The 57,671-nt window shown below is 66.7% G+C and carries 48 protein-coding genes and 1 tRNA gene (2 of these 49 only partly in view); 38 read left to right on the forward strand and 11 right to left on the reverse strand.

Features of this window, described 5'->3' with window-relative positions; genetic code table 11:
* From GTZ99_RS09725 to obgE, 25 genes are all read left to right on the forward strand, one after another.
* A protein-coding gene (locus GTZ99_RS09725) for a cysteine synthase A (protein WP_161718258.1) crosses the window boundary here: on the forward strand, positions 1–393 show its final stretch. It extends 612 nt beyond the left edge of the window; 393 of the gene's 1,005 nt are visible here — the last part of the coding sequence; the start codon falls outside the window, past its left edge; it ends in the stop codon at positions 391–393.
* 20 nt (positions 394–413) lie between these two features.
* Entirely contained in the window at positions 414–746 is a 333-nt protein-coding gene (locus GTZ99_RS09730; protein ID WP_161718260.1) for a hypothetical protein, read from the forward strand.
* Positions 747–1,272: 526 nt separating this feature from the next.
* The gene (locus GTZ99_RS09735; RefSeq protein WP_320076665.1) at positions 1,273–1,770 is read left to right on the forward strand and encodes a division/cell wall cluster transcriptional repressor MraZ; all 498 of its coding nucleotides are present in this window, start codon (positions 1,273–1,275) and stop codon (positions 1,768–1,770) included.
* A complete protein-coding gene (gene rsmH, locus GTZ99_RS09740; protein WP_161718262.1) occupies positions 1,767–2,762 on the forward strand; it encodes a 16S rRNA (cytosine(1402)-N(4))-methyltransferase RsmH in 996 nt (331 codons plus the stop codon). The genes GTZ99_RS09735 and rsmH overlap by 4 nt, the downstream gene beginning before the upstream one ends.
* Positions 2,759–3,304 carry a hypothetical protein gene (locus GTZ99_RS09745; protein WP_161718264.1) on the forward strand — a complete coding sequence of 182 codons (546 nt, stop codon included), beginning with the start codon at positions 2,759–2,761 and terminating at the stop codon, positions 3,302–3,304. The genes rsmH and GTZ99_RS09745 overlap by 4 nt, the downstream gene beginning before the upstream one ends.
* Positions 3,305–3,315: 11 nt before the next feature.
* A complete protein-coding gene (locus GTZ99_RS09750) occupies positions 3,316–5,103 on the forward strand; it encodes a peptidoglycan D,D-transpeptidase FtsI family protein (protein WP_161718266.1) in 1,788 nt (595 codons plus the stop codon).
* A complete protein-coding gene (locus GTZ99_RS09755; RefSeq protein ID WP_161718268.1) occupies positions 5,100–6,590 on the forward strand; it encodes a UDP-N-acetylmuramoyl-L-alanyl-D-glutamate--2,6-diaminopimelate ligase in 1,491 nt (496 codons plus the stop codon). The genes GTZ99_RS09750 and GTZ99_RS09755 overlap by 4 nt, the downstream gene beginning before the upstream one ends.
* Positions 6,590–8,065 carry a UDP-N-acetylmuramoyl-tripeptide--D-alanyl-D-alanine ligase gene (locus tag GTZ99_RS09760; RefSeq protein WP_161718270.1) on the forward strand — a complete coding sequence of 492 codons (1,476 nt, stop codon included), beginning with the start codon at positions 6,590–6,592 and terminating at the stop codon, positions 8,063–8,065. The genes GTZ99_RS09755 and GTZ99_RS09760 overlap by 1 nt, the downstream gene beginning before the upstream one ends.
* Before the next feature lie 18 nt (positions 8,066–8,083).
* Entirely contained in the window at positions 8,084–9,157 is a 1,074-nt protein-coding gene (gene mraY / locus GTZ99_RS09765; protein ID WP_161718272.1) for a phospho-N-acetylmuramoyl-pentapeptide-transferase, read from the forward strand.
* Positions 9,154–10,542, forward strand: a complete 1,389-nt coding sequence (gene murD, locus GTZ99_RS09770) for a UDP-N-acetylmuramoyl-L-alanine--D-glutamate ligase (RefSeq protein ID WP_161718274.1) — start codon at positions 9,154–9,156, stop codon at positions 10,540–10,542. The genes mraY and murD overlap by 4 nt, the downstream gene beginning before the upstream one ends.
* Before the next feature lie 4 nt (positions 10,543–10,546).
* The gene (locus GTZ99_RS09775; protein ID WP_161718276.1) at positions 10,547–11,803 is read left to right on the forward strand and encodes an FtsW/RodA/SpoVE family cell cycle protein; all 1,257 of its coding nucleotides are present in this window, start codon (positions 10,547–10,549) and stop codon (positions 11,801–11,803) included.
* Positions 11,804–11,813: 10 nt separating this feature from the next.
* Entirely contained in the window at positions 11,814–12,992 is a 1,179-nt protein-coding gene (gene murG, locus GTZ99_RS09780; protein WP_161718277.1) for an undecaprenyldiphospho-muramoylpentapeptide beta-N-acetylglucosaminyltransferase, read from the forward strand.
* Positions 12,989–14,398: a UDP-N-acetylmuramate--L-alanine ligase gene (gene murC, locus GTZ99_RS09785; RefSeq protein ID WP_161718279.1), complete on the forward strand. Its 1,410-nt coding sequence runs from the start codon at positions 12,989–12,991 to the stop codon at positions 14,396–14,398. The genes murG and murC overlap by 4 nt, the downstream gene beginning before the upstream one ends.
* A complete protein-coding gene (gene murB / locus GTZ99_RS09790; protein WP_161718281.1) occupies positions 14,398–15,324 on the forward strand; it encodes a UDP-N-acetylmuramate dehydrogenase in 927 nt (308 codons plus the stop codon). Before murC ends, murB begins: the two co-directional genes overlap by 1 nt.
* Positions 15,325–16,296 (forward strand): D-alanine--D-alanine ligase, encoded by a 972-nt coding sequence (locus tag GTZ99_RS09795; protein ID WP_161718283.1) that lies wholly within the window; start codon positions 15,325–15,327, stop codon positions 16,294–16,296.
* Positions 16,293–17,558 (forward strand): cell division protein FtsQ/DivIB, encoded by a 1,266-nt coding sequence (locus GTZ99_RS09800; protein WP_161718285.1) that lies wholly within the window; start codon positions 16,293–16,295, stop codon positions 17,556–17,558. Before GTZ99_RS09795 ends, GTZ99_RS09800 begins: the two co-directional genes overlap by 4 nt.
* Positions 17,558–18,841, forward strand: a complete 1,284-nt coding sequence (gene ftsA / locus GTZ99_RS09805; RefSeq protein WP_161718287.1) for a cell division protein FtsA — start codon at positions 17,558–17,560, stop codon at positions 18,839–18,841. Before GTZ99_RS09800 ends, ftsA begins: the two co-directional genes overlap by 1 nt.
* 136 nt (positions 18,842–18,977) lie before the next feature.
* Positions 18,978–20,588, forward strand: coding sequence for a cell division protein FtsZ (gene ftsZ / locus GTZ99_RS09810; protein WP_161718289.1), 1,611 nt, complete (start codon positions 18,978–18,980; stop codon positions 20,586–20,588).
* Positions 20,589–20,647: 59 nt separating this feature from the next.
* On the forward strand, positions 20,648–22,567 hold the full coding sequence (locus GTZ99_RS09815) for an SPOR domain-containing protein (protein ID WP_161718291.1): 1,920 nt from the start codon (positions 20,648–20,650) through the stop codon (positions 22,565–22,567).
* A gap of 177 nt (positions 22,568–22,744) precedes the next feature.
* Complete coding sequence (locus GTZ99_RS09820; protein WP_161718293.1) at positions 22,745–23,251, forward strand: type III secretion system chaperone family protein; 507 nt, start codon at positions 22,745–22,747, stop codon at positions 23,249–23,251.
* 5 nt (positions 23,252–23,256) lie between these two features.
* Entirely contained in the window at positions 23,257–24,072 is an 816-nt protein-coding gene (locus GTZ99_RS09825; RefSeq protein ID WP_161718528.1) for a pyrroline-5-carboxylate reductase family protein, read from the forward strand.
* 190 nt (positions 24,073–24,262) lie between these two features.
* Entirely contained in the window at positions 24,263–25,006 is a 744-nt protein-coding gene (locus GTZ99_RS09830) for a Bax inhibitor-1/YccA family protein (RefSeq protein ID WP_161718294.1), read from the forward strand.
* 148 nt (positions 25,007–25,154) lie between these two features.
* The gene (locus GTZ99_RS09835) at positions 25,155–25,871 is read left to right on the forward strand and encodes a hypothetical protein (protein ID WP_161718296.1); all 717 of its coding nucleotides are present in this window, start codon (positions 25,155–25,157) and stop codon (positions 25,869–25,871) included.
* Between the two features lie 172 nt (positions 25,872–26,043).
* Positions 26,044–26,119 (forward strand) — tRNA-Ala (locus GTZ99_RS09840).
* Positions 26,120–26,266: 147 nt separating this feature from the next.
* Complete coding sequence (gene obgE / locus GTZ99_RS09845; RefSeq protein ID WP_161718298.1) at positions 26,267–27,334, forward strand: GTPase ObgE; 1,068 nt, start codon at positions 26,267–26,269, stop codon at positions 27,332–27,334.
* A gap of 39 nt (positions 27,335–27,373) precedes the next feature.
* Here obgE and GTZ99_RS09850 read toward each other — a convergent pair whose 3' ends face one another.
* Positions 27,374–28,024 carry a PH domain-containing protein gene (locus GTZ99_RS09850; protein WP_161718300.1) on the reverse strand — a complete coding sequence of 217 codons (651 nt, stop codon included), beginning with the start codon at positions 28,022–28,024 and terminating at the stop codon, positions 27,374–27,376.
* Positions 28,025–28,195: 171 nt separating this feature from the next.
* On the opposite strand from GTZ99_RS09850, the gene GTZ99_RS09855 reads away from it, so the two are divergent.
* The 3 genes from GTZ99_RS09855 to GTZ99_RS09865 are packed head-to-tail and all read left to right on the forward strand — an operon-like array spanning position 28,196 to position 31,248.
* Positions 28,196–29,107, forward strand: coding sequence for an alpha/beta fold hydrolase (locus tag GTZ99_RS09855; protein ID WP_161718303.1), 912 nt, complete (start codon positions 28,196–28,198; stop codon positions 29,105–29,107).
* A gap of 54 nt (positions 29,108–29,161) precedes the next feature.
* Positions 29,162–30,310, forward strand: a complete 1,149-nt coding sequence (gene proB, locus GTZ99_RS09860) for a glutamate 5-kinase (RefSeq protein WP_406818589.1) — start codon at positions 29,162–29,164, stop codon at positions 30,308–30,310.
* Positions 30,310–31,248: an NAD-dependent epimerase/dehydratase family protein gene (locus tag GTZ99_RS09865; protein ID WP_161718305.1), complete on the forward strand. Its 939-nt coding sequence runs from the start codon at positions 30,310–30,312 to the stop codon at positions 31,246–31,248. The genes proB and GTZ99_RS09865 overlap by 1 nt, the downstream gene beginning before the upstream one ends.
* Before the next feature lie 66 nt (positions 31,249–31,314).
* Here GTZ99_RS09865 and GTZ99_RS09870 read toward each other — a convergent pair whose 3' ends face one another.
* From GTZ99_RS09870 to GTZ99_RS09905, 8 genes are all read right to left on the reverse strand, one after another.
* The gene (locus GTZ99_RS09870; RefSeq protein WP_161718307.1) at positions 31,315–32,175 is read right to left on the reverse strand and encodes a phosphoadenylyl-sulfate reductase; all 861 of its coding nucleotides are present in this window, start codon (positions 32,173–32,175) and stop codon (positions 31,315–31,317) included.
* A 4-nt stretch (positions 32,176–32,179) separates the two neighbouring features.
* Positions 32,180–32,614 carry a DUF934 domain-containing protein gene (locus tag GTZ99_RS09875; protein ID WP_161718309.1) on the reverse strand — a complete coding sequence of 145 codons (435 nt, stop codon included), beginning with the start codon at positions 32,612–32,614 and terminating at the stop codon, positions 32,180–32,182.
* Entirely contained in the window at positions 32,607–34,256 is a 1,650-nt protein-coding gene (locus GTZ99_RS09880) for a nitrite/sulfite reductase (RefSeq protein ID WP_161718311.1), read from the reverse strand. The genes GTZ99_RS09875 and GTZ99_RS09880 overlap by 8 nt, the downstream gene beginning before the upstream one ends.
* A gap of 3 nt (positions 34,257–34,259) precedes the next feature.
* Entirely contained in the window at positions 34,260–34,550 is a 291-nt protein-coding gene (locus GTZ99_RS09885) for a DUF2849 domain-containing protein (RefSeq protein ID WP_161718313.1), read from the reverse strand.
* On the reverse strand, positions 34,547–35,347 hold the full coding sequence (gene cobA / locus GTZ99_RS09890; RefSeq protein WP_161718315.1) for a uroporphyrinogen-III C-methyltransferase: 801 nt from the start codon (positions 35,345–35,347) through the stop codon (positions 34,547–34,549). Before cobA ends, GTZ99_RS09885 begins: the two co-directional genes overlap by 4 nt.
* 90 nt (positions 35,348–35,437) lie before the next feature.
* On the reverse strand, positions 35,438–36,700 hold the full coding sequence (metC, locus tag GTZ99_RS09895; RefSeq protein ID WP_161718317.1) for a cystathionine beta-lyase: 1,263 nt from the start codon (positions 36,698–36,700) through the stop codon (positions 35,438–35,440).
* Between the two features lie 4 nt (positions 36,701–36,704).
* Entirely contained in the window at positions 36,705–37,559 is an 855-nt protein-coding gene (gene sseA, locus GTZ99_RS09900; RefSeq protein ID WP_161718319.1) for a 3-mercaptopyruvate sulfurtransferase, read from the reverse strand.
* Between the two features lie 217 nt (positions 37,560–37,776).
* Positions 37,777–39,363, reverse strand: coding sequence for a hypothetical protein (locus GTZ99_RS09905; RefSeq protein ID WP_161718321.1), 1,587 nt, complete (start codon positions 39,361–39,363; stop codon positions 37,777–37,779).
* A gap of 250 nt (positions 39,364–39,613) precedes the next feature.
* Between GTZ99_RS09905 and queF the strand changes: the two genes are divergently transcribed.
* From queF to GTZ99_RS09935, 6 genes are all read left to right on the forward strand, one after another.
* Positions 39,614–40,117, forward strand: a complete 504-nt coding sequence (queF, locus tag GTZ99_RS09910) for a preQ(1) synthase (RefSeq protein ID WP_227711223.1) — start codon at positions 39,614–39,616, stop codon at positions 40,115–40,117.
* Positions 40,118–40,214: 97 nt separating this feature from the next.
* On the forward strand, positions 40,215–42,509 hold the full coding sequence (locus GTZ99_RS09915) for an RNA degradosome polyphosphate kinase (protein ID WP_161718323.1): 2,295 nt from the start codon (positions 40,215–40,217) through the stop codon (positions 42,507–42,509).
* A gap of 69 nt (positions 42,510–42,578) precedes the next feature.
* Positions 42,579–44,126, forward strand: coding sequence for a Ppx/GppA family phosphatase (locus GTZ99_RS09920; RefSeq protein ID WP_161718325.1), 1,548 nt, complete (start codon positions 42,579–42,581; stop codon positions 44,124–44,126).
* Positions 44,127–44,232: 106 nt separating this feature from the next.
* Positions 44,233–45,195: a UDP-2,3-diacylglucosamine diphosphatase gene (locus GTZ99_RS09925; protein ID WP_161718327.1), complete on the forward strand. Its 963-nt coding sequence runs from the start codon at positions 44,233–44,235 to the stop codon at positions 45,193–45,195.
* Positions 45,196–45,245: 50 nt separating this feature from the next.
* A complete protein-coding gene (locus GTZ99_RS09930) occupies positions 45,246–46,289 on the forward strand; it encodes a glycosyltransferase family 4 protein (RefSeq protein WP_161718532.1) in 1,044 nt (347 codons plus the stop codon).
* A gap of 83 nt (positions 46,290–46,372) precedes the next feature.
* Positions 46,373–49,948 (forward strand): hybrid sensor histidine kinase/response regulator, encoded by a 3,576-nt coding sequence (locus tag GTZ99_RS09935; protein ID WP_161718329.1) that lies wholly within the window; start codon positions 46,373–46,375, stop codon positions 49,946–49,948.
* A gap of 13 nt (positions 49,949–49,961) precedes the next feature.
* Here GTZ99_RS09935 and GTZ99_RS09940 read toward each other — a convergent pair whose 3' ends face one another.
* Positions 49,962–50,684, reverse strand: coding sequence for a response regulator transcription factor (locus tag GTZ99_RS09940; RefSeq protein ID WP_161718331.1), 723 nt, complete (start codon positions 50,682–50,684; stop codon positions 49,962–49,964).
* Between the two features lie 198 nt (positions 50,685–50,882).
* Entirely contained in the window at positions 50,883–52,832 is a 1,950-nt protein-coding gene (gene acs / locus GTZ99_RS09945; RefSeq protein ID WP_161718334.1) for an acetate--CoA ligase, read from the reverse strand.
* Between the two features lie 319 nt (positions 52,833–53,151).
* On the opposite strand from acs, the gene GTZ99_RS09950 reads away from it, so the two are divergent.
* The 4 genes from GTZ99_RS09950 to GTZ99_RS09965 form a co-directional block, all read left to right on the forward strand.
* Positions 53,152–54,657 (forward strand): DcaP family trimeric outer membrane transporter, encoded by a 1,506-nt coding sequence (locus GTZ99_RS09950; protein WP_161718336.1) that lies wholly within the window; start codon positions 53,152–53,154, stop codon positions 54,655–54,657.
* Between the two features lie 58 nt (positions 54,658–54,715).
* Complete coding sequence (locus tag GTZ99_RS09955) at positions 54,716–56,383, forward strand: MFS transporter (protein ID WP_161718338.1); 1,668 nt, start codon at positions 54,716–54,718, stop codon at positions 56,381–56,383.
* 113 nt (positions 56,384–56,496) lie between these two features.
* Positions 56,497–57,027, forward strand: a complete 531-nt coding sequence (locus tag GTZ99_RS09960; protein ID WP_161718340.1) for a GNAT family N-acetyltransferase — start codon at positions 56,497–56,499, stop codon at positions 57,025–57,027.
* 103 nt (positions 57,028–57,130) lie between these two features.
* Positions 57,131–57,671, forward strand: the start of a protein-coding gene (locus GTZ99_RS09965; RefSeq protein WP_161718342.1) for an AMP-binding protein. Its footprint extends 1,364 nt past the window's final position; only the first 541 of its 1,905 coding nucleotides appear in the window; its start codon is at positions 57,131–57,133; its stop codon lies off the right edge, out of view.

Raw genomic sequence — 57,671 nt, forward strand, 5'->3', positions numbered from 1 at the left:
GCCCTGACCGACCCGCATGGCGCGGCGCTGTACAGCTATTTTACCCATGGCGAACTGAAGGCCGAGGGCACCAGCGTTGCCGAAGGCATCGGGCAGGGGCGGATCACCGCCAATCTGGATGGCGCGCCGATCGACACGGCTTTTCGCGTTTCGGACGAGGAGGGGCTGGAATGGGTCCGCCGCCTGCTGGCCGAGGAAGGGCTGGCGCTGGGCCTGTCGAGCGGCATCAATGTCGCGGGCGCGGTCGAACTGGGCCGCAAGCTGGTGGCCGAGGGCCGCGAGGATCCGCGCGTTGTCACCATCCTGTGCGACACGGGTTTTCGCTATCTCTCGACGCTGTACAATCGGCAATGGTTGGAAAGCAAAGGCTTGCCAGTCTTCCCCTGGCTCTAAGCTTGGTGTAGCATCCCCCCATGGACAGCAACGCCCATGGTTCGCTGGTCGAGATGGCCGGCGCCCCGCAATATGCGGTTGAGCCCCCCTTGCGCGAGGTGCGGGCCCATATGGTGCAGCGTTTGCAGGTCGGTCTGTTCGGGCTGGCGCTTATGGTGCTGCTGGTGGGGCTGGCCAATATCATCCTGCAACATGTGCAGGTGACGTCCTCGCCCACCACCGCCCCCGCGGTCAGCAGCACCGGATCCACCGGCGGGTCAACCGATCCGCTGGCCGATATTGGCGTGGTGCCAGCCGCCGATGGGGCCAAGCGCCCGCCCGCCACGCATAGCGCCTCGGGCCCGGCGCGCTGATCGGCTGCTGACGGGCGCGCCGCGCCGGTTGGGCACCTCCTGTTTTCCTTTGATGGTGTCTGTTGGCGGCGATGCTTTTGGCATGGCCGCCGCAGTGATTCGCGCGTGATCCGGGTGGGATGCGGGAAAATGCGGGAAATGCCCTTTTGCACTCGTTTGCGAAGCTGCGGGAAACTGCGGGAAAGGGCCTGTTTGGTCGCCAAAACCACGGAAAACCGCGTAGGAAAATGCCTGAAATACGGCCTTTTCCGTAAAGGGCATGGGGTGTCCGTTAACCTGTGATTGTCTGCGCTTGTCAAAAAATACCGTTATGAATCAGTGGTGTGATTGCTGCCTGTGCACAATGTGGCAGGATTTCCCGCATTGTGGCTTTCCTGCCCGCCCGTGAATCGGTACAACATCCATATCGGCAATAGATTCACGGCGCCCGCAGGGGGTGGCCGGTGGCCTTGCTCACGCATCGCTTCCGGCGGCGGGAAGCTGTTGCCGGTGTTGTGGGGCTTTATCCAAACGGGGTGGAAACGGGGTGACTGGGCTGCCGGTCATGTTCAGCGGACAGGGCTTTTCACCCAAGGGTGACAAGGAGCGCTTCGTGCTGCCCGCCGCCTTCCGCAAGGCCGTCACCGAAAGCAGCGGCAACAAGGGCCTGATCCTGATCGCCAAGCATGACAAATGGCCCTGCCTGACCGGCTTTGGCCTGTCGCGCCGCGACACCTTCCCCGCCCAGATCGACCGCGAGGAAGAAATGGCCGCCCGCAATGGCCTGCCGTTCGACCGTGATCTGCGCTTTTTCCAGCTGTATGACTGCGCCGAGGTGGCCTTTGACGGGTCGGGCCGTTTCATCATCCCGGCCCATCTGCGCAGCCTGGTGGGTATTTCCGACGCGATCTATTTTCAGGGCTCGGGCCCGTTCATCACCTTGTGGTCGCCCGAAGTGCTGGCCGCGCAGGACGGCCCGCAATGGGCCAGCGCGCAGGCCAATTGCACCAGCCTGATCGCCGAAGCCGGAAAGACCCGCAAATGAGCCGCGCCGACACCCCCGACACCATCGGCACCACCCTGCTGGACGCGATCCCGCAGGACGCTCCGCATATTCCCGTGCTGATCGATCCCGTGGTGGCCGCGCTTGCCCCGGCGGCCGGGCGGGTGATTGTCGACTGCACGCTGGGGGCGGGGGGCTATACTCGCGCGCTGTTGGCGGCAGGCGCGACCGTCCATGCCTTTGACCGGGATCCTGATGCCATTGCCGCCGCACGCGCATGGGGGGCGGATTACCCCAACCTGATCCTGCACGCCCGCCGCTTTTCCGAAATCGCCGATTCGCTGAACGAGGCGGGCGTTGATCAGGTGGACGGCATCGTTGCCGACATCGGCGTTTCCAGCATGCAGATCGACCAGCGCGCGCGCGGCTTTGCCTTTGCCAGCGATGGGCCGCTGGACATGCGCATGTCGCAGGACGGCCCCAGCGCCGCCGATTTCTGCAACACGGCCGATGAGGCCGACATTGCCGATGTCCTGTTCCGCTATGGCGAGGAGCGTCAGTCGCGCCGTGTCGCGCGCCATATCGTCGCCGCCCGCCCGCTGGAGACGACAGGGCAACTGGCCGCCGTCGTGCGCAAGGCATTGGGCCATCGCCCCGGCGCGCCCAAGGACCCCGCCACCCGCAGCTTTCAGGCGATCCGCATCCATGTGAACGACGAGTTGGGCGAACTGGAGACGCTGTTGGCCAGTGCCGAACATCTGCTGCGCGCCGATGGCGTGCTGGCGGTAGTCAGCTTCCACAGCCTTGAGGACCGCATCGTCAAGCAGTTCCTGGCCGATGCCAGCGGCAAGGCTGCGGCCACCTCGCGCTATGTGCCCATCGCGGCGAGCGCCGCGCCCGCCATCTATACCCAGATCAGCAAGGCCGTCCGCCCGAGCGAGGCCGAACTCGACCGCAATCCGCGCGCCCGCTCTGCCACCTTGCGCCACGCCATCCGCTCGACCGCTCCTGCCCGTCCCCGGAGGACCCGATGAACCTGACCCGCGATCGTATGCACACCATCGGATGGGGCATGGCCCTGTCGATGTGTTTTGGCGTGACGATGGTGCTGACGTTCTGCGTCAATGCGGTCAAGCAGCAGGTGCGTCTGGCCGATCGCCAGATTGTCCAGCTTCAGCGCGAGACGACTTTTCTGGAGACCGAGTTCGAGGCGCGGGCGAGCCACGAGCGGTTGCAGGCCTATAACGCGACCGAGTTGGGCTATGAGGCGCCGCTGGCCGCGCAATTCATCGGTGACGAGCGCCAGTTGGCTGCCGTCGACATGCCTCGGCACGAGGGTGGCCCGACGCCGATCCGCGTGGCGGCGGTCGATCTGTCCGCTGGCGAGGCCCGCGCGCTGCCCGCGATGGTCTCGCCATTGACCGGCAAGGTGCTGGGCGGGGATGACGATCAGGGCGGCGGCCATGCCGACAGCACCACCCGGCACAAACCACTCAAGCCCGGCGATCTGGGCGCACGCCTGTCGCGCACCGCCGATCAGTCGCATGGGATTGCGGGCCGGGGGACGCGCGAATGAATGCTGCGGCGATGAACCTGCCCCATGGTGCGGCGCTGGCGGCACGGCCGACCTTCAATGCGGTGATTTCCTCGGCGCGCACGGACATTGTCCATGTGCGCCGTCATGCCATCACGCAGGCGCGGCTCCGCGCGCTGTGGGTGCTGCTGGGCTTTTTCCTGCTGACGGTGGTGGCGTTGGCGCGCATCACCCATCTGGGCTTTTCCGATGGGGTGCGGCCGGTATCGGATGCCGATGGCGTGCTGATCCCCGCCCGCGCCGATATTCTGGACCGCAATGGCGTACCGCTGGCGCGCGCGTTCCAGTCGTATCAGTTGCTGTTCAACCCCAGCACCATGACCGAAGGCCCGCCGCTGATCCGCTCTCCGCGTGAAGTGGCCGAGGCGCTGGTCAAGATTTTCCCCGACGCCGATGTCAACGAGCTGACCGAGAAGCTGGCGCGCGGCAAGATGACCGTGCTGCGCGAACGGATCCTGCCCGAAGAGGCCAATCTGGTGCACGCGCTGGGCGAACCGACGCTGGAATTTCCGCGCGTCGACGAACGCTTCTACCCGCAGGGCACGCTGGCCGCGCATGCGCTGGGCTATATTGACCGCGATGGTCAGCCCCAACTGGGCATGGAGCGCGCGCTCAACCGTCAGCTCTCGGACATGGCCACGCGGGCCACGCCGCAGGTGCTCTCGATCGATTCGCGGGTGCAGGGCGCGCTGGAGGATGAATTGCACTGGGGCATGGCGCGTTCGAACGCCCGCGCCGCCGCCGGCATCGTGCTGGACGTGGAAACGGGCGAAGTGGTGGCGATGGCCTCTGCGCCCACGTTCAACCCCAACCAGTTGAAGCCGCAAGACGTCGATGGCCGGTTCAACCCCATCGGTCAGCCCTATACCTATAACCGCGTGACCAATGCCCGCTATGAGGTGGGCAGCGTGATCAAGCCGATCACCGTGGCCAGCGCGATTGACGCGGGCGTCATCACCAATCTGGCCCGCCGCTATCCCGCCGGGTCCGAGCGCGAGGTGGGCGGCCACGTTGTCCATGACACGCATGACTATGGCGCCTCGCTGAACATTCCAGAGGCCTTGGTCCACTCGTCCAATATCGTGCTGGCACAGGTGGGGATGGAACTGGGCCCCAAGTCGATGATGAGCACGTTCCGCAATCTGGGCTTTGCCGAATTGCCCGCGATTGAACTGCCCGCCCGTCAGCGCCCCGAATTCCCCCGTGGCGAACGAGACGGGTTGTGGTCCAACGTGACGACGACGGTGGCGGCCTATGGCCATGGCTTTTCGATCACGCCGCTGCATCTGGCCAGCGCCTATGCCGCGCTGGTCAATGGCGGAATCTGGCGTCCGGCCACGCTGATGAAGGTCGCGCCGGGGCAGGTCCCCGCCGGCCACCGCGTGTGGCAGCCCGCCACCAGCGCGCGCCTGCGCCAATTGTTGCGCACGATCGTGCAGACCGGCACCGGCCGCAAGGCGGACGCCGCCGGATACCGCGTGGGCGGCAAGACCGGCACCGCCGAAGTCAGCCAAAATGGCCGCATCTACAAGGATCGGGTGATTGCGACCTTTGCGGGCGTTTTCCCGATGGACCGTCCGCGCTATGTGGTGATCGCCATGATCGAGGAACCCAAAGCCACCGCCCAGACTGGCGGCCGCACCGCAGGCCTGGTGGCCGCGCCGGTCGTTGGCCGTCTGGTGCCGCGCATCGCGCCATTGCTGGGCATCTTGCCCGACACCACGCGCGACATTGACATCAAGGATGTGGCTCCGCTGATCGCGGACGGGAACGGCGAATGAGGCTGGCTGATCTGATGGCGGCGGCCGGGTTGGCCGCTCCTGCCAGTGGCGGCGGGGCGCAGGTCACCGGATTTGCCATCGACAACCGCAAGGTGGCGCCGGGCAATGTGTTTGGCGCTTTTGCGGGCGCCACTGTCAATGGTGAGGATTTCATTCCGCAGGCCGTTGCGGCAGGGGCCATTGCCGTGGTGGCCGCGCCCGGCGCGCCATGTGCCGATGTGCCGCTGATTGCTGACGCCGCGCCGCGCCGTGCCTTTGCCCGGTTGGCCGCGCCGTTCTACGCGCCTTTCCCCGACACCATCGTCGCCGTCACCGGCACCAATGGCAAAACCAGCACGGTCGAGATGCTGCGCCAGATCTGGCGCATGGGCGGCCATCGCGCCGCCAGCATCGGCACGCTGGGCATCACCACCCCGGACGAGACGACCTATACCGGGCTGACGACGCCTGACATCGTCACCTTTCTGGGCAATCTGGCGGGGCTGGCCAAGGAAGGCGTCAGCCATGTCGCCTATGAGGCCTCCAGCCACGGCTTGTCGCAATACCGCAACGAGGGTCCGCGCGTGTGCGCCGGGGCCTTTACCAATCTGTCGCGCGACCATCTGGATTACCACGCCACGATGGAGGACTATTTCGCCGCCAAGATGCGCCTGTTCACCCAAGTGGTGGCAGATGAGGGCGCGGCGGTGATCTGGGCTGATGACGAATGGTCGGACCGCGCCATCGCCGTGGCGCAAGATCGCGGCCTGAAGGTCATGACCGTGGGCGCGGGTGGCGATGCCATCCGTCTGATTTCGGCCACGCCCGGCCATCTGGGGCAGGCGCTGGTGCTGGTGGTTGATGGCGCGGAATACCGCATCACGCTGCCGCTGATCGGGGCCTATCAGGTGGCCAATGCGCTGGTCGCTGCGGGGCTGGCGCTGGCCAGCGGCCTGCCGGCCAGCCAAGTGATCGACGCGCTGACCCGGCTGCAACCCGTGCGAGGACGGCTGGAGCGGGCCTGTCTGAACCGGGCTGGCGCTGCCGCCTATGTCGATTATGCCCATACGCCCGATGCGCTGGCGGCGGCCATTGCCGCGCTGCGCCCGCATCTGGGCAGTGACAAGGGGCCAGAGGGCCGCTTGATCGTGGTCTTTGGCGCAGGCGGCGACCGTGACGCGGGCAAGCGGCCGGACATGGGCCGCATTGCCGCCGACATGGCCGATGTGGCGATCATTGCCGATGACAACCCGCGTGGCGAGGACGCCGCCGCCATCCGCGCCGCGATCCGCGCCGGTATGGGCGATGCGCGGGCGCAAGTGCACGAGATTGGCGACCGCCGCGAAGCCATCGCCGCCGCGATGCGCATGGCGCAGGCGGGCGATGTTATCCTGATTGCGGGCAAGGGCCACGAACAGGGCCAGATCATTGGACGCGGCGCGGATGCGCGCGTTCTGCCTTTTGACGATTGTGTGGTGGCGCGCCAATGCGCCGGGGAGACAGCGTAATGAGCAACCGGGCGCAGGTCATGGACTGGCCGCTTCAGACCGACGATACGCGCTCACTGGCGCTGTGGAGCGCGGCAGAGATCGCGGCGGCAACCGGCGGGGTGGCTTCGGGTGACTTCCTGATTTCCAATGTCGCCACCGACAGCCGCGAAGTGATCGAGGGTGGGCTGTTTGTCGCCATGCGCGGCGAGGCGATGGATGGTCACAAATTCATCCCCGCCGCCTTTGAACGGGGCGCGGCTGCCGCCATTGTCGAGCATCCGGTCGATGTGCCCCATGTGCTGGTCAAGGACAGCTTTGCCGCGCTGCAGGCGCTGGCCGCCGCCGCCCGCGCCCGCATCGGGTCGGAAACCAAGGTGATCGGCGTCACCGGGTCAGTCGGCAAAACCAGCGTCAAGGAGGCGATCTTTGGCGCGCTGGACCGTTCCAGCATGGGCCGCGCCCATCGCAGCGTCAAAAGCTATAACAACCATGTCGGCGTGCCTTTGTCGCTGTCGCGGATGCCGGCGCAATCGCGTTTTGCCATTTTTGAAATGGGGATGAACCACGCGGGCGAAATCGCCGGGCTGACCACGCAGGTGCGCCCGCATGTGGCGGTGATCACCAATATCGCCCCCGCCCATATCGAAAATCTGGGCAGCGAAGAGGCGATCGCCGACGCCAAGGCCGAGATCTTTGACGGTGTGGTCGAGGGCGGCACCGCCGTCATCCCGGCCGACAGTCCGCATTTCGAACGGCTGCGCGATGCCGCGATGCTGCGGGGCTTGCGCGTTGTCTCGTTCGGGCGGGGGCGCCATGCCGATGTGCGCTTGCTCGACGCGCTGGCGGCGCCTTCGTATGACGGGCGCGCGGGCGGGTCGCTGGTGACGGCCGACATGGGCGATGTGCGCCTGTGCTATACCGTTGCCGCCGATGGTGAGCATTGGGTGACAAATTCGCTGGCGGTCATGGCCGCGGTGCGCGCGGTGGGCGGCGATCTGGGCGCGGCGGGGCTGGCGCTGGCCGAGATGCCGGGCATGGCCGGGCGCGGCGCGCGGGTGGATATCACCGTGGCCGATGGCGGCATCGCTCATTTGATCGACGAAAGCTATAACGCCAATCCCGCCTCGATGCGCAGCACGCTGGCGGTGCTGGGCCATACCCATGCCCGCCGCCGCATCGCGGTGCTGGGTGCGATGAAGGAACTGGGCGATTTCGGCCCCGGCCTGCATGCCGCGCTGGTTGATCCGGTGCGCACCGCAGAGGCTGATTTTGTCCTGCTGGTTGGCGCCGAAATGACGCCTTTGGCCGAGGAATTGGGGAAATTGCCTAAATCGGCGCTTGGCAAGAGCATGGCCATCGCGCATTGCCAGAACACCGACGAGGCGCGCAAGATTCTGGCCGACTATGGTCTGGCCACGGGCGATGCGATTCTGGTCAAGGGGTCGAATTCGGTCGGTTTGGGGGCCTTGGTGGCGTCGCTGGCCGCAAAATAGGACATAGCCGGAAACACAATGCTGTATCTGCTCGCCCAATTTTTCCATTTCCCCGGGGTCGCAAACCTCATCCGTTATCAGACGTTCCGCGCGGGCGCGGCATTGGCCACGGCCTTGATCATCGGTTTGGTGATCGGTCCGCGGTTCATCGCCATGTTGCGCGTGCGGCAGGGCAAGGGGCAACCCATCCGCGAGGACGGGCCCAAGACCCATCTGGCCAAGCGCGGCACGCCCACCATGGGCGGGCTGATGATCCTGATCGCGGTGGTGGGTTCGGTGCTGTTGTGGATGGACCTGTCCAATCCGCTGGTCTGGGCCTGCATGGCGGTGACGGTCGGCTTTGGCCTGATCGGGTTCCTGGACGACTATGACAAGGTCAAGAAGCGCTCGACCGCAGGCGTGTCGGGCAAGGCGCGTCTGGCGGGTGAATTCGCCATTGCGGGCGTGGCCAGCTGGATCATGGTCAACCACATCGGCGCAACCGACCTCTATCTGCCCTTTGTCAGCAAGATCTATATTCCGCTGGGACCGGTCTATTTCCTGTTCTCGGCCTTTGTCATCGTGGGGGCGGGCAATGCCGTCAACCTGACCGACGGGCTGGACGGGCTGGCCACCATGCCGGTGATCATCGCGGCGGGCACTTTTGCCATCATCGCCTATCTGGCGGGGCGGGCTGACTTTGCCGGATATCTGGGCATTCCGCATGTGCCGCGCGCGGGCGATCTGGCGATTTTCTGCGCCGCGATCATGGGCGCGGGGCTGGCCTTCTTGTGGTTCAACGCGCCGCCGGCCGCCGTGTTCATGGGGGACACCGGCAGCCTTGCGCTGGGCGGGGCATTGGGCGCGATCGCGGTGGCCAGCCACCACGAGATCGTGCTGGCCATTGTGGGCGGCCTGTTCGTGTTCGAGGCGGTCAGCGTGATCATCCAGGTGTTCTGGTACAAGCGCACCGGCAAGCGGGTGTTCCGCATGGCCCCGGTTCACCACCATTTCGAGCAGAAGGGCTGGGCCGAATCGACCGTTGTTATCCGTTTCTGGATCGTCGCCATCGTGCTGGCGCTGATCGGCCTTTCGACGTTGAAGATCCGATGATCACCTGCGGTCTTTTTGCCGGGCGGCGTTATGCGGTGCTGGGGCTGGCCCGGTCGGGGCAGGCGGCGGTGGCCGCGCTGTTGGCCGGTGGCGCGCATGTCACCGCATGGGACGCGCGCGAGGAACCGCGCGCCGCCATTCTGGCCGCAGGGCCGGGCGATGCGGGCGGGGTGCTGGAACTGGCCGATCCTTGCGCGATGGACCTGACGGGCTTTGCCGGCGTGGTGGTATCGCCCGGTGTGCCGATCAACCGGCATCCGATTGCTGACGCGGCACGCAGCGCCAATGTCCCGCTGATCTGCGATATCGAGCTGTTTTCCCAATGCCGCATGGCGCTGCCTGACCATCGCGTGGTGGGCATCACCGGCACCAATGGCAAATCCACAACCACGGCGCTGATCACCCATCTGCTGACGCAGGCAGGGGTGCCGGCGCTGATGGGAGGCAATATCGGCCTGCCGATTCTGGGGCAGGACCCGTTGCCCGCTGGCGGCGTCTATGTGCTGGAACTTTCCAGCTATCAGATCGATCTGACGCTGCGGCTGGATTGCGATGTGGCGATCCTGTTGAACCTGTCGCCCGACCATCTGGACCGCTATGACGGGTATGAGGGCTACGCCGCGTCCAAGGCGCGGCTGTTCGGGATGCAGGCGATCGGCCATCTGGCGCTGGTGGATTACCGCGCCGAGATGGAGGACGACATCATGCGTCTGGCCCCCGATGGTCAGCCGTTCACCTTTATCGACGCGATCGATCTGCCGGGCGATCAGGCGCAATGGCCTTCGTTGCAGGGGCCGCACAACCGCGCCAACGCGCAGGCGGCGGTGGCGGCGGTGCGCCATCTGGGGCTGGATGACGCGGTGATCGAGGCGGGGCTGAAAAGCTTTGTCGGGCTGAAGCACCGGATGGAGCGTGTGGCCGAGGTGGGCGGCGTTGCCTTTGTCAACGACTCCAAGGCGACCAACCCGGCCTCATCGGCGCCGGCACTGGCCGCTTTCCCGCCGCGTGACGGGCACAAACGGGTCCACTGGATCTGTGGCGGCCTGCCCAAGGGCGATGATCTGGACGATTGCGCGCCGTGGTTCGGCAATGTCACGGCGGCCTATACGATCGGCGATGCGGGGGCGCGGTTTGCCGAATTGCTGTCACCCTATATGCCGGTGTCGCGGTCGGAAATGATGTGCGAGGCGATCCGTCAGGCGATTGACGCGGCGGTGCCGGGCGATGTGGTGCTGCTTTCGCCCGCCTGCGCCAGCTTTGACCAGTTCCGCGATTACGAGGCGCGTGGCGATGCGTTCCGCCAGATCGTCGAGGTGTTGACCAGCGAGGAGGGCGCGGACGCCAATTGTGACGCGCTGAACGCCACCACCGCCAAGGGCGCGTAAGCCCATGGCCGGGTCGCCCCCTCCCGCCGCCAGCGAACAGGCGCCCTATGTGCCGGGCACGCCGCGCACCGCCACGGGCGGATTGGCGCGGCGGCGCGGGGAATGGGCGATCTGGTGGCGCGAGATCGACCGGCCGCTGTTGTTGTTGATCATCGCGCTGATGGGGATGGGGACACTGGCGGTGGCTGCGGCCAGCCCGGCCAGCGCGCGCCGCCTGTCCACGGCCAAGACGGCGCTGCCCGACCTGTATTTCTTCTGGCCGCATCTGCGGTGGCAGATCATGGGCTTTTTGGCGATGATCGGCGCATCTCGGCTTAGCCGCGAACACGCGCGGCGGGCGGGGATCATCCTGTTTTTCCTGATGCTGGCGGGGCTGTTCGCGGTGTTTCTGCCAGGTATCGGCAGCACGGTGAAGGGCGCGCGGCGCTGGATCAATCTGGGCTTTTCGCTCCAGCCGTCCGAGTTCCTGAAACCCGCCTTTGCCATCGCGTTGGCCTGGGTGCTCTCGTGGAAACTGCGGGATGCCAAATTGCCGGTGATGCTGATCAGCACGGGGCTGATGGCGCTGGTGGCGGCGCTGTTGATGGCGCAGCCCGACTTTGGCTCGACGGTGCTGTTTGCGTCCGTGTGGTTTGTGCTGATGCTGTTGTCGGGCCTGCCGACTCGCTGGATCGGCGGGGTGGCGGTGCTGGGCGCGGTGGGGGTGGCGGCGGCCTATATGCTCTACGGCAACGCGCGCAACCGCATCGATGCCTATTTCATCCCCTGCCTGCCCACCTCGTTCGATCAGGTGTGTCTGGCCAAACGCACGTTGATGAGCGGCGGGTGGACCGGCACCGGCCTGTGGCTGGGCACGCGCAAGCTGGGCCTGCCCGAGGCGCATACCGACTACATCTTCTCGGTCATGGGCGAGGAGTTTGGCCTGTTGATGTGCGCGCTGGTGGTGGCGCTGTATTTCGCGGTGGTGGCGCGGGTGCTGATCCGTCTGGCCGAAGAGGAAGACCTGTTCACGGTGCTGGCCGGTGCCGGGTTGATCGCGCAATTGGGCGGTCAGGCCTTCATCAACATTCTGGTGAACCTGCAACTGTTCCCTTCAAAGGGGATGACATTGCCGTTGATCTCCTATGGCGGGTCGTCCACGGTGGCGTTGTGTCTGGGGGTTGGTTTCCTGCTCGCCATTACGCGGCGAAATCCCTATCTGACGCATGATCCATTTGCGCCCAAGGGGGGGCTTGCCAACCCGATGGGACTGTTCAAGTGAGCGTTAGACGATGACCAATGTGACGCGACACTATGTTCTGGCCGCCGGGGGGACTGGCGGCCATCTGATTCCGGCCTTTGCCCTGGCGGCAGAGCTGGAGGCGCGCGGCCACCATGTCGCGCTGATCACTGACGCGCGCGGGGCGGCCATTCCGGGCAAACCGGCGGGGCTGACGGCGCATGTGCTGCCGGCCGGGCGGCTGTCGGGGATGAACCCGCTGGGCTGGCTGCGGGGAATCCGCGCCATTCTGGAGGGGCGGCGCATGGCGCTGCGCCTGTTTGACAGTTTCCAGCCCAGTTGCGTGGTGGGCTTTGGCGGCTATCCGGCGCTGCCCGCGCTGTTGGCGGCCACCAGCGCGGGCATCCCCAGCGTGGTGCATGAACAAAACGCCGTGCTGGGGCGGGTGAACCGGTTCTTGGCCGGGCGGGTGAATGCCATCGCCACCGCCTATCAGGAGGTGGAACGCCTGTCGCAATCCCACGCCGCCAAGGTGACCTGCGTGGGCAACCCCGTCCGGGCCGAAGTGCTGGGATTGCGCGACGCGCCGTTCCCGCCATTCACCGCCGATGGCTTGCTGCGGGTGCTGGTGACCGGCGGATCGCAGGGCGCGCGGGTGTTGTCAGAGGTGGTGCCCGATGGGCTGGCGATGCTTCCGCCCGCGCTGCGCACGCGGTTGCAGGTGACGCAGCAATGCCGTGCCGAGGATATTGACGCCGTGCGCCAGCGTTACGCCACCCATGACATTCCGGCCGAACTGGGCACCTATTTCGAGGATATGGCCGAACGTCTGGCCGATGCGCATCTGTTCATCGGCCGCGCCGGGGCCAGTACCATTGCCGAACTGACGGCGGTAGGGCGGCCAGCGATTCTGGTGCCTTTGCCCATCGCCACCGACGACCATCAGGCCGCCAACACGCGCGAGATTGTCGCGGCGGGCGGGGCGCGCGCCATCCGGCAGGAAAAGTTTACCGCGGTGGAACTGGCCAAGCAGATCCAGGCGCTGGCCATGCGGCCCGAAACGCTGGCCAATGCCGCGCATGCGGCGTGGAATTGCGGCTATCCGCATGCCGCGCGCGATCTGGCCGATCTGGTCGAAGGGTTTGGCGGTGCGCCGCTGATGGATGTGATCCGCGTGGCGCGCGCCAGTGACGCGCGGGCCGAACAGGCAAAAGGGGAACAGGTCGCGTGAAGGGTGTAGGCACCGATATTGGCATCATCCACTTTGTCGGCATCGGCGGCATCGGCATGTCCGGTATCGCCGAGGTGATGGCCAATCTGGGCTATCAGGTGCAGGGCAGCGACATCGCCGAGGGCTATGTGGTCGAGGGGCTGCGCAAGCGCGGGATCACCGTGTTCATCGGCCATGCGGCGGAAAACGTGGGCGATGCGGCGGTGGTGGTGACCAGCACCGCGGTCAAGCGTGACAATCCCGAGGTGGTGCAGGCGCTGGAAAACCGTATCCCGGTGGTGCGCCGCGCCGAAATGCTGGCCGAACTGATGCGGTTGAAGAACACCGTGGCGGTGGCTGGCACCCATGGCAAGACGACGACCACCAGCATGGTCGCCGCGCTGCTGGACGCGGGCGGGGTGGACCCGACGGTGATCAACGGCGGCATCATCAACGCCTATGGCTCGAACGCGCGGTTGGGTGAGAGCGAGTGGATGGTGGTCGAGGCCGACGAGAGCGATGGCTCTTTCCTGCGGCTGGACGGGACGATCGCGGTTGTCACCAATATCGATCCGGAACATCTGGACCACTATGGCTCGTTCGACAAGGTCAAGTCCAGCTTTATCGAGTTCATTGAAAACGTGCCGTTTTACGGCGCGGCGGTGCTGTGCATCGACCACCCTGAGGTGCAGGCCGTCATTGCCAAGGTGCGCGACCGCCGCGTCATCACCTATGGCTTTTCGGCGCAGGCCGATGTGCGGGGTGAGAATGTGACGCCATACCCGGGCGGCAACCGCTTTACCGCCGTGCTGCGTCAGCGCGATGGCAGTTTCCGCCGGATCGACAATATCGAACTGCCGATGCCCGGCCGCCACAACGTCCAGAACGCGCTGGCGGCGGTGGCCGTGGCGGTGGAAATGGGTGTGGCCCATGACATCATCCGTACCGGCTTTGCCAAGTTCGGCGGGGTCAAGCGCCGCTTTACCAAGGTGGGCGAGGTGGATGGTGTCACGATCATCGACGATTACGGCCACCATCCGGTCGAAATCCGCGCCGTGCTGGCCGCCGCGCGTGAGGGTGTGCAAAACCGCGTCATCGCCGTGGTGCAGCCGCACCGCTTTACCCGGTTGCGCGACCATATGGATGACTTTGCCGGGGCGTTCAATGATGCCGACATCGTCTATGCCGCGCCGGTCTATGCGGCGGGGGAACAGCCGATCGAGGGCATCGACAGCGCCGCCATGGTCGAGGGGATCAAGGCGCGTGGCCACCGCAGCGCGCATCTGATCGCCGGGGGCGACGCTTTGGCGCAGACGCTGGCCGGCGTGGTGCAGCCGGGCGACATGGTTGTGTGTCTGGGCGCGGGTGACATCACCAAATGGGCCGCTGGCCTTGCCGCTGCAATTTCCGCGCACAAGGGGGCGTGATGGCCTTTGAATCGGTTGGCCAGATCAGTGTTGCGGGCAAGCTGACGGCGAACGCGCCGCTGGCGCCGCTGGTGTGGTTCAAATCGGGCGGCACGGCGCAATGGCTGTTCGAGCCCAAGGATACCGCCGATCTCTGCGCCTTTCTGGAGCAACTGGCGCCCGATGTGCCGGTGATGGCGCTGGGGCTGGGCAGCAATCTGATCGTGCGCGATGGCGGGGTGCCGGGCGTTGTGGTGCGTTTGGGTAAGGCTTTCGCGCGGGTCGAGGCGCTGGACGCCACCACGCTGAACTGTGGCGGCGGGGCCAGCGGCATTCTGGTGTCCAGCACGGCGCGCGACCATGGCATTGCGGGGATGGAATTCCTGCGCTCGATCCCCGGCACAGTGGGTGGGTTCGTGCGGATGAACGGCGGCGCCTATGGCCGAGAGGTCAAGGACATATTGATCGATTGCGATGTGGTGATCCGTTCGGGCGAGATCGCGACGCTGCCCTTGTCCGAACTGGGCTATACCTATCGCCATTCCGATCTGGTGGATGGCTGCATCGTGGTGGCGGCGCGGTTCTGTGGGGAACCGGGCGATCCGGCCGCCATTCAGGCCGAGATGGACCGCATCAGCGCCTCGCGCGAGGCCAGCCAGCCCCTGCGCAGCAAAACCGGCGGCAGCACGTTCAAGAATCCCGATGGTGGAAAGGCGTGGGAACTGGTGGATAAGGCGGGGTGCCGAGGCTTGACGCTGGGCGGCGCGCAGGTGAGCGAGAAGCACACCAATTTCCTGATCAACACCGGGGACGCGACCAGCACCCAGATCGAGGCTTTGGGCGAGGAAGTCCGCCGGCGCGTGCGAGAGCAATCGGGCGTGAGCCTTGAATGGGAAATCAAGCGGGTGGGGCTGTCGGCCCCGGCCCAGACCAAGGATGATGAGTAAGTGATTGAACCCAAGCCTCATGTTGCCGTGTTGATGGGCGGCTGGTCCAGCGAGCGCCCGGTCAGCTTGATGAGCGGCAATGGCGTTGCCGATGCGCTGGAAAGCCGCGGCTATCGCGTGACGCGGATCGACATGGGCCGCGATGTGGCGGTGAAACTGGCACAGGCCGCGCCTGATGTGGTCTTCAACGCGCTGCACGGCGCCCCCGGTGAGGATGGCACGGTGCAGGGCATGCTGGACCTGATGGGCATCCCCTATACCCACTCTGGCCTGACCACCAGCGTGATCGCCATCGACAAGGAACTGACCAAGCGCGCTTTGGTGCCGCAGGGCATTCCGATGCCGGGCGGGCGTTTGGTGCGTTCGGACGACCTGTATGCGGGCGATCCTATCCCGCGCCCCTATGTGCTGAAACCGGCGGCAGAGGGCAGCAGCGTGGGCGTCGCCATCGTCACCGACGAGAGCCATTGCGGCAACCCCATCCGCCGCGACGCCGAAGGGCCGTGGCAGCATTTCCCCGAGCTGATGGCCGAACCCTTTATCCGGGGGCGCGAACTGACCACGGCGGTGATGGGCGGGGCAGATGGGCCGCGCGCGCTGTGCGTGACGGAGCTCAAGCCCAAGAGCGGCTTTTACGATTTCGAGGCGAAATATACCGACGGCATGACCGAGCATGTCTGCCCCGCCGATATCCCGGCTGATGTGACGCAGGCGTGCCTTGATCTGGCGCTGCGGGCGCATGTGCTGCTGGGCTGCAAGGGGGCCAGCCGCAGCGATTTCCGCTGGGACGACAATCAGGGCGTTGAGGGGCTGTTCCTGCTGGAGGTCAACACCCAGCCGGGGATGACGCCGCTCAGCCTGGTGCCTGAACAGGCCAAGCATTGCGGCATGGATTACGCCACGCTGGTCGAGGCGATTGTGGCCGATGCGCTGAACGGCGGGGCGCAGGTCAAGGGGGCCGACAGCGCATGAGCCAGAAGCTGAAACGGGGAGGGACCAACGCCCGCCGTACCGCCGCCCGCGCGCAGTCCGCGCGCAAGGTGCAGGCGGCCAAGGCGCGCACCGGTTCGGCGCTGGATCAGGCGATGGCTCTGGTGCCGGTGTCGGAAAAGCAGCTGTACCATTTTCTGGTCGTGCTGATCCTGACCGTTTCGGCTGTTTTGGCATGGGTGGTGGCCAGTTTGATGGGCCTGCCCGAAATGGTGCAACAGCACGTCACCCACCTGACCGCGCAGGCCGGGTTCGAGGTGCGCAAGGTGGTGGTCCACGGCGTCAAGCATCAGAACGAACTGGCGATTTACGACCGCGTGGATGGCGTGCTGGAGGCCCAGCACAGTCGGTCGATGGCGGCCGTCGATCTGCCGGGGTTGCGCGATCAGATATTGGCGCTGCCCTGGGTGGCCGAGGCGCGGGTGTCGCGGCAATTGCCCGATACGCTGGTGATCGAGATCGAGGAGCGAAAGGCCCATGCGGTGCTGCGGGTGCGCGATGCCGAGGGGAGCCATCTGTCGCTGATCGACGCCACCGGGCGCGAGCTGGAGCCGGTGAGCGAGGCCGACGTCAAGGGGCGGTTGGTGCTGGCCGGTGATGGCGTGGGCACGCAGGTCGCCGCGCTGGCGCAATTGATGGAGGCCGCGCCTGCAATCCGTCCGCAAGTGGCCGAAGCCGAATGGGTGGGCCACCGGCGCTGGAACCTGACATTCCGCAACAAAAAGCTGCTGGAACTGCCTGAAGGCGATGGCGAATCGTCCAAGGCGCTGATGGCCTTTGCCCGGATGGACGGGACGTTGCGGTTGATGGACCGCGAATATGTCGTGTTCGACATGCGTGTCCCGCCCAAGATCTATATGCGCAAGCCCGGGACGGGTGAGGGCGGCGAGGCCGATGGTCTGGCGCAGGGAGGTGCCGGTGCGGCGCCCGTGGCGCAGGAGTCGGGACAGGCGGGCGCCGTGGCGGCCGCGCCTTTGGCCGCGGTGGCGCGTGTGGCGCTGTCTGAACCGCGCCCCTCGGAAAAGCCGGCAGACAAGCCCAGGGATGTGGCCAAGCCCAAGGACGCGCCGAAGAAGGACGCGCCGAAGAAAGATGCGGCAAAGCCCAAGGACGAGCCCAAGGCCAAGGAAAAGCCCAAAGTCGCGCCCAAGGGCAAGGAAAAGCCCAAGGACGCTCCCAAGGATAAGGCAAGGCCCAAGGACAAGCCCAAGGCGGAACCGGCCCATCGCAAGGAGGCGCGCTGATGGCTGTGCCGCCACGGATCACGCATGTGTTTGGCGCGGTCAACATCGGCTCGTTCCGGGTATCGGCGATGATTGCCGGGCGCACCGAAAATGGCGACATTCTGGTGATGGGCAGCGCCCATCGCGCGGCGCAGGGGGTAAAGCGTGGCTATGTCACCGACATGCATGCGGCCACCTATGCCGTGCGCGATGCCATTGAAAAGGCCGAGAAGATGGCCAACACCAGCATCTCGTCGGTGTGGATTGGCTGCTCGGGCGCGGGGCTGGCCAGCCGGATTGCCCATGTGGAAAGCGACATGGGCGGCCGCCGGATCGAGCCGGAGGATATTGACCACCTGTTGGTGTCGGCGCGCGATGTGATCCAGCCGGAGGGGCGGATGGTGCTGCATGCGCAGCCCGCGCATTACACGCTGGACGGGGCACATGGTGTCGCCAATCCCAAGGGGCTGCATGCCGAGCGCCTGGGGGTCGACATCCACGTCATGCTGGCCGATGGCGCGCCGATCCGCAATCTGACCGAGGCGGTGCAGAACGCGCATTTGCAGGTCGAGGCGGTGGTGGCCAGCCCGATCGCGGCGGGCCTGTCGGTGCTGTCGGCCGAGGAGCGCGAGTTGGGCGTGGCGCTGGTCGAATTTGGCGCTGAGGTGACGACGGTATCGGTCCATGCGGCCGGGCTGTTGCTGGAGCTGGCGACGATCCCGATGGGGTCGGGTGACATTACCGATGCCATCGCCGCCCATTTCGGCATCCGCCGTTTTCAGGCCGAGCGGTTGAAATGCGTCAATGGATCGGCGCTGGCCAGCCCGGCCGACCATGGCGAGATGATCCCGGTCCACGGCCCCGGCGAGGAAATACCCGGCCAGCACGCCCGCCATGCCGATGACAAGAACCGCATCCCCCGCGCCGAACTGATCAGTGTCATCACGGGCCAACTCAGCGTTTTGCTGGACGAGGTGAACAAGGTGCTCAAGCGGCTGGGCTTTGTCGGGGCACGCGGCGCGCAGGTGGTGTTTACCGGCGGCGGGGCGGAACTGGCGGGGCTGGCCGATTTCGCGCAAGGCGCGCTGGGCCGCCCGGTGCGCATCGGCAAACCCGTCGGCATTCGCGGCTTGGCCGAGGCGCATGCCACGCCCGGCTATTCCACTTTGGCCGGTCTGATCCTCTATGCCATCGACGAGCCGATCGACATTCGCCAGATTGGTCCGTCCTATGTTCGGGGTGGGCGGCACTCTGGTCTTGGTTTGTTCGCACGGCTGTGGCACGCGATTAAGGAATATTTCTAGGATTAGCCGCAAAATGGCAGATTTCTGCCGCTGCGTTGTGGACAAATGTTAAAAGGGCTTTGATTCGCCAACTCGGTTTGTGCATTTTCATGCGTCAGGGGTGCGCTCAGTGGGCGTAACTCCACAGGAGAAGGCAATGAGCATCAATATCGGTCCGCCCGCTGTTGAGGAATTGCGTCCGCGCATCACCGTCATCGGTGTGGGCGGCGCTGGCGGGAACGCGATCGCCAACATGATCCGCGCCGAGATTGAGGGCGTGGATTTTGTTATCGCCAACACCGACGCGCAGGCGTTGAACAATTCGATCGTTCAGCACCGCATCCAGCTGGGCCCCGACATCACGCAGGGTCTGGGTGCCGGTTCGCGGCCCGAGGTCGGGCGCGCGGCGGCCGAGGAAACGCTGGCCGACATCGACCGTTTGCTGGAAGGTGTGCACATGGTGTTCATCGCCGCCGGCATGGGCGGTGGCACCGGCACGGGCGCGGCCCCCGTTATCGCCAAGGCGGCGCGGGAAAAGGGCGTGTTGACCGTTGGTGTGGTGACCAAGCCGTTCCTGTTTGAAGGCACGCGCCGCATGCGCGCCGCCGAAAGCGGGATCGAGGAGCTGCAAAAGCACGTCGACACGCTGATCGTCATTCCCAACCAGAACCTGTTCCTGGTGGCCAAGGCCGAGACGACCTTCAAGGAGGCGTTCCAGCTGGCCGATGAGGTGTTGCAGCAGGGTGTGCGCTCGATCACCGACCTGATGGTGATGCCGGGCCTGATCAACCTTGACTTTGCCGACGTGCGCTCGGTCATGGCCGAGATGGGCAAGGCGATGATGGGCACTGGTGAGGCCGAGGGCGAAAATCGCGCCTTGTCCGCCGCCGAAAAGGCGATTGCAAACCCGCTGCTGGACGGCGTGTCGATGCAGGGCGCCAAGGGGGTGATCATCTCGATCATCGGTGGCGACGACATGAAGCTGCTGGAAGTCGACGAGGCCGCCAACCACATCCGCGAGTTGGTCGACCCGAACGCCAACATCATCTGGGGCAGCGCGTTCAACCCCGACCTTCAGGGCAAGATCCGCGTCTCGGTGGTGGCCACCGGGATCGAGCAGACCGCCCAGCAGGCCGAGGATGCCTCGCGTCCGTTCTCGATGCAGGCCTCGCGCGGGCCGGTGCGTCCGCAGGCTGGCGGGCTGCCGGGCTTTGCCGCCGCCGCGCCGCAGCCCGCACCGGTCGCACAGCCGGCCCCCGTGCCGCAGCCTGCGCCGATGCCTGAACCTGCGCCCTATATCGCGCCGGAACCGGTTGCGCCTGTGGCCCAACCCGCGCCGCAGCCCGTTCCTCAACCCGCCCCGGCACCGGTCTTTACCGCGCTGACGCCGCCTGCGGTAGAGGAGCCGCTGGATCTGGGTGAGGACTTCCCCGCGCCGCCTGCGCGCGCCTATCAGCCGCAGTCTGCGCCTGTGCCGCAGGCGGCTCCCGCGCCGCGTCCGCGCGCGCCGCAGGATGAGCTGTTGCTGGACGCCAGCCGTCTGGTGGAGGATGACGCGCCGATGGCGCCGCGTCGTCGGCCGCTGGTCCCCGGTGGCCCGACGGCGCCGACGGAGGAACCTGCACGCGCGCCTTCGGGCGGCACGCTGTTCGAGCGGATGGCCAATCTGGCCGGTCGCCGCAAGCCCGAGGATGACGACGGCGGCGATGACGGTGATGGCGGCGCGATCAGCATTCCGCGCTTTCTGGGTCGCCAGAACAACCAGTAACGGGGCCGGGGGGCTTACCAATCGCCCGCAGGCCGGGCGAGAGCATGGTGTTGCGTTGAATGGGTAAGCGTTTCGAGCGTTATGGTATGGTCCAAACGGGGTGGGCGTCACTGGCGCCTGCCCCGGCTTTGTTGTCGGTGTTGGCGATGGTGCTGACGCCGGTGGCGCCCGCGTTGGCGCAGGATGCGCCGATCGATCCGCCCGGCGCGGTGGTGCAGCCTATCGCGCCGGTGAATGATGCCGGGCAGCGGCTGCATGCCGCGTTGAGCCAGTTGGCGCGCAGCCCTCAGGATACCGAGGCTTTGCTGGCGGCTGGTGACGCTGCGCTGGCGTTGGGCGATGTGCAGGCGGCGATCGGCTTTCTGGCACGGGCGGACCGGGCTTCGCCCAACAATGGCCGCGTGCTGGTCACCTATGCCAAGGCGCGTTTGCGCGCGCAGGACCCGGTGGCGGCGATCACCCTGTATGACGCGGCGGCGCGGCTGACTCCGCTGAACGCCGAGCAATTGTCGGACCGTGGGCTGGCGCATGATCTGGTCGGCGACAACCTGATGGCGCAGCGCCTGTACAAGGAAGCGCTGGCCAAGGGGGCGCCTGACGAAACCGCGCGCCGTCTGGCGTTGAGCCTGGCGATGATCAATGATCGACGCGGGGTTGAGGTGGTGCTGGCCCCGTTGCTGCAAAAGAACGACCGGTCGGCGTGGCGCATTCGCGCCTTTGCCTATGCGATCATGGGGCGCGAGGAGGAGGCGGTGCAGATCGTCAATTCCACCATGCCGCCCGAACTGGCGCAGGGCATTTCACCCTATTTGCGTTATTTGCGGCGGCTGACCCCGGCGCAGCAGGCGGCGGCGGCCAATCTGGGCCAATTCCCGCAGGCCTCGCAGATCGGGCAGGATGATCCGCGCATCGCCAGCTATGTCGCGGCGCATAATATTCAGCGGGTGACCATGGCTGAACCCGCGCTGGCCGCGGCCGCCACGGCCAAGCCCGATCCGCGCAAGGGCCGCCGCGCCCGCGCATCGGCCGAGGCTGACGGTGGGGAAGGGGGCGTTGCGCCGCCGGTGCCGATGCCTTCGCGGCAGGTCGATACGGTGCAGCCGACCCGTCTGGCCGCCGCCGTCACGCCCACGCCGCGCGCCGCGCCCGTCCCGGCGCCCGAGCCGCAGCCTGAACCCAGGCGCGATGCGTCCTCGCGCGTGGCGGTGGTCAGCCTGTCGGCTCAGCCCGCGCCGCAGTCAGTGTCCGCGCCCCCGCCCGCTCCGCCGCCGGTGTCGGCACAGGGTGGTCCGGGCTTTGCCGCTTTGGGGGGGACAGGTGCTGCGCCGGAGCGGCCGGTGATGGGGCCGCCGGTGCCATCGGGCGAATCGGGCGTGGTCGCGCCGCCGGTGGTGCAGCCTTTGCCCCAGCCTGCGCCTGAAACCGTGCCGCCGCCCGTTGCCTTGCCCGCGCCAGAGGTGGTCGCGCCGCCGGTTGCGCCGCCTGCCGTGGTCACGCCGCCGCCGGTGGTCACGCCGCCGCCCGCACCCGCCCCGCGCCCCGCGCCCAAGCCTGCCGCCCGCCCCAGCTTTAGCGATGCCTTTGGTGCGCTGTTGGCCGATGAGGCGCCGCGCACCGCGCTGGTTCCGGCATCGGGGGCGGTCGACATCCGCAAGATCCAGCCCGCGCGCCCCGCGCCCAAGGCGCCGCCGCCGCCCGCGCATCCCAGCCGCATCTGGGTGCAGATGGGCGTTGGACGCGACCTGTCGCGCATGGCGTTCGACTGGCGCCGCTTTACCAAGGAAGACCCCGAACTGGCCCGTGGGCGCAAGCCGTTTTCCTCGGATTGGGGGCGGACAAACCGCCTGCTGATCGGCCCGTTCGAGACTGAGGCGGCCGCCAAGGCCTATGCGGAAAAGCTGCACAAGGCGGGCCATGATGACGCGCATGTGTGGTTGAGCCCGGCCGGCCAAGTGGTCGATCCGCTGGAGGCCAAGTAAACAGGGGTAGGGGTTTTGTCTGATTATTCGGTCAAGACCCCCTTATCCACAGGCTGTGAACAGGCTTGTTTGGTTATGCGCAAGCTGTTGTAGAACCGGCATTGTGTAAAACTTCAGCCCGCGCAATTTCTATGACTTGGGTCAGACAAAAGGCGCGCCAGGGTCGGAACAATGGTGATGAGGCAGGAACGCAGCGATTTCTCACGGCATGACGAATGCCCGCCGGTGGAGATGCTTGGCCAATTGTTCGAGGCGCGCGGTTGGTCGTACGAGTACGTCACCGAGGACGAACTGACCGGCGAAGTGCAGGGCAGTTGGGCCAATTACCAACTGCGGGCGATCTGGCGCTCAGAGGACAACGTCCTGCAATTGCTGTGTCTGCCAGACATCCGCGTGCCGGAGGACAAACGCGCCGCGATGTTCGAGGTGCTGGGCCTGATCAACGAGCAACTGTGGCTGGGCCATTTCGACGTGTGGAGCAGCACGGCGATGTTGCTGTACCGCCATGGGCTGATGCTGGGCGATGACGGCATGCTCAGCCTCAGTCAGGCGCAGATGCTGATCGAGGTGGCGGTCGAGGAATGTGACCGGTTCTACCCCGCGTTCCAGTTCATCCTGTGGGGCGACAAATCGCCGCAGGACGCGCTGGCCTGCGCTCTGGTTGACGCGGCGGGGGAAGCGTGATGGCGATGCAATGGCCGGCCAGCGTGCTGATCATCGGTTGCGGCAATATGGGCGGCGCGATGCTGGCCGGATGGTTGCGCGGCGGGGTGGCGCCGGGGGTGTTCACCGTGGTCGATCCGGTACTGCCGGCCGCGCCCGATGGTGTCGAACTGTTGCGTGAACTGCCGCAGGGGCGGGTGTTCGACCTGATGCTGCTGGGCGTCAAGCCGCAGATGCTGGACGGGGTCGCGCCGCAACTGACCGCGCTGGCCGGGGCCGGGACGGTGGTGCTGTCCATTCTGGCGGGGACGGAACTGGCCAGCCTGCGGGCGCGGTTCCCCGATGCGGGCGGGATTGTGCGTGTCATGCCCAACCTGTCAGCGGCGATCGGGAAAAGCCCGATGGGCGTGGCCGCCGATGGGCTGGACGCGGATGCGCAGGCGGCGATGACGGCGTTTCTGGCGCCGCTGGGCGCGCCTGAATGGTTTGCCGAAGGGCTGTTTGACGCGGTGACGGCGCTGGCCGGTTCCGGCCCGGCTTTCGTCTATCGCTTTATCGACGCGCTGGCGCAGGGCGGGGCGGCGATTGGCCTGCCCGGTGATCAGGCGCTGCGTCTGGCGCTGGCCACGGTGGAGGGCGCGGCGGCGCTGGCGGTGCAATCGGCCGATGCGGGCGTATCGCCCGGCGAACTGGCGCGGCGTGTGGCCAGCCCCGGCGGTACGACCGAGGCCGGGCTAAAGGTGCTGGACGCGGACAGCGCCATGCGCAACCTGACCGAGGCAACGCTGCGCGCGGCGCGTGATCGCGGGGCAGAGATGGCGGCGGCGGCGCGCGGGGCATAGTTGCGTCGATAAATTGGACCAAAAATTTCCGATTTCCGCGCCTTTGTGCCGCTGTCGCGCCTTTCGGGCGGAAAAGCAGACAATTTGATACGATTTTATGCCCGGTTTTCCTTGAAACCTTGGCCTGGGCACATGATATTGATCCTGTTCGGACGGGCGGTTGCGCCGGTCCACAACAGGAGTGTTTGAAATGGCCATCTGGAATGACCCCCAGCCCACGCAGACGGGCTTCGGCGCGTCTTCGAGGATGAATCTGGATGCTGCGCGCGCCGCGAATTATGACGCTGGTGAGCGCCGCTACATGCTGTCGATCTACAACTACATGGCGTCGGCCGTGCTGTTGTCGGGCATTGTCGCGCTGGTGTTTGCCAGCTCGGGCTTGGCCGCGCAGGTGTTCGCCACGCCGCTGCGCTGGCTGTTGATCCTGGCGCCTCTGGGCTTTGTCTTTGCCCTGTCGGCCGGTTTCAACCGCATGGCCACCAGCACGCTTCAGGCCTGTTTCTGGGGCTTTGCGGTGGTGATGGGCTTGTCGCTCTCGTCGATTTTCCTGCTCTATACGGGTGAATCGATCGCCGTCACCTTCTTTGCCACCGCGGGCGCCTTTGCTGGCCTGTCGCTGTTCGGCTACACCACCAAGAAGAGCCTGTCGGGCCTCGGCTCGTTCCTGACCATGGCCGTGTGGGGCCTGCTGATCACGATGCTGATCGGCATGTTCTTCCCGGTGCCGGGGCTGGCGCTGGTGATCTCGGTGGCGGGCGTGCTGATCTTTGCCGGTCTGACCGCCTATGACACGCAGCAGTTGAAGATGATGTACGGGCAGGTCGCCGGTACGCCGTATGAGCAGCGTGTGGCGATCATGGGTTCGCTGAACCTGTATCTGGATTTCATCAACATGTTCCAGTTCCTGCTCAGCCTGCTGGGTGATCGTCGCTGATCATTCCGCCTGACGGAACGCACGGATCGGCCCGGAGGGAGACATCCCCTCCGGGCTTTTTCGTATCTGCGGCTTGCGGGGGGGCGCTGCCGCCGATACGAAACGGGTGAAGCCCCAAGTGGGCGCCGATTTTGAGTGGGGGTAAGGCATGTTGCGCAAATGGCGTTTGGCTGTTGTGGCGGGGCTGGCGGCGCTGACCGCAGCTTGTGGCGAGGAAAAGCCGGTGGTGGTGCCCCCGCCGCCGCCGCCGCCGCCGGTGGTGATCATCCCGCCGCGCCCGACGCCGCCCGCGGGCCTGCCGGGCGATCTGGCGATCCCGATGGTGGGTGCTGATGGTGTCCGCCGCACGATTCTGGTTGATTCCCAGGGCGATCAGCGCGTGTGGAACCTGCGCGCGGCGTTCAATGTGGCGGCGCTCAACTGCACAGCGCCCGCCTATGCCGAAATCGTCCCAGCCTATCGCACTTTCCTCAAGCGTCACGGCAAGGCGCTGGATCAGGCGAATCGCGGCGTCGATGCGCTGTTCAAGCAGAAGTATGGCGCGGGCTTCATTCGCCCGCGTGAGACCTATATGACGCAGGTTTACAACTATTTCGCCTATCCGCCGACGATGGGGCATTTCTGCAATTCGGCGCTGACGATGGCGCGTGAAAGCGTCAGTGTGGTCAAGCCCGCCGATCTGCCCGCCTTCAGCGAGCGCTCGTTTGGCCAGTTTATCGCCGTCTATGAACAGTTCTACCGCGCCTATGATGCCTATCGTGCCGAATTGGCCGCGTGGGAGGCAAAATATGGCCCTGCCGCCAGCGCGCCGGTCGCTTCGGCCGCCAGGCCCGCGCCCGCGCTGATGGCCGTGCCGGTGCAGTAACCGCTGCCGCGCGGCAAGGGGGGGGCGGCCTTTTGTCGCGCGGTCTGTGGGGAAAAAATTTGCGCCACACGAAGATTTCGCTTTTCCCACGGCGGGGCATTCGCTAAGGGACGGCTCCCGCTGGGAGGTACGGTGCAAGCCATTGCCAAACAGTGGGACATTCGCACTGAACGGGGCCTTAGCTCAGCTGGGAGAGCGCGTCGTTCGCAATGACGAGGTCAGGGGTTCGATCCCCCTAGGCTCCACCAGTGCGGTATACCAATGGCGATAAGGCCCGTCGGCGTTGCCGTGCGGGTTTTTTCGCATTTGGGCCTGTTGTTTGCAGCAGATGGTTCGGTGCGCCGCATGTGGTGGTGGTTCTGGGCGGATCTGCGCCTTTACCACCGGAACTCACAATGCATTTCCTCGATCAGGCCAAGATCTTCATCCGCTCGGGACAGGGCGGCCCGGGGGCGGTCAGCTTTCGCCGCGAGAAATACGTGGAATATGGCGGCCCCGATGGCGGCGATGGCGGCAAGGGCGGCGACATCATCTTCGAGGCGGTGGCCGGGCTGAACACGCTGATCGACTTCCGCTATTCCCAGCATTTCAAGGCGCAGCGCGGCGGCGGCGGCGCGGGCAAGAACCGCACGGGCGCAGGCGGCGAGGATCTGGTGATTCGTGTGCCGATCGGCACGCAGGTGCTGGACGATGACCGCGAAACCGTGCTGCTGGACCTGACCGAGGCGGGCCAGCGCGAGGTGTTCCTGCGCGGCGGCGATGGCGGGCGCGGCAACCTCAGCTACAAGTCCTCGACCAACCGCGCCCCGCGTCAGCACGGGCCGGGCTGGCCGGGCACGGAAATGTATGTCTGGCTGCGGCTCAAGCTGCTGGCCGATGTGGGTCTGGTGGGGCTGCCCAATGCGGGCAAGAGCACCTTTATCAACCAGATCAGCAACACCAAGGCCAAGGTGGGCGATTATGCCTTCACCACGCTGCGCCCGCAATTGGGCGTGGTGCGGCACAAGGCGCGTGAATTCGTGCTGGCCGACATCCCCGGCCTGATCGCCGGCGCGGCCGAGGGCGCGGGCATCGGCGACCGTTTCCTGGGCCATATCGAGCGTTGCCGCGTGTTGATCCATCTGATCGACATCACCGGCACCGGCCCTGGCAAGGAACCGGCCGAAGCCTTGCGCATCATCGAGGACGAGCTGGAAGCCTATGGCGGCGGGCTGGAAGACAAGCCGCGCTTGATCGCGCTGAACAAGATCGATCAGGCCGATGGCGAATTGGCCGCCGCCTATGCGCAGGAACTGATCGCGGCGGGGGCTGATCAGGTATTCCCGATCTCGGGCGCAACGGGCGCGGGGATCGAGGCGTTGCTGGACGCGGTGATCGGCTATTTGCCGGCCGCCACCGTCACCGAACGCCCCACCGGCGAACAGGAAGAGGCCGACGAAAAGCCTTGGTCGCCGTTGGGCTGAACCAGCCTGGCGGTAAAGCGCGGCGGGGGCTGACCGGGGTTACAGCCCCTTGCGGCCAAACCCGCCCGCGCGGCGGATCGGTTGCACGGGGGGCGCGGCGCGCGGGCTGTCTGTGGCGCGGGCCAGATCGATCGGCACGGGCGCGGCCATGGGCGTTGCGCGCTGGGCCGGGCGGCTGATGGCAAAGCCCAGCGCCACGAATGTTTCGACCGGCGGGGTGGTCCCTTCGCGGAAGGTCTCGATCACCAGCGGCAAGGCCTCGCGCTGGGGCTTTTTCAACTGCAACACGCCCTCGACCACGCGGTGGGTCTTGGTCCCGCCGCTGGCCGTCATCGCCTGAATTTCCAGCGTGTAATTGCTGCGCTTCTTGATCAGCCCGAACATCGCGTGCTGTTCAAGAAAGCTGCGGCGGACGGAGATGATGTGGCCCCATGGCACATGGCTGGTGCCAAACGCGCCCAGAATGCTGATCCCCTGGGAATCCAGCCGCAGCGCGGGGCTGCTGCGCAGCCAGATCAGCACCATTTTGCCCACCATGAACGGCCCGCCACAGGCCAGCATCAGTCCGACGATCCACAATTTGACACTGTGCCCCGCGACGCTGAGCATGAACAGGCCCAGCAGCGTCAGGACAACGCCGCCAAAGGCGTTCCATAGCAATTTGCTGTCACTATATTGCACCATCAACATGTCGCATTGTCCCCCTTGGGGACCGGCACTACGGCGCAATACTTATATTAGCTTTAAATCCGCGCGGGGGTGGGGCTGTCCGTCTGTCAGTCATTTGGCGTATCGGGCGGCGGGCCGGGGAGGGGCCGCTTAACCTGCCCTTCTTCCTGCCCCCTGCTTTACGGAGCCACCATGCCCATCCGCGCCCTTGACCGCCGCCGTTTGCTGCACGCGTTGGGGCTGGGCGGGGCGGCGCTGGCCTGTGGGCGGGCGTCGGCGGCGGTGGAGGGGGCCGCCGGCGCGCCAATCACCCAAGGCTATGCCTCCAGCCGCGTGGGGCAGGTGTATTACCGCATGATCCGGCCCGCGCCCGGTCAACAGGGGCTGAAAACCCCGCTGCTGTGCCTGCATGCCGGGCCAGGTTCCAGCCGCAACTATCTGGACCTGATGCCGCGCATGGCCACCGACCGCTGGGTGATTGCCGCCGATACGCCCGGCTATGGCCTGTCGCAGCGTCCCGCCACGCCCTCGACCATCGCGGATTTCGCACAGGCGGCCAGCGCTGTGGTCGACGCGCTGGGGCTGGGGCGGATCGACGTGCTGGGCAACCACACCAGCACCGCCACCGCGCTGGAACTGGCGCGGATGCGACCCGGACTGGTGCGGCGGATCGTGCTGAATTCGGCGTTGATGTACACCCCGCAGGAACGGGCCGAGCGCAAGGCCGCGCAAATCGCCAATGCCACCCGCGACCTGAGCGCGGCGGTGGACACGATTCCCGCCCGCTGGCGCGCCTTCCGTCAGGCCACCGCGCATCAGAGCGAGGAGCAGTCATGGGGCCGGTTCTGGGAGGTGTACCGCGATCCCACCCATCAGGATTGGGGCTTTGTCGCGTCCTATGATTATGATTTCGCCGCCACATTGGCACAGACGCGCGCCCCGGTGCTGATCCTGAACCCGCAGGATGTGTTGCACGACATTACCGCGCGCGCGGCGGGCAAGGGGCCGGATGTGCGCATTGCCGAACTGCCATGGCCGGGCGGGACGTTCGACCTGCATGTCGATGCCGTGACACAGGTGATCCGCGCCTTTCTGGACACCTGACCGGCGGCGCAAAGGGGCTTCCTTGGCGCGCGCCTTTGCCCTATCCGCGTGGCCATGTTGCGTTTGAAGACCCTTGCCGATTTGGCCGATCCCGCCCTTGCCCCGCGTCTGGTGATCAAGGTGGGCTCGGCGTTGTTGGTCGATGATGGCGGCGCGCGCCGCCCTTGGCTGACGATGCTGGTCGCGGAAATCGCGGCGGCCAAGGCGCGCGGGCAGGATGTGATCGTGGTGTCATCGGGCGCGATTGCGCTGGGCGCGCGGCGGCTGGGGCTGGACAAGGGCGGGCGCGGTAGCCTGGCCGATGCGCAGGCCGCCGCCGCTGTGGGCCAGATCGCGCTGTCGGGGCTGTGGGCCGAACTGTTGGCCGCGCATGGGCTGACGGCGGCGCAATTGCTGCTCACGCTTGAGGATCTGGAGGACCGCCGCCGTTACCTGAACGCCACCGCCACGCTGACGCGGCTGCTGGACGCGGGCGCGGTGCCGGTGATCAACGAGAACGATTCGGTTGCCACACAGGAAATCCGCTTTGGCGACAATGACCGTCTGGCCGCGCGGGTGGCTCAGGCGGCGCGGGCGGATGCGGTGCTGTTGCTGTCCGACATCGACGGGTTGTATGACCGCCATCCCAAGGAACCGGGCGCCCGCCTGTTGCCCCTGGTCGAGGGCATCACGCCCGAAGTGCGCGCCATGGCCAGCCCGGAATCGAGCAGCGGCATGGGCTCGGGCGGGATGATTTCCAAGCTGCAGGCGGTGGAGATCGCTGAACTGGCGGGGATCGCGCTGGTGATCGGCAATGGTACCTGTGACCGCCCCGTCACCCGCATCATCGAACAGGGCATCGGCACATTGTTCCTGCCGCGCGCCGCCCGCGCCAAGGGCCGCAAGGACCCGCGCAAGGCATGGCTGGGCGGTCGGCTGCGGCTAAAGGGCGACATCACCATCGACGCGGGCGCTGCCAAGGCGCTGGCGGGCGGGGCCAGCCTGTTGGCGGCGGGCGTCACGGCGGTGGCGGGGCAATTCGCGCGCGGCGACGCGGTGGCGATCCGCGATGCCGATGGCCGCGTGCTGGCGCATGGTCTGTCGGAATATGACGCAGGCGAATGCCGCGCATTGATCGGGCGGCAATCGGCCGAACAGGCCGCCATTCTGGGCTATGCCCCGCGTTCGGCGGTGGTGCATCGTGATCAACTGGTGCTGATGTGATGTCGGCACAGGGGAATGTCGCCGCTCGTCCGCTGATCGCGTTGACGGGGGGCACCGGCTTTGTCGGGCAAACACTGCTGGAACTGTGCGCGCTGCGCCGCCTGCCGGTGCAGGCGCTGGCGCGGCGACCGGGGAGCGATGGCGCGGATCCGATGTGGATCAAGGGTGATCTGGCCGACCGTCCGGCGCTGGATCGGATGATGCAGCAGGCCGAGGTGGTGATCCATCTGGCAGGCGTGGTCAACGCGCCCGATCCCGCCCAGTTCGAGGCCGCCAATGTCACTGGCACCATGGCTGTGATCGAGGCGGCGCGGGCGGCCGGTGTACCCCGGCTGATCTTTGTTTCCTCGCTCTCGGCGCGCGAACCGGGGCTGTCGGCCTATGGCGCCAGCAAGGCGCGGGCCGAAATGCTGGTGCGGGCCAGCGGGCTGGACTGGACGATTGTACGCCCGCCCGCGATCTATGGCCCGCGTGACAAGGAAATGTTCGAACTGTTCCGCGCGGCCAAATGGGGCGTGGTGCCGGTGCCTGCGGGGGGCCGCGCCAGCATGATCCATGTCGAGGATCTGGCCCGGCTGTTGCTGGCGCTGATCCCCTCTGGCCCCAATGTTTCGGGCCAGACGTTCGAGCCTGACGATGGCCTGCCCGGTGGCTGGGCGCATCCTGATATGGCGCGGGCGATTGGCGCCTCGGTGGGGCGGCGGCCTTGGGTGATCGAACTGTCGCGCCGGACGCTGGAGCGGGCGGCCTGTGTCGATGGCTGGTTGCGCGGGGACAAGGCCAAGCTGACCGCTGACCGCGTTGGTTATATGACGCATCCCGATTGGGTATGCAGCCCGCAGGCCGCGCCGCCGCCCGCCGTCTGGCGGCCCCGGATCGAGACGCGCGGCGGTTTTGTCAGCACCGCCGAATGGTATCGCCGCGCAGGCTGGCTGTAACCGACAACGAAAAGGGGCCGCACCCAATGGTACGGCCCCTTTGTCATGAATGGGCCGTGGCCCCGATCAGAACGCGGGTTCAAACCCCGGCGGCAGATCGTCCGCGCCATTGCTGGCCCCCGGCACGGCGCTGACGGCACCCGGCACCACGCTGACAGCGGCGACATGGATGCCGCATTCGGTCTTGTCCCAACCGCGCCAACGGCCCGAACGCGGGTCTTCGCCCGGCGCGACCTTGCTGGTGCAGGGGGCGCAACCGATGGAAGGGTAGCCCTGCGCCACCAGCGGATGGGCCGGCAGGTCATGTTCGGCGAAATAGGCGGCAATGCGGTCAGCGGTCCAGTCGATCAACGGGTTGATCTTCAACCGCCCGGCCGCGTCCGACTTGTCCAGTTCAAACCGGGGCAGGCCCGCGCGGGTGCTGGCCTGAAACCCCTTGCGCCCGGTGATCGAGGCGTCATAGCGCCCCATCGCACCGGCCAGCGGCGCGACCTTGCGGATCTCGCAGCAACCATCGGGGTCATAGGACCAGCGCAGACCGGCCTCGTCCTTTTTGGCCAACACATCGGCATCGGGCGTCAGGTTGATCAGATTGGTCAGCCCCAACCGCGCCACCAGCGTGTCGCGATAGGCCAGCGTTTCGTCAAAATGCTTGCCCGTGTCCAGAAACAGCACGGGCACGCCCGGATCAACCTGCGCCGCCAGATGCAACAGCACCGCGCTTTCCGCGCCAAAGCTGGAGACCAGCGTCACATCCCCCGCCACGCGTTCCAGCAGGACAGCGCGCAGCACGGTCTCGGCATCGGCCTCGGCAAAACGGCGGTTGAGCGCCGCCGCATCCGCCTCGGTAAACAGCGCGCCGGTGTCGATGCGGTCGATCGGGCGATCGGCCACATGGTCCTCGCGGCGGGGTTTGGGATTGGACATGGTCTTACTTTCCGTGACGAAGCGCCCAGATCGGCTTGCGCCCATCCACCACGGTCGCCTGATAGACCTGCGGCCACACGTTCAGCGCCGTCTCGGCCTCGGCAGCGTCGAGCGGGGTGGCAGGCGCCACCGCGTCAAAGCCGCAACGCTTCAAATGGCTGAGCATGTCGACGCCAATGTCGCCGCTGGCGCGCAATTCGCCGGTGTAACCGGCCTCGCGCAGCAGGCGGGCGGTCGAAAAGCCGCGCCCGTCAGTAAAGGCGGGGAAGGTCACCTCGACCAGCGCCAGACGATCGAGATGCGGCAAGAGCGCGCGGGCGTCCTCACCGGGCTGGATCACCACGGCGGTGGCGTTGCTGTCGGCGCCGAAATCGGCCAGCGCGACGGTGGGGGCGGCAACGGCCGCGCCCTCACGAAACAGGAACTGGACGTCAGCCATAGATCGCTTCCTTGAACGGTGCCATGCCAATGCGGCGATAGGTGTCGAGGAAGCGCTCTTCGCCTTCCTTGTTGGCGAGATAGACGTTGGTGGCCTTTTCCACCGCGTCGACAATGCCGTTTTCGTCAAAACCGGGGCCGGTGATGGTGCCCAGCGACGTGTCCGCACCCTCACAGCCGCCCAGCAGCAACTGGTAGTTCTCGGTCCCCTTGCGGTCGACGCCCAGAATGCCGATGTGGCCGGCGTGGTGGTGACCACAGGCGTTGATGCAGCCCGAAATCTTCAGCTTCAGCTCGCCAATCGCGTCGGCCTTTGCAGGGGCGGCGAAACGTTCGGCAATCTTTTGCGCGACGGGGATCGAGCGGGCGTTGGCCAGCGAGCAGTAATCCAGACCGGGGCAGGCGATGATGTCGGTGATCTGGTCCAGATTGGCGGTGGCCAGATCGGCCTCGACCAAACGCTGCCACAGGGCGAACAGGTCAGCCTTCTTGACATGGGCCAGCACGATGTTCTGGGCGTGGGTCACGCGCAGCTCGTCCAGGCTGAATTCGCGGCCCAGATCGGCCATGATGCGGATCTGGTCGGCGGTGGCGTCACCGGGGATGCCGGCCTTGCCGTTCTTGTCGATCGGCTTCAGGCTGATGTTGACGATGGCGTAACCGGGCGCCTTGTGCGCGACCGTGTTGGCGGCCACCCAGCGGGCGAAATCGGCGTTCGACAGGTCGATCTCGTCCGACAGGCCCGTTTCCCATGCCGGATCGGCAAAGAAGCCCTTGATGCGCTCCAGCTCGGCCAGCGGGGGTTCGATGGCCAGCGTTTGCAGATGGGCGAACTCTTCTTCCACCTGACGGCGGTATTCGTCCAGACCCAGCTCGTGCACCAGGATCTTGATGCGCGCCTTGTACTTGTTATCGCGGCGGCCATAGCGGTTGTAGACGCGCAGGCAGGCCTCGGAATAGGTGATCAGCTGATCGACCGGCACAAAGGCGTTGATCAGCGGCGCGATCATCGGCGTGCGGCCCATGCCACCACCGACATAGAATTCCGCGCCAATCTCGCCCGCGTCATTCTTGACCATGCGCAGGCCGATGTCGTGCAGGCGCATGGCCGCACGGTCGGTCGCGCTGGCGATGACGGCGATCTTGAACTTGCGCGGCAGGGCCAGGAATTCGGGGTGGAAGCTCGACCACTGGCGCAGCAGCTCGGCATAGGGGCGCGGGTCCACCACCTCGTCGGCGGCGGCGCCAGCGTATTGGTCCGAACTGATGTTGCGGATGCAATTGCCTGACGTCTGGATGGCGTGCATTTCCACCGTGGCCAGATCGGCCAGAATGTCGGGCGCATCCTCCAGCTTGATCCAGTTGTACTGGATGTTCTGGCGGGTGGTGAAATGGCCATAGCCGCGGTCATACTTGTCCGCGATATCGCCCAGCATGCGCATCTGCGCGCCCGACAGCGTGCCATAAGGCACCGCCACGCGCAGCATATAGGCGTGCAATTGCAGATAGAGGCCGTTTTGCAGGCGCAGCGGGCGGAACTTGTCCTCGCTCAACGTGCCTTCGATGCGGCGGCGGGTCTGGTCGCGGAATTCCGCGACGCGCGCGTCGACCATTGCCTGGTCATAGCTGTCATACTGATACATGGATCAAAGCACCTGATCGGGGGTGGCCGAGGGATCGAGCGAGAGGTCCAGACGCACCGTGGGACCAAGGGCGCGGATGCGGTCCTTGATATGGGCGGGGCGGACGGCGCCGTTTTCAGACGTGGCGTCAATGGCATAGGCGGCCACGACGCGGCGGGCGGCTTCCTCGGTCGCGATGACGGTGGCGGCATCCGCGCCCACATCGGCCGCATCATTCACATTGGTCGACCATTCCGAGCCCGTCCACCACGTGACTTCGCCGGTTTTCAGGTCATTGCCTGTCACGATTTTCACTGTTCAGCCTCCAACGCCAACTGGCGCAATTCTTGATCTTTCGCTGCGGCATCGGCGCGTGCGGTGACGGCGCCGATAATGATGATGGCGGGACTTTGCACGCGTTGTTTGTCCACAATCGCGCCCAGCTCGGCCAAACTGCCCCGCAATACGCGCATGTCCGGGCGCGCGGCACTTTCCACCACGGCCATCGGCGTTTCGGGCGAAAGGCCATCGGCGATCAGCTTGTCCGCGATCCGTTCAGCGCCAGCCAGCCCCATATAGATCACCAGCGTGCGCCCAACACCCGCCAATCCGGCCCAGTTCTGGTCCGACAGCCCCTTGCACTGGCCCGAAACAAAGCTGACCACGCTGGCCGCATCGCGGTGCGTCAGGGGCAGCAATGCCGCCGCACCCGCGCCAATCGCGGCCGAAATGCCGGGGACAACCTCTACCGCCACGCCAGCGGCGGCGCAGGCCTCGGCCTCTTCGCCGCCACGGCCAAAGATGAACGGATCGCCGCCCTTCAGCCGCAACACATCGCGCCCGGCCAAGGCTTCGGCCACCAGCAGGGCGTTGATCTCGTCCTGTGGCATGGTGTGGCGGCTGCGGCGCTTGGCCACGGAAATCAGGCGGGCACTGGCGGGCGCCATCGCCATGATGCGCGGATCAACCAGCCCGTCATGCACGATCACCTTTGCCGCCATGATCAACCGCGCTGCGCGCAGCGTCAGCAGGTCCGGGTCGCCGGGGCCTGCGCCCACCAGCCAGACCTTGCCCACGGCAGGCGCGCCAGCAGAAGAGGAAAATGCGTTCATTGCGCCGCCTTGCCCCCGGCGCTGCCCAGAGTGAAGGCAGAATGGCTATTGCCGGGGGAAGGGAATCTTTTGCCGGGGCGCGGCGGGGCTTTATCCCCGCGCCGCCTGTGCCCACACCGCCAATGCCTGCGCCAGATCGGCGATCAGGTCGCCCGCATCTTCCAGCCCGATGGCCAGGCGCACGGCAAAGCGGTCATCGGCTGCCATATCCGCCAGCGGCCATGCCGAGGCCGTGCGGATGCGCGCGGGATCGACCGGGGTCGCCAGACTTTCAAACCCGCCCCAGCTATAGCCAATACCGAACAGGCGCAGCGCGTCGATCAGCGCGTCACGCGCCGCCCCCGTGCCGCCCCGCAGGACAAAGGTGAACAGGCCGCAGCCGCCGGCAAAATCGCGCGACCACAGGTCATGGCCGGGCGATCCGGGCAGCATCGGGCACAATACGCGCGCCACCTGCGGCTGATCCTGCAACCAATGGGCGATGCGCCGGGCGCTGGCCGTGGTATGCGCCAGACGCAGCCCCATCGTGCGCAACCCTCGCAGCGCCAGCGCCGCGTCATCGGGCGACACCACCGTGCCCAGCATCTGGGCATGGCGGCGCAACCGGCCATACCACTCCGCCCCGGCGGTGGCCGATCCCATCATCAGGTCGCTGTGGCCGCCGACATGTTTGGTCACCGCCAGAATGGAAATGTCCACGCCATGCGACAGCGCGGCAAAGCCGGTCGGCCCGGCCCAGGTGTTGTCCAGAATGACACAGGCCCCGCGCGCATGGGCGGCGGCGGCAATGGCGGGCACATCGCACACCTCCATCGTCAGGCTGCCCGGGCTTTCCAGCAGCACCGCGCGGGTGCGATCGCACAGCACCGCATGCAGGCTGTCCAGATCCATCGGGTCAAACCAGCGCGTTTCCACCCCGATATCGGCCAGAATGCCATTGGCCAGCGTCCGGCTGGGCTCATAGGCGTTGTCGGTCATCAACAACACATCGCCCGGTTTCAGCACCGCCAGCAACACGCCCGCGATTGCCGCCACGCCGCTGGGATAGAGCACCGTGCCACCATCCTTGCCCGCGCCCGGCTCCAGTTCGGTCAAGGCTTCGGCCAGCGCCCATTGCGTGGGGGCGCCGCGACGGCCGTAATAGAAATGCCCATCGGCATTCGTGCCATGCCCCGCGCGCAGGGCGGCAATATCGGGATAGAGATGCGTGCTGCCGCGCCACACCGGCGGGCTGACGACCGCGCCCGGATGGCCGGCAATCCCCGTCCATTCCGGCCGCCGCCCCGCCAGCACCAATTGCGAATCACTGTGCAGCGCCGCATCGACGCTGCCCGTATCATTGTGTTTGGTCATGCTGTTACGCTGGCACCTTCGAGCTTCCGACAGCCTTGGGCGTGGTGGGGTCCGATCCCCATTCTGCCCAACTGCCGTCATACAGTGCCACGTCCTGCTTCCCCAGCAAATGCAGACCAAAGGCCAAGACGCAGGCGGTCATGCCACTGCCACAGGTGACCACCACCGGGCGCGACAGATCCACCCCGCCCGCGGAAAAGGCAGCCGATAGCCCGGCCTTGTCCTTGTACGTGCCATCAGCGTTGAACAGGCTGGCATAGGGCACATTGGCCGATCCGGGGATGTGGCCGGGCGTGATGCCGGGGCGCGGTTCGGGCGCGCCACCCAGAAAGCGGGGCGCGCCGCGTGCGTCGACCACGGCCTCGGCCGGGGTGGCCAGATTGGCCAGCACCTGCGCCTTGTCCCGCAGCCGCCGTCCGTCCTGCCACGCGGTGTAATGGCGGTGGCGCAAGGTGCGGCGGCCTGTTTCCAGATCGCGCCCCTCGGCCCGCCATTTGGCCAGACCGCCATCCAGAATGGCCACGTTTTGCGCGCCAAACAGCTTCAGCATGAACCACGCGCGGGCCGCCGTGCGGATGCCGCTGTCGTCATAGACCACGATCCGGCTGCCATCGCCCAGGCCCAGAGCCGCCATGCGGCTGGCGAATTTCTCGGCGCTGGGCAACGTGTTCTCGATGGCCGAAGCGGTATCCACCAGCTCGGCCAGGTCCATGAAGACGGCGCCGGGAATGTGCCCGGCTTCATGCTCTGCCAGCGCGTTGCGACCCGCGTCGGGCAAGTGGCTGGATGCGTCCACGATCCGCAGGTCGCAGGCCGCCATTTCATTCGCCAGCCAATCGGTACTCACCAGGCTGTCCATTCGCGCGCGCTCCTCCTTCGCTGCGAAAGCGAAAGACGTAGGCTGCTTGTTTGCAATGCGCAACGCCCTGCTTTGGCATGCGACGATTTTGCGCGCAGCAAATGAACAGAGGATGATTGCTGCTTATGCGAAAACGCAGCCGCCGGGGTTAGCGCGATGCAAGGGTATGGCTGCGGCCCCGCGCCAGACTGCGCGGAAATGCGCCAAAAGGCCCGGCCTAGCGCGCCACCGGCCATGCGCGAGGCGACATTATGGTGATGGGACCCTGATCCAGCCGCAGGGGCGTGATGGCCGATGGTGTGGGTTCGGGCGCGCTATCAGGCTCGCCTTCGCCAATCAGCCAGCCGCGATGCAGCGTCACGGGTGGTGGCCGTTCACCCTTGTCCCCCGATTCGCCTGCGATTCGCGCGGCCTGCACCTCCACCCACACCATCGGCAGCGCCAGCCCGCTGCCCGCCAATGGTCCGCTGTTCAACCGTTTGAGGCTGACGCGCAATTGGCCGGTCCATTCCACGTCGGCCCCGGCGGCCAGTTCATCCCCCTCATGCGCCACGGCCAGCCAAGGCGGGGCGGGGGGCAGGCCATCGGCGTCCAGCGCGCCATCTCCGGCGTCCAGCGAGTCGTCGCCGGCGCCCAACGCCATGCGCACCACCACCGGCCCCAGATCCGCCGCCCCCGCATGGTGCAGCCGCAGGCGATAGCGCAGCGTTGCATTGGACAGTGTCGTGGAAAAGCGCAGCGCCTCCAGCGTGGCGTTCAGCATGGGCGCGGCGGTGCGGCTGGGGGTGCCGTCCTGCGCGGCAGGCGCGACAGGGATCGGCGCGGGGGCGGGGGCTGTCAGGCTCGACAGGTCGGGGATGGGCTCCTCCACCTCGGCAAAAGGCAGGCCGGGGGTAAAGGGCGCATCGGCAAAGGGTGCAAAGCGCGCCGGGCGCGGCACAGGCCCGTCACTGGCATTATCACGGGCATCATCGGCGGCAGAGAGCGGTTTGCGCGCGGGGCCGGGCAAGATGGGCGCGTCCTCCCCCGCATGCGCGTCCTCTCCCTCATCCGGCATGGTGGCGGGCGGGGTGGCGGGCGAATCGGCGCGGCGGCGCGCCATCAGCGCGCGCGCCAGCACCCAGCCCAGCAGCGCGGCGGCGGCCATCACCGCCAGCCCCAGCGTCACCGCCAGATCCTTGGCCATGTCCAGCCCCGCCTGCCACGACAGCCCATCGGCCGGGCGGTGTTGCAAGCGCTGGCCCAGCGCCGCGCCCGCAGCAGAGGCCGCGCTGGCGCTGGATGCGGGCGGCGTCCGGGCAAGGGGCGTGTGGGAGGCCGCGTCAGGCCGGGGCGTGGGGCGGGGCGCGTCATGCGCTGGCCGTGCTGTCGCGTCAGAGGCGATGGGGTGTGGGGCAGACTTGCCCTCGGCGCGGTGGGGCGGTGCTTTTTCCGCTCCGGCGCGGGGCGCCGGACTGGCCGAAGGCGCGGGTTTTGGCTTGCTCTCCGCTCTTGCCTGGGACGTCGGCTTGGGTGCCGGCTTTTGCGTGGGATTTGGCGTCGGCTTTGCCCCCGCCTTGGCAATGGACGGGCCGGTGGTGGGCCCATCATCCAAAGGGGACAGGGGCAGGGCGACAATCCGCGGCGCATCCGAGGCGGCGGGCTGTGCCGACAGGTGCTGCCCCATGGCCAACAGCCCCAACGCCATCAGCCCCGTCACGGCGCCCGCCCGCCAGATGCGCCATGCGCGGCCGCCCTGTGGCGCGCGCGGGCCATGGTCTGCCCCATGCAGGCCGCAAGGATCGTGGCGGTCTGGTGCGATCACTGGCCGCTTTGCCCCCTGAAGTTTGTCATGCCCATCCCGCCTGTGTGATCCCGCCAGTGTGATCCAGTCTGTGTGATCCCGTATGTCTGATCCTTTGCGGCCATCCCATGGACGTTGGGTGGCCGCTTTGACCTGATAGGGCCATAGGGGGGCTGCCCTCTACCGGGGTTTGGTCCTAAACGGCGGCTTGTCCCGCCCCTTGGGGTTGCTCTCTTGTGTCGGGCGGCACTTGGCGGCAATAGGCGCAGGCATGAGCACCCGTGATCCCAACGCCGCCCCCGCCGTGCCTGCCGCCGGCGCCTCCGCGCCTCAGCCGCTGCATCTGGGCCAGACCAGCGCGCTGCCAGCCTCGCCCGATGTGGCGGTGCTGGACTATGTGCCCAATCCGCGAGTCGGCAGCCTGTATATGGTGCGCTTTGCCGCGCCCGAATTCACGTCGCTGTGCCCGGTGACCGGCGCGCCCGACTTTGCGCATCTGGTGATCGATTACGCGCCGGATCAGACCATCGTTGAATCCAAATCGCTCAAGCTGTTTCTGGGGTCGTTCCGCAACCACGCGGGATTTCATGAGGATGTGACGGTGGGCATCGGCCAGCGTCTGTTTGCGGAAATGCGTCCGAAATGGCTGCGCATTGGCGGCTATTGGTATCCGCGCGGCGGCATCCCGATCGACGTGTTCTGGCAATCGGGGGCCATTCCCGATGGGCTGTGGGTGCCCGATCAGGGCGTTGCGGGCTATCGCGGGCGGGGATGAACCGACGGCGCGGTGACAACGCGGCCCATTACGTCACACCATTGCAACATTATGGAAAGACAGGCAGGCTGATACTCCTCTGGTGAGAAGAGACGCGATGACTGCCCACAAAACCGACGCCGCCACCGAATCGGTCCTGACCGTGCCGGATGACCTGTCGCATGCCCCGGTGGTGGACGCGGCGGTGGCCGCCGCCCCGCAGGTGCTCGACGTCGAGGCTTTGCTGGCGCAGGTGCGCGCCATCCCCGACCGCTATTTCAACCGCGAGCTGTCGTGGCTGGCCTTCAACGCCCGCGTTCTGGCCGAGGCGCGCAATGCCAATTACCCGCTGCTCGAACGGCTGCGGTTCCTCTCGATCTCGGGCAACAATCTGGACGAGTTCCTGATGGTGCGCATCGCCGGCCTTGCCGCGCAGGTGCGCCGCCACATCCAGGAGATCTCGATCGACGCGCTGACCCCGGCGCAGCAACTGGCCGTCAACCGCGAGGAGGTGATCCGGCTGGAGGCCGAGCAGCAGGCGATCTGGCGCGAGATGCGCGGCGCGCTGGCGGCAGAGGGCATCCATATCGTCGGGCCCGACGAGGACCGCGACGAATATGTGCTGGATGCCGATCAGACGCGCTGGCTGCGCGACTATTTCGTGCAGGCGATCCTGCCGGTGATCACGCCACAGGCGATTGACCCGGCCCACCCGTTCCCCTTCATCAACAATGGCGGCATGGGGCTGATGATCAGCCTGATGCGGCAAAGCGATGCCGCCGCCGTGATGGAGATGGTGCTGATCCCGCAGGCGCTGCCGCGCTATATCCGCGTGCCGGGCGGCATGTCGGGTGAGCGGGCGGTCTATATCAGCATCGAGGACGCGATCTGGCGCAATGCCACAACGCTCTTCCCCGGCTTTGACGTGCTGGGCCATGGCGCGTTCCGCGTGCTGCGCGACAGCGATATCGAGATCGAGGAAGACGCCGAGGATCTGGTCCGCTTCTTCCGCAGCGCGATCAAGCAGCGCCGCCGGGGCAGCGTGATCATGCTTCAACTCAAGGGCAATTTTGATCCCGCGGCGGAGCAATTGCTGCGCGACCAGTTGCGGCTGGATCATGCCATCGTGATCAAGTCCGCCGGTCCCATCGGCATGACCGGCCTTGCCGCGATCGTCGATGAAAACCGCCCCGAGCTGAAGTTCGAGCCTTATTCCCCGCGCTATCCCGAACGCGTGATGGAGCATGACGGCGACATCTTCTCGGCCATCCGCGAGAAGGACATCGTTGTCCACCACCCCTATGAAAGCTTTGAGGTGGTGATCGACTTCCTGCGTCAGGCCGCCGCCGACCCGGACGTGATCGCCATCAAGCAGACGCTGTACCGCGCGGGCAAGCAATCGGCGATCATCGCCGCGCTGATCGCGGCTGCCGAGGCGGGCAAGTCGGTCACCGCCGTGGTCGAGTTGAAGGCGCGGTTCGACGAGGAGCAGAACCTGCATTGGGCCAGCCAGCTGGAGCGGGCGGGCGTGCAGGTGATCTATGGCTTTGTCGACTGGAAAACCCATGCCAAGATCAGCATGGTCGTCCGGCGCGAGGGCGATGCGGGCGGCAATGCGGTCTATCGCACCTATTGCCACTTTGGCACCGGCAATTACCACCCGATCACGGCGCGCATCTATACCGACCTGTCGTTCTTTACCGCCGATCCGGCGTTCGGGCGCGATGCCAATCAGATCTTCAATTTCATCACCGGTTATGTCGAACCGCGCCGCACCAGCCTGTTGGCGGTGGCGCCGATCAGCCTGCGCGACCGCCTGTACGGCAGTATCGAGCGCGAGATCGCCAATGCCCAAGCGGGCAAACCGGCGCAAATCTGGGGCAAGCTCAACTCGCTGACCGACAGCGCGTTGATCGACCGCCTGTATGCCGCCAGCCGGGCGGGGGTGCAGATCCGGTTGGTGGTGCGCGGCATCTGTTGCCTGAAGCCGGGTGTGCCGGGCCTGTCCGACAATATTCAGGTCAAATCGATCATCGGCCGTTTTCTGGAACACAGCCGCATCTGGGCCTTTGCCGGGGGGGCGTCCTTGCCCAATCCGCGCGCGCGGGTGTTCATCTCCAGCGCCGACGGGATGAGCCGCAATCTGGACCGCCGCGTCGAGGTGCTGGTACCGATCCGCAACAAGACGGTGCATGATCAGGTGCTGGATCAGGTGATGATGGCCAATCTGCTGGATACCGAACAAAGCTGGCTGTTGGCCAGTGATGGCACCTGTCGCCGCGCCGAGCCGGGCGAGCAGCCCTTTAACGCGCACCGCTATTTCATGACCAATCCGTCGCTGTCGGGGCGGGGCGGGGCGCTGGCTTCGGGGCGCAAGGTGCCCAAACTGGCGCTGCGGCGCGGCGGGGCATAGGTATGATATCCCCTTTTCGCTTGCGCGGGGCGCTGGCCAACGCGCGGTTGCGGGCCTAAAGGGACGCCCATGCCCAGATCTTCTGCCCGCAGCGCTCTTGCCGCCGCCAGTGTCACCCCCATCACCCCGCGCGGTGTGGATGTGGCCACGAACAAGGCGATCATCGACATCGGTTCGAACACGGTGCGCATGGTGATCTATGGTCGCCCGGCGCGCGCGCCGGTGGTGCTGTTCAATGAAAAGGTGACCGCGCGGTTGGGCAAGGGCGTGGCCGAAACCGGGCGCCTGTCGGCCAAGGGGATGGCCAATGCGCTGGCGACGCTCTCGCGCTTTGCGCTGTTGCTGCGGCTGCGCGGGATTGTGGACGTGGAATGCGTTGCCACCGCGGCCAGCCGCGACGCGGAAAACGGCGCGGAATTTCTGGACAAGGTGCGCGAACTGGGCCTGTCCCCCCGCCTGTTGTCGGGCGAAGAGGAAGCCGTGGCCAGCGCGCATGGCGTACAGGCGGCCTTTCCGGGGGCGGCGGGGATCGTGGCTGACCTGGGCGGCGGCTCGCTGGAACTGATCGATGTGATCGACGGGCGCTGTACCCATGGCGTGACGCTGCCACTGGGGACGCTGCGCCTGCCGGCGCTGCGCGCCGATGGCGATGCCAAATTCCTGCGCCGGGTGCGCGCCATGCTGGCCGGTGCCGACTGGACGGGCGACCATGGGCAGACGCTCTATCTGGTGGGCGGATCGCTGCGCGCCTTTGCCCGCTTTGCCATGGTGGAGCGCGACTGGCCGGTGGATGATCCCCACGGGTACGAGATGACCGCCGCGCAGGTGCTGGACACGGTGCGCGTGCTGCGCGCCCGTCAGCGCCGTGCCGAAGGGCTGGCGCCCATTCCGGGCGTTTCGGCCTCACGCATGGGCAGTTTGCTGGATGCCGGGGCGCTGCTGGCGGTGCTGGTGCGCGAACTGGCGCCCGCGCGGGTGGTGTTTTCGGGCTGGGGCCTGCGCGAAGGCTTGCTGGCGGGGAGCATGGACGCGCAGGTGGCGCGGACCAATCCGTTGCTGGCGGGCGTGTCGGCCTTTGTCGAAACGCAAGAGCCGGGGATGGCCGCGATGGCCGCGCGCATTGCCGGATGGGTCGCGCCGGTGTGCGGCATCGATCCCCCGGTCGAGGGCGGTTGCGGCGAAAGCCTGCGCCGCGCCGCCACCATGCTGGCGCTGGCATCACTGCGCACCGAACCGAACATGCGCGCCCAGCAGGCCGAGCAATGGGCCCTGCGCAAGCGCTGGGTCGGGCTGGACGCGGCAGGGCGCGCGATGATCGCGGCGGCCGTGCTGGCCAACAATGGCCGCGCCGAATGGCCGCCCTATCTGGAGCGGCTGGCAGGCGTTGAATCCTTGCGGCAGGCGCGCGTCTGGGGGCAGGCGGTGCGCATGGCGCGGCGGTTCTGCGGCGGCGTGGTCGAGGCATTGGACGGCGCGCAGCTGCGTCTGGAGGATGGCGCGGTGGTGTTGCAGGTGGCGGCCAGCCACGCCCCGCTGTGCACCGATGCCACGGCCAAGGATATCAAGGCGCTGGCCGAACTGCTGGGCGTCAAAAGCCGGATTGATATGGTCGATTGACGCCCGTGTCTGGGTGAGGGTGTCACGCTTCTGACTTGTGCTGGTCACGCGGGTGCAACCTGGGCTGCCTATGGGCGGGCTCAGGTCAGCCAAGGGAACCGGCACCATGCAGCGCAGTTTCGCCCTGAATCCGGCGGTCACGCCCGATATCGCGACAGCCCAGCCACCCGCGTGGCTGTCTTTGCCCGAACCGCCCGAGCCCAAGGGCTTTCGCCCCAAGCGCCGCTATCGCACGGTGTGGATTTCCGATGTCCATCTGGGTACGCGCGGCTGCAACGCCGACATGCTCGTCTCCTTCCTGCGCTCGATCGAGACCGAGACGCTGTATCTGGTGGGCGACATCATCGATGGCTGGCGGCTGAAAAAGGGCTGGTACTGGCCCGATGCCCATAACGAGGTCATCCGCCGCATTCTGAAAATGGCGCATCGCGGCACGCGGGTGGTCTTCGTCTGTGGCAACCATGACGAGATGCTGCGCCCCTATGCCGGCTTGATGTTCGGCGGGGTGGAACTGGTGAACGAGGCGATCCACGAAACCGCCGATGGCCGCCGCTTGCTGGTGGTGCATGGCGATGCCTTTGACGCGGTGGTGCTGTATCACCGCTGGTTGGCATTTCTGGGCGACAAGGCCTATGAATTCACGCTGCGCGTCAACACCGTGTTCAACGCGGTGCGGCGGCGGTTGCATCTGCCCTATTGGTCGCTGTCGGCCTATTTGAAAAAGCGGGTGAAGAACGCCGTCCAGTTCATCGGCCGGTACGAGGAAGCCGTTGCCCATGCCGCGCAGGAGCGCGGGGTGGACGGGGTGGTGTGCGGCCACATCCATTCGGCCGAAATCCGCGATTTCAACGGCATCACCTATTACAATGACGGCGATTGGGTGGAAAGCTGCACCGCGTTGGTCGAGGATGCGGACGGCGCCATGCGGATCGTTGACTGGATCGTCGAAACGCGCCGCCAGATGGCCGCTGCCCGCGCCGATGAACGCGCCCGCAAGGCGGTCGAGCAGCCCGCGCCGGTGCCAGAGCCGCAGCCAGCGCGGGGTGATGCCGTGCCGGTGCCGGCATGAACGCGCCGATGATGCTGGATACGGCGCAAGGCGTGATCCGTCCGCAGGGCTTGCGCATTGCCATCGCCTCGGACGCGTGGGTGCCGCAGGTGAACGGGGTGGTGCGCACGTTGTGTGCCACAGTCGATGCGCTGCGCCGCCGGGGCGCGGCGGTCGAGATGATCACGCCCGACCGTTTCGCCACCATGCCCATGCCGTTCTATCGCCAGATCCGCGTGGCGCTGGCGCCCAGGGCCACGGCGCGGCGGTTGCTGGATGGCTTTGCCCCTGACATTGTCCATATCGCCACCGAAGGCCCGATCGGCTGGGCGGCGCGGGGCTGGTGCCGGTCGCGCGGGGTGCCATTCACCAGCGCCTATCACACCCGTTTCCCCGAATATCTGGCGGTGCGCACGGGGCTGTCGCCGCGCTGGTTCTGGCCGGTGCTGCGCCGGTTTCACGGGGCCTCGCGCGCGGTGATGGTGGCCACCCCCACGCTGGAGGCGGAACTGGCGGCGGAGGGGCTGCCCCATACCCGCCGTTGGAGCCGGGGGATCGACCCCGATCAATTCCACCCCGATGGTCCGCGCCGGGCGGAATGGGACGCGCTGCCGCGCCCGATCCTGTTGAACGTTGGCCGCGTGGCGCCTGAAAAGAATCTGGACGCCTTCTGCCGCCTGTCTACGCCCGGGACCAAGGTGGTGGTGGGCGATGGCCCGGCGCTGGCCGAGATGCGCCGCCGTTATCCTGATGTCCATTTCATCGGCGCGCTGTCGGGTCAGGCGCTGGCCAGCGCCTATCGCGGCGCCGATGTGCTAGTGTTTCCCAGCCTGACCGACACCTTTGGCTTGGTGATCATCGAGGCGTTGGCCTGTGGCCTGCCGGTGGCGGCCTATCGCGTGGCCGGGCCGATCGACATTCTGGGCCCCGATGGCCGGGGTGAGGGCGGCATTCTGCCGCGTGCCGCCGGAGCGCTGGACGATGATCTGGACGCGGCGGTGGCGCGGGCCTTGCGCGTGGCGCGCGCGGACGCGCTGGCGCTGGGCCGCCGCTATAGCTGGGAGGCGGCCACCGACCAGTTCCTGAACGCGCTGGAGGGGGCGCTCGCGCGCTAAGCGTTTGGCCCGTTGACCCGAATGCGCTAGTCTGCCGGTCCAAGGCGCGCTGAACGGGCGCGCACAAGCGGCGGGGCGGGGCGATGAGTGTGGGTTGGGTGGCGCTGTTCGCGCTGGCCTGGATCGGTATCCTGTTTGCCGTGGCCGCCCTGGCCGAGGCCCGCAACACCGCGCCCAAGGGGGCGTTGCTGCCCCTGACGCGCGGACGCAGCCCGCGTTTGCGGCTGATCGCCTATACGCTGGCGCTGGGGGTCTATTGCTCCAGCTGGACGATCTATGGCGCGGTGGGCAGCGCGGTGCGCGATGGGTGGAACTATCTGCCGATCTATCTGGCGCCGATCCTGCTGTTGTGCCTTGCGCCCCGGTTCCTCTCACGCCTGTCGGCCGCCGTGGCCGAAGAGCAGGCCACCACCGTGTCCGACTTCATCGCCGCGCGCTTTGGCCATGATGGCGTGGTGGCGCGTTTGGTGACGCTGATCGCGCTGGCCGGGACGGTGCCCTATATGGCGTTGCAATTGCGGTCCATCGGGACGGCGGCGATGATGCTGACGGGCGCGCCGGTGATGGCGGGCGCGATGATGGCGGCGGCGGTGGTGCTGGCCGCCTTTGCGATATTGTTCGGCGCGCGCCGGTTTGAACGGGCCGGCCGGTCCGAAGGCATGGTCTATGCCATCGGTCTGGAATCGCTGATCAAGATCACTGCGCTGTTGCTGGTGGCGGGCTTGGCGGTGTCGGTGGTCAGCGCGGTGGACGAAGAGCGCTTGCAGGCGGGCCTGAGCCAGTTGGCCAACCGCTTTCAGCCGGGGCGGATCGGGCTGGAGACGATGGTGATCTCGGCCATATCGGCGCTGGCGGTGCTGGTGCTGCCGCGCCAGTTCTACATGGGGCTGGTCGAGGCGCGCGAGCCGGCCGACCTGCCGCGCGCGCGCTGGGGGGTGGCGGCCTATCTGGCGGTGATGGCGCTGGCGGTGCTGCCGATCGCGCTGGCCGGGGTGGTGGTGATGGGCGATTCCGTCCGCCCCGACTTTTACGTGCTGGGCCTGCCGCTGGCCACCGGGCATGGCGGGATCGCGATTGCCGCATTGATCGGCGGGATCAGCGCGGCCGCCGCGATGGTGGTGACAGACGCCACCGCGCTGGCCACGATGGTGTCCAACGACCTGTTGTTCCCCACGCTGATCCGCTCGGTCATGGGGCGGGGGGGGCAGGAAGGCGCGGGCAGCGATCTGGCGGCGGGCGCGCTGGGGCGGCGGATGCTGCTGGTGCGGCGCGCGACGATCCTGGGCGTGGTGGCGTTGGCGCTGGCATGGGCGCAGATGGTCTCGGCGCGCGAATCGCTGGCCTCGATCGGGCTGGTGGCCTTTGCCGCGATGGCGCAATTCAGCCCGCATCTGGTGCTGGCGGTGTCGGGCGGGCCGATGGGGCGGCGGCGCGATCCGATTGCCGCGCGGCTCAGCCTGATGACCGGTTTCGCGCTGTGGTTCTATACGTTGGCGCTGCCGATGGTGCTGCCCGATGGCTGGCGCGAATGGCTGGCGGGGACGGCGCTGGACCCGCTGCGGCTGTTCGGCATTGGCCGGGCTGGCCCCATCGTCCATGGCGTGTTCTGGAGTCTGGGCGCCAATATGGTGGTCTATGCGGCGGTGGCGGCGCGGCGGATGGAGGCCTCGCCCCTGCCGCTGTTCGAGCGCTGGCAGCGGCGCGTCACCGATCTGTCGGACCTGCGCGATCTGACGGCCAGCTTTATCGGGCGAGAGCGCGCCGAGATCGAATTTCCCAGTGCCCAGCGCGGGATGCCGGTCGATCGCCGCTCGGCGCAGCGGGCGCGGGCGTTGATCGCGGCGGTGGTGGGGACGTCCTCGGCCCGCGCGCTGGTGGCGTCCGCACTGGCGGGGGGCACGATGAGCCTTGCCGATGTCACCCGCCTGCTGGACGAGCGCAGCCATTCGCTGGGCTTTTCCCGCGCGCTGTTGGCGGCCACGTTTGAAAACATGGACAGCGGCATCAGCGTTGTCGACGCCGAGCTGAATCTGGTGGCGTGGAACAGCCGGTACGAGCAGTTGTTCGCCTATCCGCCGGGGTTGCTGTATGTCGGCGCGCCGGTCGCTAATCTGATCCGCCACAACGCGATGCGCGGTGATTTCGGGCCGGGCGATGTCGAAACCCATGTGATCAAGCGGCTGACCCATTTGCGGCGGGGACAGGAATACACGTTTGAACGCCACCGCCCCGATGGCCGGGTGATCAAGATGGTGGGCGGGCCGATGCCGGGTGGCGGCTATGTCACCAGCTTTATCGACATTACCGGCGAGGCGCGGATGCGCGCGGCGCTGGAACAGGCGCTGACCGGGCTGGAGGCGCGGGTGGTTGAGCGCACCGCCGAATTGTCCGAGGCCAACCGCCGTCTGGCACAGGCCGACCGGGACAAGACGCGATTTCTGGCGGCGGCCAGCCATGACCTGTTGCAACCGCTGCACGCCGCGCGCCTGTTCAGCGCCGCGCTGGGGCGCGAGGTGCCCGCCCATGCGCAGGGGCTGGTGGGCCGGGTGGACAGCGCCATTCTGGCGGCCGAGGATCTGTTGCGCGCTTTGCTGGACATCAGCAAATATGACGCGGGCGGGGTGATGGCCCGGCCCGAACCGCTGGCGCTGGGGCCGTTCCTGCATGGGCTGGTCGAAGGGTTGCGGCCGATGGCGGACGCCAAACACCTGCGCCTGCGGCTGGTGATGCCGGGCGATGGCGTGACGCTGCACACCGATCCGGGCCTGTTGCGCTCGCTGCTCCAGAACTTTCTGGTCAATGCGTTGCGCTATACGGTGACAGGCGGCGTGGTGGTGGGCGTGCGGTTGCGCGGCCGCGCGGCGGCGCGCGGCGGCGGGGCGATGGCGCGGATTGATGTGGTGGATACAGGCGTTGGCATCGCCCCCGACCAGATCGAGGCGATCTTTGGCGAATTCACCCGTCTGGGCGAGGTGGAGGCTGAGGGGCTGGGGCTGGGGCTGGCGCTGTCGCGGCGCATATCCCGCCTGTTGGGCGCGCGGATCGAGGTGGTGTCCAACCCCGGCCGGGGCAGCCGGTTCAGCCTGTGGCTGCCGCTGGACATGGGGCTGGTGGCCGCGCCTGTGGCGCTGGCCGGACCGGTATTGGCCACAGGTGTCCTCGTGCCGCCGCAAACGGTGCTGGTGCTGGACAATGACCCCCGCACCGTCGAGGCGACGACCACCCTGTTGGCGGCGATGGGGCATCATCCATTGGGCGCCTATGACGGCGACAGCGCGCGCGCGCTGGCCCGTGCCCATGCGATTGACGCGATGCTGGCCGATTTCCGCCTGACCGGGGCCAGCGGCGATTCGCGCGTAGAGGCCGTGGTCGAGGAGGACGCAGAGGTCGGGGAGGACGATGCCTTGCGCGGTGTGGCGTGGCTGGCCGAGGCGGGGTTGCGCGAAACGGGGCGCACCAGCGCCGAGGATGGGCTGGATGTGGTCGCTTCGGTCCGGGCGATGCATCCTGATCTGCCCGCGTTGTTGATCACCGCCGAAAGCCACCCGGCGATCCGCGCCCGCGCTACCGATCTGGGCGTGGCGATGCATGCCAAACCGATCTCGCCACAGGTGATCGAGGTGTTCATGGCACAGGTGGCCGCGCGCAAGATCGGGTAAAGCCCCGGCGCGGTCAGTGCCGCAGGTCCAGCCCCAGACTGCGCGCCACCAAGGCTGCCTGCGTGCGGTTGCGCACGTCCAGCTTGCGCATGATGGCGGTCATATGCGCCTTGACCGTGGCTTCGGTGATGCCCAAGCCATGGGCGATCTGTTTGTTCAATTGCCCGTCCAGCACGGCCAGCAGCACCTTGAGCTGTGTGGGGGTCAGATCGGCGACCTGACGGCGGATCGTGTCCAGATCGCCATCGCCCTGTTGCGCCGGGGCGGGGATGGGGGGCGTCGCGCTGCCCGATGCGGGCATGGCCGCGCCATGGCCAGCCGATGCGGTGGCGCAAGGCGCGTTGGCATGTTGCGCCCCTGCGGGCGCGGGGCCCAGCACGCGGGTGACTGCCGCCTCGATCGTGGTCAGGTCCGAATCCTTGCCCAGAAAGCCGATCGCGCCAAAGGCCCGCGCCTCCTGCTCCACCGCCGCACCCTCGGCGCTGGAGATCACCAGGATCGGCACCTGCGGCTTTTCCGCGTGCAGCAGGGCAATGCCCGAATAGCCCACCGCGCCCGGCATTTTCAGGTCCAGCATGATCAGCACCAGATCGTCGGCCTCTGCCGCGGCGCGGGCGGCGGCGGCCAGCGTCCCTGCCTCAACCACGCGGGCGGCCGGGCGCGCGCGGCCCAGTGCCAGCACCAAAGCCTGCCGGAACAGCGGATGGTCATCGGCAATCAGGACGGTTTCGCGCAAGGCCAGCTCGTTTCTGTTGTCGTGGCACGCCCAAAGGTGCCTCCCCTTGGGCGCTCAACATAGCCCTTTGGATTGGTCGGGCAAGTGCGCGTTGCCACCGAATACGTGCATAAAACGAAAGACACCGTGCCCGGATGGGACACGGTGCCTTTCGCGTTTCATGCCGGGGCGGGGGAGCGCTCCGGCCGGGGCGCGTGGTTACGCCTGCGCCAGATGCGGGCGGTTGGCCAACAGGTGATCGACCACCGAAGGATCGGCCAGTGTGCTGGTGTCGCCCAGGCTGGACACGTCATTCTCGGCGATCTTGCGCAGGATGCGGCGCATGATCTTGCCCGAACGCGTCTTGGGCAGGCCGGGGGCGAACTGGATGACATCGGGCGTGGCGATCGGCCCGATCTCGTGGCGCACCCACGCGATCAGTTCCTTGCGCAAGGCGTCATCCGGCTCGATCTCGGCGTTGCAGGTGACATAGGCATAGATGCCCTGACCCTTGATCTCGTGCGGCATGCCCACCACGGCGGCCTCGGCCACCTTGGCATGGGCGACCAGCGCCGATTCGATCTCGGCCGTGCCCATGCGGTGGCCTGACACGTTGATCACATCGTCAATGCGGCCGGTGATCCAGTAATAGCCATCCTCGTCCCGGCGGCAGCCATCGCCGGTGAAGTAATAGCCGGCAAAGGTGGTGAAATAGGTGGAGAAGAAGCGTTCCTCGTCGCCCCACACGCCGCGCATCTGGCCCGGCCAGGAGTCGGCGATCACCAGACAGCCATCGCCCGCGCCCTCGATCACCGCGCCGTCATTGTCCAGCAACAGCGGCTGCACGCCAAACATCGGGCGGGTGGCGCTGCCCGGTTTCAGCGCGGTGGCGCCGGGCAGGGGGCTGATCATCACGCCGCCCGTTTCGGTCTGCCACCAGGTGTCGACGATGGGGCAGCGGTTGTCACCCACCACCTTGTGATACCACTCCCACGCCTCGGGGTTGATGGGTTCGCCCACCGATCCCAGCAGGCGCAAAGACTTGCGGCTGGTCTTGTGCACCCAATCATCGCCCTCGCGCATCAGGGCGCGCAGGGCCGTGGGGGCGCCGTAAAAGATCTCGACGGCGAATTTGTCGACCACCTGCCAGAAACGGCTGGGATCGGGGTGGTTGGGCACGCCTTCGAACATCACCGTGGTGGCGCCGTTCATCAGCGGGCCATAGACGACATAGGAATGCCCCGTCACCCAGCCGATATCGGCCGCGCACCAATAGATCTGGCCGGGGCGGTAATCGAACACATATTCATGCGTCATGCTGGCCCACACGGCATAGCCGCCGGTGGTGTGCAGCACGCCCTTGGGCTTGCCGGTGGAGCCGGAGGTGTAGAGGATGAACAGCGGGTCTTCGGCGTTCATTTCCTCTGCCGGGCAGTCGGGCGAAGCGGCGGCCACAGCGGTGTGCCAGTCGATGTCGCGGTGGGGCGTCATGGCCACATCGGCGCCGGTGCGGCGCAGGACAATCACGCAATCCACCCCCGGCGCATGGGCCAGAGCGGCGTCGACATTGGCCTTGAGCGGCACCTTCTTGCCCCCGCGCAAGCCTTCGTCAGAGGTCAGCACGATGCGGCTGTCGCAATCGGTGATGCGCCCGGCCAGCGCCTCGGGGCTGAAGCCGGCGAACACGATCGAGTGGATCGCGCCGATGCGGGCGCAGGCCAGCATGGCAACGGCGGCCTCTGGCACCATGGGCAGATAGATCGTCACGCGGTCGCCGCGCTTGACGCCCTGATCCTTCAAGACGTTGGCAAAGCGGCAGACGTCTTCGTGCAATTGGCGATAGGTGATGCGGCGTTCGGGGTCATTGGGGCTGTCGGGCTCCCACAGGATCGCCACCTGATCACCGCGCGTCGCCAGATGGCGGTCCAGCGCGTTGGCGCAAAGGTTCAGCGTGCCGTCCTCGAACCAGCGGATGCCGAAATCGGCCTTGTGATAGGAGGTGTTCTTGACCTTGGTAAAGGGCTTGATCCAGTCGATTCGACGGCCCTCGTCGGCCCAGAACCCTTCGGGATCGGCCACCGAGCGCGCATGCATGGCGGCATAGCGCGCCTCGTCGATCAGCGCGGTTTGCGCCCAATCGCTGGGCACGGGATAGATGGCTTCGCCCATCTTGGCACTCCTCTCGTCTGTCCGGTCTGGGCCGGCGCGGCTGTTGTTTGATCCGGTCCGGCGGCGTTTGCCCGATCAGTTTATCAGGCAGCGACTGGGCGGCAATGCCGTCCGCGCCTATCCTGCAAAATGACCTGCCGTTTGTGGCCGGATCGACCCGTTTTGTCCGGCGGCAAATCTATCCCTGCGCCCGGCCACCTGAAAGCCCCGACCAAGGTCTTATGCGGACGACGAAGGTCGGGATGGTTCACGGGCGGGGCGGGGCGCATCTTTGACCCTGCCCATGAATGCGAAAAGCGTCAGGCTCAAGGAGAGGAATATGCGTCACAGCATCAAGATCGCCACCGGGCTGTTGATGGCCGCCAGTGCGCTGGCCACCCCCGGTATCGCCCATGCCGCCGCGAAAAAGGCGCATCACAAGCCCAGCGCCACCGCCGCGCGTGAGGCAGCGCTGATGGCCCGGATCGAGAAGCTGGAGGCGATGGTCACCCAGTTGCAGGCCGGCCAGACCGCCGCCGCCCAGACCCGCTCCGCCGAGGCCGCCGCCACCGCGCAGGCCGCCGCCGCCGCCCAGGCGCAGGCAGCGCAAGCCCTGGCCGCGGCACAGGCCGCCAGCGTCAAGGCCAGCGCCGCCGACACCCGCGTTGCCGCCGTTGAGCGCAAGCCTGCGCCCGAGGGCATGCGTTCGGGCGCCACCACGATCAAGATCGGCGGCTTCCTGAAGCTGACGGCTGCCAACAGCAATTACGATGGCGGCACCGTCACCACCAACACGCTGGGCCGCGATTTCTATCTGCCGCAGACCATCCCTGTGGTCACCCCCACCAGCCGCTCGACCAGCGCCACCGATTTCTCGGCCAAGCAGACGCGCCTGTGGCTCAATCTGGACACTACTGTCGCCGGCCACAGCCTCAAGGGCTATGTCGAGACCGACTTCCAGACCACCGCCAGCGCGGTGCAAAGCGTCACCGGCGGCGGCTCGCAGCGGACCACCAATGGCTATACGCTGGCGCTGCGCCGCGCCTATGTCCAGCTGGACAAGTGGACCTTTGGTCAGGACTGGACGACCTTCCAATATACCGCCGCCCTGCCGGAATCGACCGACTTTGTCGGCGCGACCGAAGGCACGATCTTTGTCCGTCAGCCGCAGATCCGTTACAGCACCAAGGCGGGCAAGGGCGTGATGCTGCATATCGCGGCCGAAAACCCCGAAAGCGCGACCGCCACGGCGGGCAGCGCCACGCTGGCCGAGAATGGCACCGACCGTCTGCCCGATTTCACCGCCCGCGTTGTGCTGACCGGCAAGAATTCGGAACTGTCGGTGGCCGGGCTGGTGCGTCAGGTGCGGGTGGAAAATGGCGGCGTGGGCGTGTCGACCACCGGCATGGGTGTGTCGGCCGCGGGCAAGATTTTCCTGAACAGTGCCAAGACCGCCGATCTGCGCTTCATGATGACCTATGGTCAGAACATCAGCCGCTATGTCGGCCTGAACTTTGCGCCTGACGCGGTGCTGCTGCCGGCCAGCAACACGCTGGCCGATGTCAATGTGTTTGCCTCGCTGGTGGCGTTGCGGGTGGGGCTGACGCCCACGGTACGCATGAACGTCATGGGCTCGATGCAGAAGGTCAGCTATGACGGCACACTGACCGCCGCCAGCATTGCCGCCTATAACAAGAAGGCGTGGAGCGCGGCCGTCAACCTGTTCTACTCGCCGGTCAAGCCGTTGGATATCGGCATCGAATACCGCCACGGCGTGCGCGAACTGGCAAATGGTACCAGCGGCGCGCTGGACCGGATCGAGTTTGCCGCCAAGTATAATTTCTGATTTCATCCCAAAAGAAAACCGGGCCGCACAAGAGCCCATAACCCCTGGAGAGTGTGCCATGGCATCGTCTTACGACTCCTTGCCCAAGCATCACACGGCCACCCATGACGAGAAGCTGGTGATCACCGCCAGCTCGCTCGGCACGGTGTTCGAGTGGTATGACTTCTACCTCTACGGCCTGCTGGCCACCTTTATCGCCAAGGTGTTCTTTTCCGGCGTGAATGAAACCACCGGCTTCATTCTGGCGCTGGCGGCGTTTGCGGCCGGTTTTGTGGTGCGTCCGTTTGGCGCGCTGGTGTTTGGCCGGATCGGCGATCTGGTCGGGCGCAAGAACACCTTCCTTGTCACCATGGGCATCATGGGCCTGTCGACCTTTGCCGTGGGCCTGCTGCCCGGGTATGAGACGATGGGCATCGCCTCGCCGATCATTCTGGTGACCTTGCGCATTTTGCAGGGTCTGGCGCTGGGCGGTGAATATGGCGGCGCTGCCACCTATGTCGCCGAACACGCTCCCGACAACAAGCGCGGCCTCTATACCAGCTTCATCCAGATCACGGCCACCTTTGGCCTGTTCGCGGCGCTGTTGGTGGTGATCGGTTTCCGCACCGGCATCGGCGAGGAAGCCTTTGCCGCCTGGGGCTGGCGTCTGCCGTTCCTGGTGTCGATCATCCTGCTGGGCGTGTCGATGTGGATCCGCCTGCAACTGAACGAAAGCCCCGTCTATCAGAAGATGAAGGACGAAGGCACCACCTCGAAGGCCCCGCTGACCGAAGCCTTCGGCCAGTGGAAGAACCTGAAGTTCGTGCTGATCTGCCTGTTTGGCGCCGGCATGGGTCAGGCGGTCGTGTGGTACACCGGCCAGTTCTACGCCATGTTCTATCTGGAAAAGATCCTGAAGGTTGATGGCGTTACCACCAACATCCTGATCGCCATCGCGCTGGCGCTGGGCACGCCGTTCTTCGTCTTCTTTGGCTGGCTGTCGGACCGTATCGGGCGCAAGTACATCATTCTGGGCGGCTGTCTGCTGGGCGCGGTCAGCTATTTCCCGGCCTTCCATGCGCTCTCGGATGCGGCCAACCCCGCGCTCTCGGCCGCTGTGGCCAAGGCGCCGGTGACGGTCATCGCCAATGCGGGTGAATGCTCGGTCCAGTTCGACCCTGTGGGCAAGAACAAGTTCGACACCACCAGCTGCGACATCGCCAAGGCCTATCTGGCCAAGAACGGCATCGACTATCGCAATGAATCGGCCCCTGCGGGCACGCTGGCGACGATCTCGATCGGTGGCACCACGCTGACCGCGCCCGATCCGGCGATGGTCACCGGCAAGGACCGCGCCGCCGCGATCAAGGCCTATGGCGAGGACGTCAAGAAGGCCCTGACCGCCGCCGGCTATCCGGCCAAGGCCGACATGGCCCAGATGAACAAGCCGATGGTCATCGCCATCCTGTTCTACCTCGTGATCCTGGTGACGATGGTCTATGGCCCGATCGCCGCGATGCTGGTCGAACTGTTCCCCAGCCGGATCCGCTACACCTCGATGTCGCTGCCCTATCACATTGCCAATGGCTGGTTCGGCGGCCTGCTGCCCACCATCGCCTTTGCCATGGTGGCGGCCACCGGCGACATCTATTACGGTCTTTGGTACCCGATCCTGATCGCTTCGGTGACGGTGGTGGTGGGGCTGTTGTTCCTGCCTGAAACCTTCCGTCGCAGCATTGACGACTAATCCCTGAATACCCCGCCGCGCCCCAGATTTCGGCCATTCTTGGCCCAGATCAAGGCGCGGCGGTTTTGTTTGGCGCATGGGGCCGCCAGCATACATGCGATGGAGTTTTCCTCATGACTTCCGATACCGCTTCCGCCGCCCAGATGATCGCGCTGGCCACCCGTTCGGGGCTGGTGATCGACGCCCGCCCCGCCACCGAGGCGGACGAGCCGGCGCTCTCGGCCTTTTTTGACAAGGTGTCGGACGAGGACCGCCGTTTCCGTTTCTTTGCCGCTGGTGAGCATGTCAGCCACGAACAGCTGGACCCGCTGCTGCATGCCGATCACTTCCGTTCGGAAAGCTTTATCGGCTTTGACCGGGCCAGCGGTGAACTGGTCGCCTCGGGCCTGCTGGCCTGTGACGGGCGGCTGGACACGGCCGAGGTCGCCGTTTCCGTGCGCGCCGATTTCCGTGGGCAGGGCGTGGGCTGGGCGATGCTGGACCTGCTGGCGCGTGAGGCCGAGCGCCGGGGCGTGCGCCGCGTGATCTCGATCGAAAGCCGCGACAACCACGCCGCGATCGAACTGGAGCGCGAAAAGGGCTTTACCCCCGAAGGGTTTGACGGCGATCCCACGCTGGTGATCCTGTCCAAGACGTTTCGTTGATCTGACACCGGCCCCCGCCGCGCCGAAAACGGGCGGGGGCCGACCGACCCTTTGCCGGGACGCATAAGAACGACCGCCCGGCGCAAACCGCATGAGGATGGCGATGAGTGAGGCATACGCGCGCAGCTTTGAAGCGAGCATCAGCGACCGCGAGGGGTTCTGGATGCAGGCGGCTCAGGCGGTGGACTGGGTGCAATCGCCCAGCTGCGCGTATGATCCGGCCGGGGCCGATGGGCGCGGCTGGTTTCCCGGCGCAACGCTGAACACGGCCCATAACTGCATCGACCGCCATGTCGAGGCCGGGCGCGGCGCAACGCAGGCGCTGATCTACGACAGCCCCGTGACCGACACCGTGCAGACCTGGACCTATGCCCAATTGCAGGCAGAGGTGGGGCGCGTGGCCGCCATGCTGGCGCGGCTGAATGTGGCGCGCGGCGACCGGGTGATCATCTATATGCCGATGATCCCGCAGACGGTGTTTGCCATGCTGGCCTGTGCGCGGCTGGGGGCGGTGCATTCGGTGGTGTTTGGCGGCTTTGCCCCGCTGGAACTGGCCAAGCGGATTGATGACGCCACCCCGCGCATCGTGCTGACCGCCAGTTGCGGGATCGAGGGCGCGCGCACCATCGCGTACAAGCCCATGG

The sequence above is a fragment of the Novosphingobium ovatum genome (genome assembly GCF_009909235.1).
Taxonomy (GTDB): Bacteria; Pseudomonadota; Alphaproteobacteria; order Sphingomonadales; family Sphingomonadaceae; genus Novosphingobium; species Novosphingobium ovatum.

Coding starts and splice junctions, on each gene's coding strand:
- GTZ99_RS09865 (WP_161718305.1), top strand. CDS start 30,310: ATGTCGGCACAGGGGAATGTCGCCGCTCGTCCGCTGATCGCGTTGACG.
- obgE (WP_161718298.1), top strand. CDS start 26,267: ATGCATTTCCTCGATCAGGCCAAGATCTTCATCCGCTCGGGACAGGGC.
- GTZ99_RS09750 (WP_161718266.1), top strand. CDS start 3,316: ATGAACCTGCCCCATGGTGCGGCGCTGGCGGCACGGCCGACCTTCAAT.
- GTZ99_RS09760 (WP_161718270.1), top strand. CDS start 6,590: ATGAGCAACCGGGCGCAGGTCATGGACTGGCCGCTTCAGACCGACGAT.
- GTZ99_RS09955 (WP_161718338.1), top strand. CDS start 54,716: ATGGCATCGTCTTACGACTCCTTGCCCAAGCATCACACGGCCACCCAT.
- GTZ99_RS09920 (WP_161718325.1), top strand. CDS start 42,579: ATGCCCAGATCTTCTGCCCGCAGCGCTCTTGCCGCCGCCAGTGTCACC.
- proB (WP_406818589.1), top strand. CDS start 29,162: ATGTTGCGTTTGAAGACCCTTGCCGATTTGGCCGATCCCGCCCTTGCC.
- GTZ99_RS09815 (WP_161718291.1), top strand. CDS start 20,648: ATGGGTAAGCGTTTCGAGCGTTATGGTATGGTCCAAACGGGGTGGGCG.
- ftsZ (WP_161718289.1), top strand. CDS start 18,978: ATGAGCATCAATATCGGTCCGCCCGCTGTTGAGGAATTGCGTCCGCGC.
- GTZ99_RS09835 (WP_161718296.1), top strand. CDS start 25,155: ATGTTGCGCAAATGGCGTTTGGCTGTTGTGGCGGGGCTGGCGGCGCTG.
- metC (WP_161718317.1), bottom strand. CDS start 36,700: ATGACCAAACACAATGATACGGGCAGCGTCGATGCGGCGCTGCACAGT.
- acs (WP_161718334.1), bottom strand. CDS start 52,832: ATGGGCGAAGCCATCTATCCCGTGCCCAGCGATTGGGCGCAAACCGCG.
- GTZ99_RS09880 (WP_161718311.1), bottom strand. CDS start 34,256: ATGTATCAGTATGACAGCTATGACCAGGCAATGGTCGACGCGCGCGTC.
- GTZ99_RS09915 (WP_161718323.1), top strand. CDS start 40,215: ATGACTGCCCACAAAACCGACGCCGCCACCGAATCGGTCCTGACCGTG.
- GTZ99_RS09960 (WP_161718340.1), top strand. CDS start 56,497: ATGACTTCCGATACCGCTTCCGCCGCCCAGATGATCGCGCTGGCCACC.
- GTZ99_RS09850 (WP_161718300.1), bottom strand. CDS start 28,024: ATGTTGATGGTGCAATATAGTGACAGCAAATTGCTATGGAACGCCTTT.
- GTZ99_RS09800 (WP_161718285.1), top strand. CDS start 16,293: ATGAGCCAGAAGCTGAAACGGGGAGGGACCAACGCCCGCCGTACCGCC.
- GTZ99_RS09745 (WP_161718264.1), top strand. CDS start 2,759: ATGAACCTGACCCGCGATCGTATGCACACCATCGGATGGGGCATGGCC.
- GTZ99_RS09830 (WP_161718294.1), top strand. CDS start 24,263: ATGGCCATCTGGAATGACCCCCAGCCCACGCAGACGGGCTTCGGCGCG.
- GTZ99_RS09775 (WP_161718276.1), top strand. CDS start 10,547: ATGGCCGGGTCGCCCCCTCCCGCCGCCAGCGAACAGGCGCCCTATGTG.
- mraY (WP_161718272.1), top strand. CDS start 8,084: ATGCTGTATCTGCTCGCCCAATTTTTCCATTTCCCCGGGGTCGCAAAC.
- cobA (WP_161718315.1), bottom strand. CDS start 35,347: ATGAACGCATTTTCCTCTTCTGCTGGCGCGCCTGCCGTGGGCAAGGTC.
- rsmH (WP_161718262.1), top strand. CDS start 1,767: ATGAGCCGCGCCGACACCCCCGACACCATCGGCACCACCCTGCTGGAC.
- GTZ99_RS09875 (WP_161718309.1), bottom strand. CDS start 32,614: ATGGCTGACGTCCAGTTCCTGTTTCGTGAGGGCGCGGCCGTTGCCGCC.
- GTZ99_RS09730 (WP_161718260.1), top strand. CDS start 414: ATGGACAGCAACGCCCATGGTTCGCTGGTCGAGATGGCCGGCGCCCCG.
- GTZ99_RS09935 (WP_161718329.1), top strand. CDS start 46,373: ATGAGTGTGGGTTGGGTGGCGCTGTTCGCGCTGGCCTGGATCGGTATC.
- GTZ99_RS09755 (WP_161718268.1), top strand. CDS start 5,100: ATGAGGCTGGCTGATCTGATGGCGGCGGCCGGGTTGGCCGCTCCTGCC.
- GTZ99_RS09925 (WP_161718327.1), top strand. CDS start 44,233: ATGCAGCGCAGTTTCGCCCTGAATCCGGCGGTCACGCCCGATATCGCG.
- queF (WP_227711223.1), top strand. CDS start 39,614: ATGAGCACCCGTGATCCCAACGCCGCCCCCGCCGTGCCTGCCGCCGGC.
- ftsA (WP_161718287.1), top strand. CDS start 17,558: ATGGCTGTGCCGCCACGGATCACGCATGTGTTTGGCGCGGTCAACATC.
- sseA (WP_161718319.1), bottom strand. CDS start 37,559: ATGGACAGCCTGGTGAGTACCGATTGGCTGGCGAATGAAATGGCGGCC.
- GTZ99_RS09820 (WP_161718293.1), top strand. CDS start 22,745: ATGAGGCAGGAACGCAGCGATTTCTCACGGCATGACGAATGCCCGCCG.
- GTZ99_RS09870 (WP_161718307.1), bottom strand. CDS start 32,175: ATGTCCAATCCCAAACCCCGCCGCGAGGACCATGTGGCCGATCGCCCG.
- GTZ99_RS09950 (WP_161718336.1), top strand. CDS start 53,152: ATGCGTCACAGCATCAAGATCGCCACCGGGCTGTTGATGGCCGCCAGT.
- murD (WP_161718274.1), top strand. CDS start 9,154: ATGATCACCTGCGGTCTTTTTGCCGGGCGGCGTTATGCGGTGCTGGGG.
- murG (WP_161718277.1), top strand. CDS start 11,814: ATGACCAATGTGACGCGACACTATGTTCTGGCCGCCGGGGGGACTGGC.
- GTZ99_RS09855 (WP_161718303.1), top strand. CDS start 28,196: ATGCCCATCCGCGCCCTTGACCGCCGCCGTTTGCTGCACGCGTTGGGG.
- GTZ99_RS09825 (WP_161718528.1), top strand. CDS start 23,257: ATGCAATGGCCGGCCAGCGTGCTGATCATCGGTTGCGGCAATATGGGC.
- murB (WP_161718281.1), top strand. CDS start 14,398: ATGGCCTTTGAATCGGTTGGCCAGATCAGTGTTGCGGGCAAGCTGACG.